Source organism: Streptomyces sp. NPDC014623, assembly GCF_043088245.1.
GTDB lineage: Bacteria > Actinomycetota > Actinomycetes > Streptomycetales > Streptomycetaceae > Streptomyces.
Map to the genome: position 1 here is coordinate 223,243 of NZ_JBIBZU010000006.1, position 56,645 is coordinate 279,887.

49 protein-coding genes, 1 tRNA gene, 2 pseudogenes and 1 riboswitch (2 of these 53 only partly in view) are annotated in these 56,645 nt (G+C 70.9%); of the genes and pseudogenes, 33 read left to right on the forward strand and 19 right to left on the reverse strand.

Translation table 11 applies throughout. The features are described 5' to 3' along the window. On the forward strand, positions 1-466 hold the 3' portion of the coding sequence (locus tag ACF1FZ_RS13175) for a cellulose-binding protein (protein ID WP_391773457.1). The gene continues 431 nt to the left of window position 1, outside the view; the window shows 466 of its 897 coding nt (coding positions 432-897); the start codon falls outside the window, past its left edge; its stop codon occupies positions 464-466. Between the two features lie 46 nt (positions 467-512). Here the strand turns inward: ACF1FZ_RS13175 and ACF1FZ_RS13180 are convergent, their stop codons facing one another. Genes ACF1FZ_RS13180 through ACF1FZ_RS13190 form a run of 3 tightly spaced genes read right to left on the reverse strand, consistent with a single transcriptional unit; the run spans position 513 to position 2,943 of the window. Beyond that, positions 513-860, reverse strand: coding sequence for an STAS domain-containing protein (locus tag ACF1FZ_RS13180; RefSeq protein ID WP_391773458.1), 348 nt, complete (start codon positions 858-860; stop codon positions 513-515). Next, entirely contained in the window at positions 857-2,140 is a 1,284-nt protein-coding gene (locus ACF1FZ_RS13185) for a PP2C family protein-serine/threonine phosphatase (protein ID WP_391773459.1), read from the reverse strand. Before ACF1FZ_RS13185 ends, ACF1FZ_RS13180 begins: the two co-directional genes overlap by 4 nt. Beyond that, positions 2,140-2,943, reverse strand: coding sequence for an alpha/beta fold hydrolase (locus ACF1FZ_RS13190; protein WP_391773460.1), 804 nt, complete (start codon positions 2,941-2,943; stop codon positions 2,140-2,142). Before ACF1FZ_RS13190 ends, ACF1FZ_RS13185 begins: the two co-directional genes overlap by 1 nt. A gap of 692 nt (positions 2,944-3,635) precedes the next feature. On the opposite strand from ACF1FZ_RS13190, the gene ACF1FZ_RS13195 reads away from it, so the two are divergent. Together ACF1FZ_RS13195 and ACF1FZ_RS13200 are read left to right on the forward strand one after the other, a co-directional pair. Continuing rightward, the gene (locus ACF1FZ_RS13195; RefSeq protein ID WP_391773461.1) at positions 3,636-4,424 is read left to right on the forward strand and encodes an ABC transporter ATP-binding protein; all 789 of its coding nucleotides are present in this window, start codon (positions 3,636-3,638) and stop codon (positions 4,422-4,424) included. Continuing rightward, complete coding sequence (locus ACF1FZ_RS13200) at positions 4,421-7,003, forward strand: ABC transporter permease (RefSeq protein ID WP_391773462.1); 2,583 nt, start codon at positions 4,421-4,423, stop codon at positions 7,001-7,003. The genes ACF1FZ_RS13195 and ACF1FZ_RS13200 overlap by 4 nt, the downstream gene beginning before the upstream one ends. A gap of 83 nt (positions 7,004-7,086) precedes the next feature. Here ACF1FZ_RS13200 and ACF1FZ_RS13205 read toward each other — a convergent pair whose 3' ends face one another. Both ACF1FZ_RS13205 and ACF1FZ_RS13210 read right to left on the reverse strand, forming a co-directional pair. Continuing rightward, a complete protein-coding gene (locus tag ACF1FZ_RS13205) occupies positions 7,087-7,461 on the reverse strand; it encodes a type II toxin-antitoxin system VapC family toxin (RefSeq protein WP_391773463.1) in 375 nt (124 codons plus the stop codon). Then, positions 7,458-7,703, reverse strand: coding sequence for a type II toxin-antitoxin system Phd/YefM family antitoxin (locus ACF1FZ_RS13210; RefSeq protein WP_033305134.1), 246 nt, complete (start codon positions 7,701-7,703; stop codon positions 7,458-7,460). Before ACF1FZ_RS13210 ends, ACF1FZ_RS13205 begins: the two co-directional genes overlap by 4 nt. A 183-nt stretch (positions 7,704-7,886) precedes the next feature. Between ACF1FZ_RS13210 and mfd the strand changes: the two genes are divergently transcribed. After that, positions 7,887-11,417 (forward strand): transcription-repair coupling factor, encoded by a 3,531-nt coding sequence (gene mfd / locus ACF1FZ_RS13215; protein ID WP_391773464.1) that lies wholly within the window; start codon positions 7,887-7,889, stop codon positions 11,415-11,417. A 21-nt stretch (positions 11,418-11,438) separates the two neighbouring features. On the opposite strand, the gene ACF1FZ_RS13220 is transcribed toward mfd, so the two are convergent. Continuing rightward, on the reverse strand, positions 11,439-12,023 hold the full coding sequence (locus ACF1FZ_RS13220; RefSeq protein WP_391773465.1) for a TetR/AcrR family transcriptional regulator: 585 nt from the start codon (positions 12,021-12,023) through the stop codon (positions 11,439-11,441). A 109-nt stretch (positions 12,024-12,132) separates the two neighbouring features. On the opposite strand from ACF1FZ_RS13220, the gene ACF1FZ_RS13225 reads away from it, so the two are divergent. The 15 genes and pseudogenes from ACF1FZ_RS13225 (at position 12,133) to ACF1FZ_RS13295 (ending at position 27,320) form a co-directional block, all read left to right on the forward strand. Beyond that, positions 12,133-12,999 (forward strand): hypothetical protein, encoded by an 867-nt coding sequence (locus tag ACF1FZ_RS13225; protein WP_391773466.1) that lies wholly within the window; start codon positions 12,133-12,135, stop codon positions 12,997-12,999. 28 nt (positions 13,000-13,027) lie between these two features. Further along, complete coding sequence (locus ACF1FZ_RS13230) at positions 13,028-13,753, forward strand: HNH endonuclease family protein (RefSeq protein ID WP_391773467.1); 726 nt, start codon at positions 13,028-13,030, stop codon at positions 13,751-13,753. A gap of 34 nt (positions 13,754-13,787) precedes the next feature. Then, on the forward strand, positions 13,788-14,111 hold the full coding sequence (locus ACF1FZ_RS13235; RefSeq protein ID WP_391773468.1) for a hypothetical protein: 324 nt from the start codon (positions 13,788-13,790) through the stop codon (positions 14,109-14,111). Between the two features lie 56 nt (positions 14,112-14,167). Further along, a pseudogene (locus tag ACF1FZ_RS13240) lies at positions 14,168-14,740 on the forward strand (serine/threonine protein kinase); the annotation flags it as partial. Between the two features lie 177 nt (positions 14,741-14,917). After that, positions 14,918-15,574 (forward strand): SurA N-terminal domain-containing protein, encoded by a 657-nt coding sequence (locus ACF1FZ_RS13245; RefSeq protein WP_391773469.1) that lies wholly within the window; start codon positions 14,918-14,920, stop codon positions 15,572-15,574. A 30-nt stretch (positions 15,575-15,604) separates the two neighbouring features. Further along, on the forward strand, positions 15,605-16,591 hold the full coding sequence (locus ACF1FZ_RS13250) for a nucleoside triphosphate pyrophosphohydrolase (protein WP_391773470.1): 987 nt from the start codon (positions 15,605-15,607) through the stop codon (positions 16,589-16,591). After that, complete coding sequence (locus ACF1FZ_RS13255; RefSeq protein ID WP_391773471.1) at positions 16,588-17,883, forward strand: cytochrome P450; 1,296 nt, start codon at positions 16,588-16,590, stop codon at positions 17,881-17,883. Before ACF1FZ_RS13250 ends, ACF1FZ_RS13255 begins: the two co-directional genes overlap by 4 nt. Positions 17,884-17,988: 105 nt before the next feature. Continuing rightward, positions 17,989-18,969, forward strand: a complete 981-nt coding sequence (locus tag ACF1FZ_RS13260) for a transglycosylase family protein (RefSeq protein WP_391773472.1) — start codon at positions 17,989-17,991, stop codon at positions 18,967-18,969. Between the two features lie 290 nt (positions 18,970-19,259). Further along, a riboswitch (cyclic di-AMP (ydaO/yuaA leader) is annotated at positions 19,260-19,430 on the forward strand. Then, positions 19,431-20,123 carry a transglycosylase family protein gene (locus ACF1FZ_RS13265; protein WP_391773473.1) on the forward strand — a complete coding sequence of 231 codons (693 nt, stop codon included), beginning with the start codon at positions 19,431-19,433 and terminating at the stop codon, positions 20,121-20,123. It begins immediately after the preceding riboswitch. 318 nt (positions 20,124-20,441) lie between these two features. Continuing rightward, complete coding sequence (gene eno / locus ACF1FZ_RS13270) at positions 20,442-21,728, forward strand: phosphopyruvate hydratase (protein WP_391773474.1); 1,287 nt, start codon at positions 20,442-20,444, stop codon at positions 21,726-21,728. Positions 21,729-21,822: 94 nt separating this feature from the next. After that, on the forward strand, positions 21,823-22,293 hold the full coding sequence (locus ACF1FZ_RS13275) for a septum formation initiator family protein (RefSeq protein ID WP_391773475.1): 471 nt from the start codon (positions 21,823-21,825) through the stop codon (positions 22,291-22,293). Positions 22,294-22,389: 96 nt separating this feature from the next. Beyond that, positions 22,390-22,932 (forward strand): DUF501 domain-containing protein, encoded by a 543-nt coding sequence (locus ACF1FZ_RS13280; RefSeq protein ID WP_391773549.1) that lies wholly within the window; start codon positions 22,390-22,392, stop codon positions 22,930-22,932. 34 nt (positions 22,933-22,966) lie between these two features. Next, positions 22,967-23,908 (forward strand): exopolyphosphatase, encoded by a 942-nt coding sequence (locus tag ACF1FZ_RS13285; protein ID WP_391773476.1) that lies wholly within the window; start codon positions 22,967-22,969, stop codon positions 23,906-23,908. Between the two features lie 448 nt (positions 23,909-24,356). Further along, complete coding sequence (locus tag ACF1FZ_RS13290) at positions 24,357-25,760, forward strand: NAD(P)/FAD-dependent oxidoreductase (RefSeq protein ID WP_391773477.1); 1,404 nt, start codon at positions 24,357-24,359, stop codon at positions 25,758-25,760. Positions 25,761-26,015: 255 nt separating this feature from the next. Then, complete coding sequence (locus tag ACF1FZ_RS13295; protein WP_391773478.1) at positions 26,016-27,320, forward strand: class I SAM-dependent methyltransferase; 1,305 nt, start codon at positions 26,016-26,018, stop codon at positions 27,318-27,320. Between the two features lie 59 nt (positions 27,321-27,379). Here ACF1FZ_RS13295 and ACF1FZ_RS13300 read toward each other — a convergent pair whose 3' ends face one another. The 3 genes from ACF1FZ_RS13300 to ACF1FZ_RS13310 all read right to left on the reverse strand — a co-directional run bounded on the left by ACF1FZ_RS13300 (position 27,380) and on the right by ACF1FZ_RS13310 (position 31,921). Continuing rightward, positions 27,380-29,908: an ABC transporter permease gene (locus tag ACF1FZ_RS13300; protein ID WP_391773479.1), complete on the reverse strand. Its 2,529-nt coding sequence runs from the start codon at positions 29,906-29,908 to the stop codon at positions 27,380-27,382. Positions 29,909-29,965: 57 nt separating this feature from the next. After that, positions 29,966-30,778 carry an ABC transporter ATP-binding protein gene (locus ACF1FZ_RS13305; protein WP_391773480.1) on the reverse strand — a complete coding sequence of 271 codons (813 nt, stop codon included), beginning with the start codon at positions 30,776-30,778 and terminating at the stop codon, positions 29,966-29,968. A 123-nt stretch (positions 30,779-30,901) separates the two neighbouring features. Continuing rightward, positions 30,902-31,921: a LacI family DNA-binding transcriptional regulator gene (locus ACF1FZ_RS13310; protein ID WP_391773481.1), complete on the reverse strand. Its 1,020-nt coding sequence runs from the start codon at positions 31,919-31,921 to the stop codon at positions 30,902-30,904. Positions 31,922-32,146: 225 nt separating this feature from the next. Between ACF1FZ_RS13310 and ACF1FZ_RS13315 the strand changes: the two genes are divergently transcribed. From ACF1FZ_RS13315 to ACF1FZ_RS13355, 9 genes are all read left to right on the forward strand, one after another. Further along, complete coding sequence (locus ACF1FZ_RS13315; protein ID WP_391773482.1) at positions 32,147-33,880, forward strand: ABC transporter substrate-binding protein; 1,734 nt, start codon at positions 32,147-32,149, stop codon at positions 33,878-33,880. 32 nt (positions 33,881-33,912) lie between these two features. After that, entirely contained in the window at positions 33,913-34,965 is a 1,053-nt protein-coding gene (locus ACF1FZ_RS13320) for an ABC transporter permease (RefSeq protein WP_391773483.1), read from the forward strand. Next, positions 34,962-35,861: an ABC transporter permease gene (locus ACF1FZ_RS13325; protein WP_391773484.1), complete on the forward strand. Its 900-nt coding sequence runs from the start codon at positions 34,962-34,964 to the stop codon at positions 35,859-35,861. Before ACF1FZ_RS13320 ends, ACF1FZ_RS13325 begins: the two co-directional genes overlap by 4 nt. A gap of 4 nt (positions 35,862-35,865) precedes the next feature. Beyond that, positions 35,866-36,810 (forward strand): ABC transporter ATP-binding protein, encoded by a 945-nt coding sequence (locus tag ACF1FZ_RS13330; RefSeq protein ID WP_391773485.1) that lies wholly within the window; start codon positions 35,866-35,868, stop codon positions 36,808-36,810. Continuing rightward, the gene (locus ACF1FZ_RS13335; protein WP_391773486.1) at positions 36,792-37,703 is read left to right on the forward strand and encodes an ATP-binding cassette domain-containing protein; all 912 of its coding nucleotides are present in this window, start codon (positions 36,792-36,794) and stop codon (positions 37,701-37,703) included. The genes ACF1FZ_RS13330 and ACF1FZ_RS13335 overlap by 19 nt, the downstream gene beginning before the upstream one ends. Next, positions 37,700-40,108 carry a glycoside hydrolase family 2 protein gene (locus tag ACF1FZ_RS13340; protein WP_391773487.1) on the forward strand — a complete coding sequence of 803 codons (2,409 nt, stop codon included), beginning with the start codon at positions 37,700-37,702 and terminating at the stop codon, positions 40,106-40,108. Before ACF1FZ_RS13335 ends, ACF1FZ_RS13340 begins: the two co-directional genes overlap by 4 nt. 249 nt (positions 40,109-40,357) lie before the next feature. Next, positions 40,358-40,444: transfer RNA gene (locus ACF1FZ_RS13345), tRNA-Leu, on the forward strand. A gap of 396 nt (positions 40,445-40,840) precedes the next feature. After that, entirely contained in the window at positions 40,841-41,728 is an 888-nt protein-coding gene (locus tag ACF1FZ_RS13350; protein ID WP_391773488.1) for a Bax inhibitor-1/YccA family protein, read from the forward strand. Positions 41,729-41,888: 160 nt separating this feature from the next. Beyond that, complete coding sequence (locus tag ACF1FZ_RS13355) at positions 41,889-42,218, forward strand: hypothetical protein (RefSeq protein ID WP_391773489.1); 330 nt, start codon at positions 41,889-41,891, stop codon at positions 42,216-42,218. Here the strand turns inward: ACF1FZ_RS13355 and ACF1FZ_RS13360 are convergent. The 3 genes from ACF1FZ_RS13360 to ACF1FZ_RS13370 all read right to left on the reverse strand — a co-directional run bounded on the left by ACF1FZ_RS13360 (position 42,215) and on the right by ACF1FZ_RS13370 (position 45,834). Next, on the reverse strand, positions 42,215-43,069 hold the full coding sequence (locus ACF1FZ_RS13360; RefSeq protein WP_391773490.1) for a hypothetical protein: 855 nt from the start codon (positions 43,067-43,069) through the stop codon (positions 42,215-42,217). The two genes, ACF1FZ_RS13355 and ACF1FZ_RS13360, sit on opposite strands and share 4 nt — an antisense overlap. Positions 43,070-43,408: 339 nt before the next feature. Further along, positions 43,409-44,629, reverse strand: a complete 1,221-nt coding sequence (locus ACF1FZ_RS13365; protein ID WP_391773491.1) for an acetyl-CoA C-acetyltransferase — start codon at positions 44,627-44,629, stop codon at positions 43,409-43,411. A 155-nt stretch (positions 44,630-44,784) separates the two neighbouring features. Continuing rightward, positions 44,785-45,834: an SGNH/GDSL hydrolase family protein gene (locus ACF1FZ_RS13370; protein WP_391773550.1), complete on the reverse strand. Its 1,050-nt coding sequence runs from the start codon at positions 45,832-45,834 to the stop codon at positions 44,785-44,787. 155 nt (positions 45,835-45,989) lie between these two features. Between ACF1FZ_RS13370 and ACF1FZ_RS13375 the strand changes: the two genes are divergently transcribed. Then, positions 45,990-47,393 carry a cystathionine beta-synthase gene (locus ACF1FZ_RS13375; protein ID WP_391773492.1) on the forward strand — a complete coding sequence of 468 codons (1,404 nt, stop codon included), beginning with the start codon at positions 45,990-45,992 and terminating at the stop codon, positions 47,391-47,393. A gap of 364 nt (positions 47,394-47,757) precedes the next feature. On the opposite strand, the gene ACF1FZ_RS13380 is transcribed toward ACF1FZ_RS13375, so the two are convergent. Further along, positions 47,758-48,177: a hypothetical protein gene (locus ACF1FZ_RS13380; protein WP_391773493.1), complete on the reverse strand. Its 420-nt coding sequence runs from the start codon at positions 48,175-48,177 to the stop codon at positions 47,758-47,760. Between the two features lie 128 nt (positions 48,178-48,305). On the opposite strand from ACF1FZ_RS13380, the gene ACF1FZ_RS13385 reads away from it, so the two are divergent. Continuing rightward, complete coding sequence (locus ACF1FZ_RS13385; RefSeq protein ID WP_391773494.1) at positions 48,306-49,112, forward strand: maleylpyruvate isomerase family mycothiol-dependent enzyme; 807 nt, start codon at positions 48,306-48,308, stop codon at positions 49,110-49,112. A 36-nt stretch (positions 49,113-49,148) separates the two neighbouring features. On the opposite strand, the gene ACF1FZ_RS13390 is transcribed toward ACF1FZ_RS13385, so the two are convergent. Beyond that, positions 49,149-49,730 carry a thioredoxin domain-containing protein gene (locus tag ACF1FZ_RS13390; protein WP_391773495.1) on the reverse strand — a complete coding sequence of 194 codons (582 nt, stop codon included), beginning with the start codon at positions 49,728-49,730 and terminating at the stop codon, positions 49,149-49,151. 173 nt (positions 49,731-49,903) lie between these two features. On the opposite strand from ACF1FZ_RS13390, the gene ACF1FZ_RS13395 reads away from it, so the two are divergent. Then, positions 49,904-50,752 carry a MurR/RpiR family transcriptional regulator gene (locus tag ACF1FZ_RS13395; RefSeq protein WP_391773496.1) on the forward strand — a complete coding sequence of 283 codons (849 nt, stop codon included), beginning with the start codon at positions 49,904-49,906 and terminating at the stop codon, positions 50,750-50,752. A 123-nt stretch (positions 50,753-50,875) separates the two neighbouring features. Continuing rightward, entirely contained in the window at positions 50,876-51,445 is a 570-nt protein-coding gene (locus ACF1FZ_RS13400) for a hypothetical protein (protein WP_391773551.1), read from the forward strand. Positions 51,446-51,455: 10 nt separating this feature from the next. Here ACF1FZ_RS13400 and ACF1FZ_RS13405 read toward each other — a convergent pair whose 3' ends face one another. From ACF1FZ_RS13405 to ACF1FZ_RS13425, 5 genes and pseudogenes are all read right to left on the reverse strand, one after another. Beyond that, positions 51,456-51,830, reverse strand: a complete 375-nt coding sequence (locus tag ACF1FZ_RS13405) for a hypothetical protein (protein WP_391773497.1) — start codon at positions 51,828-51,830, stop codon at positions 51,456-51,458. A 97-nt stretch (positions 51,831-51,927) separates the two neighbouring features. After that, positions 51,928-52,395 carry a roadblock/LC7 domain-containing protein gene (locus ACF1FZ_RS13410; RefSeq protein ID WP_391773498.1) on the reverse strand — a complete coding sequence of 156 codons (468 nt, stop codon included), beginning with the start codon at positions 52,393-52,395 and terminating at the stop codon, positions 51,928-51,930. Between the two features lie 38 nt (positions 52,396-52,433). Next, entirely contained in the window at positions 52,434-53,228 is a 795-nt protein-coding gene (locus ACF1FZ_RS13415; RefSeq protein ID WP_391773499.1) for a winged helix-turn-helix domain-containing protein, read from the reverse strand. Continuing rightward, entirely contained in the window at positions 53,225-53,629 is a 405-nt protein-coding gene (locus ACF1FZ_RS13420; RefSeq protein WP_250290803.1) for a hypothetical protein, read from the reverse strand. The genes ACF1FZ_RS13415 and ACF1FZ_RS13420 overlap by 4 nt, the downstream gene beginning before the upstream one ends. Positions 53,630-53,832: 203 nt before the next feature. Then, positions 53,833-55,182: pseudogene (locus ACF1FZ_RS13425) on the reverse strand (APC family permease). A gap of 127 nt (positions 55,183-55,309) precedes the next feature. Here ACF1FZ_RS13425 and hutU point away from each other — a divergent pair. Continuing rightward, on the forward strand, positions 55,310-56,645 hold the 5' portion of the coding sequence (hutU, locus tag ACF1FZ_RS13430; protein ID WP_391773500.1) for a urocanate hydratase. 329 nt of this gene lie beyond the right edge of the window; the window shows 1,336 of its 1,665 coding nt (coding positions 1-1,336); its start codon is at positions 55,310-55,312; its stop codon lies beyond the right edge, outside the window.

The window sequence follows — 56,645 nt, forward strand, 5'->3', positions numbered from 1 at the left end:
CGGGGCGCTGGTGGAGGAGGCGCGTCAGGAGGCTGCCGAGGTGCGTGGGGCGGCCGAGGCGGAGATGGAAGGGACGCGTCGGCGTACGGCGGGTGTGCTGGCGCATCAGGAGCAGGAGCATGCCGAGCGGGGCAAGGCGGCCGAGGCGGAGATCGCCGCGGCGGAGGCGGCGGCGGCGGAGCGTGAGGCCGGGCTGGCCGCTCGTGGGGAGGCGTTGCTCGCGCGGGCGCGGCGGGAGCTCGCCGAGGCGGAGGAGGCGGCCCGGCACGGCCAGGAGGACGCGGAGGCGCGTGCGGCGGAGCTGCTGACGGGGGCCAGGATGGCGGAGGAGCGTGTGGCGCGGGAGACGGAGCGGGTCCTGCGGGAGCACGAGGAGGGCCGCGAGGAGGTGCAGGCGCACATGGCGCACGTACGTAATTCGCTGGCGGCTCTGACGGGGCGTGCGGCTGCGGGTGTGGGGGAGTAGCGCCGGGCCCGGTGTCCGGCGGGGTGCCCGGGTCCGGGGCGTACGGTCAGCCGCCGGCAGCCCGGTCGCGTGTGTCCAGGCCCGGCTCGTGCGGGAAGACCTGGTCGAGCCCGGTGACGCGAAGGACACGGAGGACGGCGGCGGGTACGGCGACGAGGACTATGCCGGCCTGGGCGGCGGTCGCGTGGTTGCGGGCGACGATGAAGGTGGTGATGCCGCTGGAGTCGCAGAAGTCGAGGCGCCCGAGGTCGAGCACGAGCCGCTGGCCGGGCGTGAGGGTGAGGTCTGTCACCACCTGGCGGAGCTCGTCGGCGGTGTTGTAGTCGAGATCTCCCGCGACCGTGAGCACCGGGCCTGCCTGGGTGTTCCGGACGGTTGTCCTCAGTGGGCTCATGTCAGGGTGTCGCTCGCTGTGTCGGGCCGGCCGGCGGGTACGCCGATGGCCAGCAGGGCGGTGTCGTCGTCCAGACCGTCGCCGAAGCCGTTGAGCAGGCCGGTGAGGGCTGTGACGACCTGCTGTGGGCCGGAGTGGGGGAGGCCGGCCGCGAAGTCGCGCAGGGCCTCGTCCCCGAACAGTTCGCGTTTCTCGCCGATCCGGGCCTCGGTGAGACCGTCCGTGTAGAGCAGAAGGGTCTCTCCCGCCGCGAGCGTGGTCCTGGCAGGGGTGAAGCGGGCGGTGGGCAGGATGCCGACGAGGAGTCCTCCGGGGGTGGGGAGGTAGTCGGCCCGGCCGTCCTGGCGCAGGACGAGCGCCGGGGGGTGGCCGCCGGAGGCGAGTTCGACCGTGACGGTGTCGCCGTGGGGTTCGAGGATGCCGAAGATGGCGGTGCAGTAGCGCGGGTCGCCTGAGGCGTACCGCTCGTGGAGGACGGTGTTGAGAGTGGTCAGCGCAGCCACGGGGTCGGGGTCGTGGAGGGCGGCGGCCCTCAGGGTGTAACGGGTCAGGGAGGTCACGGCGGCGGCTTGGGGGCCCTTCCCGCAGACGTCGCCGAGGAAGAAGGCCCAGCGTTCACCGTCCAGGGGGAAGAGGTCGTAGAAGTCTCCGCCGAGACGGTCCGGTGAGGCGGTGTGGTAGTGGGAGGCGGCTTCCATGCCCGGCACCGGGGGGAGGGCCGCGGGGAGCAGGCTCTGCTGCAGCACCGCGAGCGCTTCCTGCAGCCGTTCGCGGTCCTCCTCCGCCTGCCTGCGGGCCTCTTCGGCCGCCTTGCGCTCGCGGAGCAGTTCCTTTTCGTAGGAACGCCGGTCACTGGCGTCGAACACCGTCGTACGGATCAGCATGGGCCGGCCGTCGCTGTCGGTCTTCGTGAGGGAGCTGACGAGCACGGGGAGCCGGCCGCCCTCGGCCTTCTTGATGTCGAGGGCGATGCCGTTGATGCTTCCCTGCATGCTCAGGAGGGGTGCGAAGTGGGTGTCGTGGTAGATCTTGCCGCCGACGGTCAGCAGGTCGGTGAAGCGCATGCGGCCCACGACCTCTTCGCGGTCCCGGCCGAGCCAGGTCAGCAGCGTGGTGTTGATCTTCGCGATGGTTCCGTCCATGAGGGTGGACAGATAGCCGCAGGGAGCGGAGTCGTAGAGCTCCTCGGCGCTGTCCTCCAGGAGGGCCGAGAACGCCGCGTCGGTGGAGGCGGTGTCCTCGCCCTCCGGCCGGTCGGAGCTCTGGCCGGTGCGGCACATCACTGCTGGGTTCCCACGAAGTCGGCGATGGCGGCCACCGTCGCTTCGGGGGCACTCAGCTGAGGACAGTGGCCGGTCGCGTCCAGGGTGACCAGGCGGCTGCCCGGGATGACGCTGTGGACGTACGCGCCCACCTCCCGGGGGGCGATGACGTCCTGCGTGCACTCCAGGACCAGGGTGGGGACGTTCACCTTCTTCAGGTCGTCGCGGCTGTCGGTGAGGAAGGTGGTCCGGGCGAAGACCCGGGCGATGGCGGGGTCGGTGGCGCAGAAGCTGTTGGTCAGTTCCTCGCCGAGTTCGGGGCGTTCGGGGTTGCCCATGATGACCGGCGCCATGGCCGCCGACCAGCCGAGGTAGTTGGACTCCAGGGATTCCAGGAGTTCGTCGATGTCCTCGGCGCTGAATCCGCCCCGGTAACCGGGCGAGTCGACGTAGCACGGGGAGGGGCCGATCATGATCAGTGAGGTGATCCGGTCCGGGGCCGCGGCCGCCGCGAGTACGCCGACCATGGCGCTGACCGAGTGCCCGACGAACCGGACCTCGCGCAGGTCGAGGGCTTCGCAGATCTCCACCACGTCCTGGGCGTAGCCGTCCAGGGCGCCGTAGCGCGTCTCGCTCCATGCCGTGAGGTCCGAGCGGCCCGATCCCACGTAGTCGAACTGCACCACGCGGAAGTTCTCGGCCAGCGCGGGTGCCACCAGTCGCCACATGTTCTGGTCACAGCCGAACCCGTGCGCCAGGAGGAGGACCGGTGCGTCCTCGGGGCCCGCCACCGTGATGTTGTTCCTGCTGACTATGTCCATACAGGCATCCTCGCACTTCCGGGGCGGAACCGAGTCGGTCCCTCCCGGCACCGCCGGTCACGGCGGTGGGGCTGTCCGCCGGGAGGTCCGCCGCCCGGCAGCCCCTCCGGCTCTCCCGGCCCGGCCCGTCACGGCCAGGTGTTCCCGGCCGCCCGGTGGCCGAGCGCGGTGAGGGCCGGGGGTGGTGCGGCAGGCGGGGGCGGTGTGCGGCCGCAGCGGTGACCGTGTGCGGGCGCCGGGCCCGGTGCGGCGTCGGCCGCGGCCCGGGACCGCCGGCGCACCGCACGCCGCCTGCGGGCTGTCCGTGCCGCCGATGCCGTCCATGGCGCCCACGGAGGCCCTCCCCATGCGTCTGTTTCCGGAGGGCACTGTTCCACCGGTGGGAACCCCCGTACGGGAGCCGCAGGCCGGAAGGTGAGCACCCTCCTCAGGTCCCGTCCCGGGGGCCCGGCCCCCTAGGGGGAGCTCCGTAGTCGCGCCCAGGGGTCGTTCCTCCCACCGGAGGACGAGACGTGGGGGCCGTCTTCTTTAACGTGTTCTTACCTCGCCGATGCGGCCGGCCCCAGGGGCCGGGGTGGGGGAAACCCCCTCGAAAGACTGCGCCGGGCACCAGCGCGCCGGAACCCTCTTCCACCCGAGACTCGGAACGTACACAGAGACGTCCGCGCATCGGCCGACATAGGAGAAAAAACGTGACAACGGCTGTGACCATTCCCAGGCACGGGGACACTGGAGGGCGTACGGCCGTCGCTGCGCGAGCGCGGCAGGTCGTCAAGGCGTACGGGGCGGGCGAGACCCGCGTCGTGGCGCTCGACCACGTCGACGTGGACATCGTCCGTGGGCAGTTCACGGCGATCATGGGCCCGTCCGGGTCCGGCAAGTCGACGCTGATGCACTGCCTGGCGGGTCTGGACACGGTGACCTCGGGGCAGATCCACCTCGCCGACACCGAGATCACGGGCCTCAAGGACAAGAAGCTGACACGGCTGCGCCGGGACCGGATCGGTTTCATCTTCCAGGCGTTCAACCTGCTGCCGACGCTCAACGCGATCGAGAACATCACGCTGCCGATGGACATCGCGGGCCGTAAGCCCGATGCCGGCTGGCTGCAGCAGGTCGTGGAGACCGTCGGCCTCTCCGACCGGCTCAAGCACCGGCCCACACAGCTCTCCGGCGGTCAGCAGCAGCGCGTCGCGGTGGCCCGGGCGCTCGCGGCCCGGCCCGAGATCATCTTCGGGGACGAGCCCACCGGGAACCTGGACTCCCGGGCCGGCGCCGAAGTGCTGTCCTTCCTCCGCAGGTCGGTGGACGAGCTCGGCCAGACCATCGTCATGGTCACCCACGACCCGGTGGCCGCCTCCTACGCGGACCGGGTCCTCTACCTGGCGGACGGCTCCCTCGTCGACGAGATGCTGAACCCGACCGCCGAGCAGGTGCTCGACCGGATGAAGGACTTCGACGCGCGCGGGCGGACGTCATGACCGTGTGGAAGACCTCGATGCGCAACTTCCTCGCGCACAAGGGGCGGATGGCGCTCTCCGCCGTCGCCGTCCTGCTGTCGGTGGCGTTCGTGTGCGGCACGCTCGTCTTCACCGACACGATGAACACCACCTTCGACAAGCTCTTCGCCGCTTCGTCGGCCGATGTGACCGTGAGCCCGAAGGCCGCCGGGAACGCCGACGACGTCCCGGAGAACGGCAAGCCGGCATCGCTGCCCGCCTCCGCCCTCGCCCAGGTCGGGAAGGCCGACGGAGTGAAGGGCGCCGAAGGCGGCGTCATGAGCATGTCCGTCACGGTCGTCGACAGCCGCAACGAGAACATGGGCTCCGAGACCGGCGCCCCGACGATGGCGGGCAACTGGACGCGCAACGACCTGCGCTCCATGGAGATCGCCTCCGGGCACGCTCCGCGCGGCCCGACCGAGGTCATGGTCGACGCGGACACCGCGGAGAAACACCACCTGAAGATCGGTGACGAGCTGCGCACCATCACGGTCACCGGCGACGTCGAGGCGAGGATCAGCGGCATCGCCGCCTTCACCGTCACCAATCCGGGCGCGGCCGTCGTCTTCCTCGACACGGCCACCGCACAGCAGAAGCTGCTGGGAGCGACCGGCGTCTTCACCCACATCTCGGTCACGGCCGAATCCGGTGTCAGTGACACCCAGTTGAAGAAGAACGTCGCAGCGGCCCTGGGCGACGGCGCCGCGTACAAGCTGCAGACCCAGGACGAGGCCGTGGCCGCCAACAAGGACTCCATGGGCTCCTTCCTGGACGTCATGAAGTACGCGATGCTCGGCTTCGCCGGGATCGCCTTCCTCGTCGGCATCTTCCTGATCGTCAACACCTTCTCGATGCTGGTCGCCCAGCGGACCCGTGAGATCGGCCTGATGCGGGCCATCGGCTCCAGCCGCAAGCAGGTCAACCGGTCCGTGCTCGTCGAGGCGGTGCTCCTGGGCATCGTCGGCTCGGTCCTGGGCGTCGTGGCCGGTATCGGGCTCGCCGTCGGGCTGATGAAGCTGATGGGCGCCGTCGGGATGGAGCTGTCCACCGAGGACCTCACCATCGCCTGGACGACACCGGTGACCGGGCTGGCGCTCGGCATCGTCGTCACCGTCCTCGCCGCGTACATCCCGGCCCGCCGGGCCGGCAAGGTCTCCCCGATGGCCGCGCTGAGGGACGCCGGCACCCCGGCGGACGCCAGGTCCGGGTGGGTCCGGGCCGGACTCGGGCTGGTCCTCACCGGCGTCGGCGCCGGCTGCCTGTGGGCGACGACCAGGGTGGACGAGGCGGGCGAGGGCTCGCTCTACCTCGGCCTGGGCGTGGTCCTCACCCTCCTCGGCTTCATCGTGATCGGCCCGCTGCTCGCCGGAGCGGTCGTACGGGTGCTCGGCGTCCTCGTCCTGCGGCTGTTCGGCCCGGTCGGGCGGCTGGCGGAGCGCAACGCCCTGCGCAACCCCCGGCGTACGGGAGCGACCGGCGCGGCACTGATGATCGGCCTGGCCCTGGTGGCGTGCCTCTCGGTCGTCGGCTCGTCCATGGTCGCCTCGGTCACCGACGAGCTCGACAAGTCGGTGGGCACGGACTTCATCGTCCAGTCGAACACCGGTCAGCTGATCGTGCCGCAGGCCGCCGACGCCATCGAGAAGGTGCCCGGGATCGAGCACGTCACGCACTACAAGATGCTCGCCGCGAAGCTCACCAACCCCGACGGTTCGACGGCGGAGGAGCACGTCACCGCCGCCGACCCGACGTATCCGCAGGACCTGCGGCGCGAGACGACCGCCGGTGACCTGTCGAAGGCGTACGGCGCGGACTCCATGTCCGTCGGGTCGGACTACGCCGCGCTGCACGGGATCGAGGTCGGCGACGAGCTGACCGTCGCCTTCGAGGCCGGTGAGACCGCCAGGCTGGAGGTCGCCGCGATCACCTCGGACGACACGAACGTCGACCAGGGCGCGATGTACACCAACGTCACCACGGCAGAGCGTTATGTGGCCGACGACAGGATGCCCAAGGACATGATCATGTTCGCGGCGGCGGAGGAGGGCAGGGAGAAGGAGGCGTACGCCGCCCTCAAGAGTTCGCTCGCCGCGTACCCCCAGTACAAGGTGCAGAACCAGGCAGACTTCAAGCAGGACCTGAAGGACCAGGTCGGCCAGCTGCTGAACATCGTGTACGGCCTGCTCGCCCTGGCGATCGTCGTCGCGGTGCTCGGTGTGGTGAACACCCTGGCCCTGTCGGTGGTCGAGCGGACCCGTGAGATCGGCCTGATGCGGGCGATCGGCCTCTCCCGCCGCCAGCTGCGGCGCATGATCCGGCTGGAGTCCGTGGTCATCGCCCTGTTCGGCGCGCTGCTCGGACTCGGCCTGGGCATGGGCTGGGGCACCTCGGCCCAGAAGCTGCTGGCCCTGGAAGGCCTCGGGGTCCTGGAGATCCCGTGGCCGACGATCCTCACCGTGTTCGTCGCCTCGGCCTTCGTCGGACTGTTCGCCGCGCTGGTCCCGGCCTTCCGGGCCGGCCGGATGAACGTCCTGAACGCGATTGCCACGGACGGGTGACGGAGCCCGCCGTAGGATGACTGATCCGGCCCCGGGGCGTTCCTCCAAACGCCCCGGGGCCGGTTCGTGTCCCGCCGCCTCCGTCAGGCGTGCATGACCGGCACGTCGTACTGGGGGATCCACTTGTCGCGGGTGACGATCGTCAGCCCCTCCGTCTGGGCCTGGGCGACGAGGACGCGGTCGAAGGGGTCGCGGTGGAGCGGGGGGAGACGGCCGGCGCGTACGCCGTGCTCGGCGGTGATCGGCAACGGCCTGAACTGCATGTCTCTGGCGCGCTCGGCGAGGTCCGAGGTGCCTTCCAGTTTTCCGAGGCTCTGCTTGATCGCGATCTCCCACGGGGTGGCAGCGCTGACACGGACCTCGGACTCGGTGCGCAGAAGCTCCCTCACCTCCTCGGGAAGCTCCGGCGAGGCGTTGAGCCACCACAGGACGACGTGTGTGTCGAGAAGAAGCCTCATCCACGCATCCCGAACGCTTCGGCGATGTCGTCGGGTAGCTCGTCGAAGTCCTCAGGGATATGAATCTGTCCCCGAAGTGCGCCGTAGTCGGTCCGGTTGACCTTGGACCGAAGCGGCACGACCTTCGCGATCGGCTCCCCCGCCCGGCTGATGACGACCTCCTCGCCGGTCTCGACCTGCTGCAGTATGCGCGAGAAGTGGGTCTTGGCCTCGTGCACGTTGTACTGCCGGGCTGCTTCCATGACTGCCTCACAGGGGCACAAGTGGACTAAATGCTGGACTAAGGCTAGCCCCGCTGCCGCCGTCCGGACAACGGCGTTCCCTCGCGCGAGTGACACACCGGCGTCGTACGCTGGAGCCCCCGGCCCGTGCCACGTGTCGGGCCCTTCGCGTTGCTCACTCGCCACACCGGACGGAATCCCTTCATGAGCCTGCACGGTCTGCTGGACGTCGTCGTCACCGACCCGGCGCTCTCCGAAGCGGTGAAGGCCGCCGCCGACGGCCACCGGGCCCATGTCGACCTGGTCGGTCCGCCCGCCGCACGCCCCTTCGCCGTGGCCGCGCTGGCCCGCGAGGCCGGGCGTACGGTGCTCGCCGTCACCGCGACCGGCCGCGAGGCCGAGGATCTGGCGGCCGCGCTGCGGACCCTCCTGCCTCCCGACACGGTCGCGGAGTTCCCCTCCTGGGAGACCCTGCCCCACGAGCGCCTCTCGCCCCGTTCGGACACCGTGGGCCGCCGCCTCGCCGTGCTCCGCCGCCTCGTGCACCCCCGGCAGGACGACCCGGAGACCGGGCCGGTCAGCGTGGTCGTAGCGCCGGTCCGCTCCGTGCTCCAGCCGCAGGTCAAGGGGCTCGGAGACCTGGAGCCCGTCGCGCTGGGCAGCGGGCAGACCGCCGACCTCGGCGAGGTCGTGGACGCACTCGCGGCAGCGGCGTACGCCCGTGTCGAACTGGTCGAGAAGCGAGGGGAATTCGCCGTACGCGGCGGCATCCTGGACGTCTTCCCGCCGACCGAGGAGCACCCCCTGAGGGTGGAGTTCTGGGGCGACGACGTCGAGGAGATCCGCTACTTCAAGATCGCCGACCAGCGGTCCCTGGAGGTCGCCGAACACGGGCTGTGGGCCCCGCCCTGCCGTGAGCTGCTGCTCACCGAGGACGTACGCGCCCGGGCGGCGGCCCTCGCCGAGGAGCACCCGGAACTCGGCGAGCTGCTGGGGAAGATCGCCGAAGGGATCGCCGTCGAGGGCATGGAGTCCCTCGCCCCGGTGCTCGTCGACGAGATGGAGCTGCTGCTCGACGTCCTGCCGAAGGGCTCGATGGCGCTGGTCTGCGACCCGGAGCGGGTGCGGACCAGGGCGGCGGACCTCGTGGCCACCAGCCAGGAGTTCCTCCAGGCGTCCTGGGCGGCCACGGCCGGCGGCGGTGAGGCCCCGATCGATGTCGGCGCGGCCTCCCTGTGGGGCATCGCCGATGTCCGGGACCGGGCCCGTGAGCTGGGCATGATGTGGTGGTCCACCTCCCCGTTCGCCGCCGACGAGGAGCCGGAGGGCGACACCCTGAAGCTCGGTATGCACGCCCCCGAGGCGTACCGCGGCGACACCGCCCGTGCGCTCGCCGACACCAAGGGGTGGCTCGCCGACGGCTGGCGCACGGTGTACGTCACCGAGGGGCAGGGACCCGCCTCCCGTACGGTCGAGGTGCTCGGCGGCGAGGGCATCGCGGCCCGTCTCGACCAGGACCTGGCGGAGCTCACGCCGTCGCTCGTCCACGTCTCGTGCGGAGCCATCGACCACGGTTTCGTCGACCCGGCGCTGAAACTGGCCGTGCTGACCGAGACGGACCTGACCGGGCAGCGCACCGCCAGCAAGGACCTGGGCCGGATGCCGGCCCGGCGCCGCAAGTCCGTCGACCCGCTGACGCTGCAGGCGGGTGACTTCATCGTCCACGAGCAGCACGGTGTCGGCCGCTACATCGAGATGGTCCAGCGCACCGTGCAGGGCGCGACCCGTGAGTATCTCCTCGTCGAGTACGCCCCCGCCAAGCGCGGCCAGCCCGGGGACCGCCTCTACATCCCCACCGACCAGCTGGAGCAGGTCACCAAGTACGTCGGCGGCGAGGCGCCGACCCTGCACCGGCTCGGCGGCGCCGACTGGACGAAGACGAAGCAGCGGGCCAAGAAGGCGGTCAAGGAGATCGCCGCCGACCTGATCAAGCTGTACTCGGCGCGGATGGCCGCCCCCGGTCACGCCTTCGCCCCGGACACCCCGTGGCAGCGCGAGCTGGAGGACGCCTTCCCGTACGCGGAGACGCCCGACCAGCTGTCCACGATCGCCGAGGTCAAGGAGGACATGGAGAAGTCCGTCCCGATGGACCGGCTGATCTGCGGCGACGTCGGGTACGGCAAGACGGAGATCGCGGTGCGCGCGGCCTTCAAGGCGGTCCAGGACGGCAAGCAGGTCGCCGTCCTCGTCCCCACGACCCTCCTCGTCCAGCAGCACTTCGGCACCTTCACCGAGCGGTACGCCCAGTTCCCGGTCAACGTGCGGGCGCTGAGCCGCTTCCAGTCGGACACCGAGTCGAAGGCGACGCTGGAGGGGCTGAAGGACGGGTCCGTGGACCTGGTCATCGGCACGCACCGGCTGTTCTCGTCGGAGACGAAGTTCAAGGACCTGGGCCTGGTCATCGTGGACGAGGAGCAGCGCTTCGGTGTCGAGCACAAGGAGCAGCTGAAGAAGCTCCGCGCCAACGTGGACGTGCTCACGATGTCGGCGACGCCCATCCCCCGTACGCTCGAGATGGCCGTCACGGGTATCCGTGAGATGTCGACGATCACGACGCCCCCCGAGGAGCGGCACCCGGTCCTGACCTTCGTCGGTCCGTACGAGGAGAAGCAGATCGGCGCGGCCGTGCGTCGTGAGCTCCTGCGTGAGGGCCAGGTGTTCTACATCCACAACCGGGTCGAGTCCATCGACCGGGCCGCGGCGCGGCTGCGGGAGATCGTGCCCGAGGCGCGGATCGCCACGGCGCACGGGCAGATGGGGGAGAGCCAGCTGGAGCAGGTCGTCGTCGACTTCTGGGAGAAGCGGTTCGACGTCCTGGTCTCGACGACGATCGTCGAGTCCGGCATCGACATCTCCAACGCCAACACGCTGATCGTGGAGCGCGGCGACAACTTCGGTCTCTCCCAGCTGCACCAGCTGCGCGGCCGTGTCGGCCGCGGCCGGGACCGGGGCTACTCCTACTTCCTGTATCCGCCGGAGAAGCCGCTGACCGAGACCGCGCACGAGCGTCTGGCGACCATCGCCCAGCACACCGAGATGGGGGCGGGCATGTACGTGGCGATGAAGGACCTGGAGATCCGCGGCGCCGGAAATCTGCTCGGGGGTGAGCAGTCCGGCCACATCGCGGGTGTCGGCTTCGACCTGTACATCCGGATGGTCGGTGAGGCCGTGGCGGACTACCGGGCGGCCGTGGACGGCGGGGTCGAGGAGGAGCCGCCGCTGGAGGTCAAGATCGAGCTTCCGGTCGACGCGCACGTCCCGCACGACTACGCCCCGGGTGAGCGGCTGCGCCTGCAGGCGTACCGCTCGATCGCCTCCGCCAATTCGGAGGAGGACATCAGGGCGGTGCGTGAGGAGCTCACCGACCGCTACGGCAAGCTGCCGGAGCCGGTGGAGAACCTGCTGCTGGTGGCGGGGCTGCGGATGCTGGCCCGGGCCTGCGGGGTGGGCGAGATCGTCCTGCAGGGCCCGAACATCCGCTTCGCGCCGGTGGAGCTGCGGGAGTCGCAGGAGCTGCGGTTGAAGCGGCTGCACCCGAAGACGGTCATCAAGCCGGGGGCCCGCCAGATCCTGGTGCCGCGGCCGACGGCGGGCCGGATCGGCGGGAAGCCGGTGATGGGCCGCGAACTCCTTTCGTGGACCGGGGAGTTCCTCACGACGATCCTGGGGTCGTAGGGCGAGGGGCCTCGCCGGGCGTCAGCCGCCCGGACGGCTGCCGGGCCTGAAGAGCATCCCGGCCGCCGTCCGGAACGCCTCCTCCGGGGCGCGGCCTTCGAGGGCGTCGGAGAGGTTGCCGCTGAGCAGGAGAGTCGCGAAGCCGTGGGCCAGGGACCAGGCGGCGACGCCGGCGAGGCGGGCGTCCTCGCCCCGGGGCGTGCCGGGCAGGGCGCTGACGCCTGTGCGCAGTGCCTCGGTGGCGCGCGCCTTCGCGGCGAGCAGGGCGGGGTCGTCGGCGCGGTGCAGTTCCGGGCGGAACATCACCTGGAAGTGCGCGGGGTGCGCGGCGGCGAACCGCACGTAGGCCACGCCCCGTTCCTGGAGGTCGGGGGCGCCGGTCAGGGCGTCGGAGAAGAGCGCGTAGCCCTCGGCCGCGACGGCGGTGAGCAGACCGGTGCGGTCCTTGAAGTGGTGGGCCGGCGCGGCGTGCGAGACGCCGGCCCGGCGGGCCAGGTCACGCAGGGAGAGTGCGTCGGGGCCGTCGGCCGCGATGACGTCGAGCGCGGCCGCGAGGACCGCCCTCCGCAGGTCGCCGTGGTGGTAGGTGCGCTCGCTGCTGCTCATGGGGTCCCACGGTACCCGAGATCTAGTCATTGACAAGTTCAAGGGGCGGGCGCATGCTGGATCCGGAATCTAGTCGATGACAAGTTTCAGGTGACGGGAGATCCGGGTCATGGCCGACGAACTGGGACGCGTACGTCAGATGTGGCACCTGCTGGAGCCGCTGCACGCCGTCTTCCACTACGCCCCGCAGGTGACCGGGGAGGCCGCCGCTCTCGGGTACGCCACGGACGAGCGCTGGCCCGGTTACTTCGCGTGGCGCGGGGCGCCTCTGGGGGCGGTGGACGCGGACCGGGTGACGGCCGTGTTCCACAGCTTCAGCCCGGCCATGGTCGCCCGGTACGTCCCCGCGGCCTGGGACGTGGCGGAGCCGCGGGAGGTGCTCGCGGCGCGCACGAGGGCCGTCGACCGGGCGTACCGGGCGCTGTTCGGTGCCCGGGTGGAAGGGGCGGAGTTCGCCGAGGCCGCCGCCCTGGCACGCCGGGCTGCCGAGGCGGCGGACGTCACGGGCCGGCCGCTCGCCGGGGCCAACGCGGCCCTGCCCTGGCCCGAGGCGCCGCATCTGGTGCTGTGGCAGGCCGCCACGGTGCTGCGGGAGCACCGGGGGGACGGGCACGTCGCGGCGCTGGCCGCGGCGGGGCTGGACCCGGTGGAGTCACTGGTGTCCTTCGCGGCGGTCGGTGCGGCCCCGCCCGAGGTGTTCGCGAGCCGGGGCTGGAGCGCGGCCGAGTGGGAAGGGGGCCGGGCCCGGCTGGCCGGCCGGGGGTTGGTGAGGGCGGACGGGGCCGCCACCGAGGCCGGGCGGGCGCTGCGGGCGCAGGTGGAGCGGCGGACGGACGAAGCCGCGTCGGGCCCCTGGGCGGCGCTCGGGGCGGAACGGCGGGAGCGTCTGGTGGAGTTGCTGGGCCCGCTGTGGGTGGAGGCGATCGGCTCCGGGCTCCTGCCTTCCGAGACGACGCTGGGCATCGGGAAGGTCTGAACGGCGTGCGGCGCCTACGCTGACCGCTGTGACGCCTCTTCCTGCCGTACGCCGCCCGCACCGTTATCGCCTGGCCCCGTTGCTGACGCTGGCCCTGACCGGATCGCTCGCCCTGACCGGCTGCGACGCCCTGAGTGATCCGCCCGGCCCCCCGGCCGCCGGCGGTACGGCGCTCCGGGCCGCCGAGGAGCTCACGGTGAAGGGCCGTGCGCCGAGGACGGGGTACGACCGGGACGCGTTCGGGTCCGCCTGGGCGGACACCGACCGCAACGGGTGCGGCACCCGGGACGACGTACTGGCGGATCAGCTGACCGGTGTCGCGCGGGACGCGGACGGCTGCAAGGTGCTCAGCGGGGTCCTCGACCCCGATCCGTACACCGGCACCCGCATCACGTTCGTGCGGGGCCGCAGCAAGGTGGACATAGACCACCTCGTCGCCCTGTCCGACGCGTGGCAGAAGGGCGCCCAGCAGTGGAGCGCCGGCAAGCGGCGGGCCTTCGCCAACGACGAGCTCAATCTGGTGGCCGCCGATTCGTCCGCCAACCGCCGCAAGGGGGACGGGGACACCGCGACCTGGCTTCCGCCCAACAAGGCGTACCGCTGCACGTACGTGGCGGGCCAGGTGGCGGTGAAGGCCAAGTACGGGCTGTGGGTGACGGCGGCCGAGAAGGCCGCCATGACCGAGGTGCTGTCCGGCTGCCCGGACCGGAAGCTGCCCGTCGGCGGCAGCCCGACCGAAGCGCCCGCGCGCTGACGGGATCCGTACCGCCGACGTGAATACTGGGCGCATGTGGAAGTGGCGGCTGACGGCCGCGGGGATGAACGTGCTGCTCGGGGTGCCGGGCGTCGTACCTGTCTGGCTGATCTGGTACTACCTGTCGAACGGACCGCTCGCGGACGCCGGCTGGACCTCCCGTGAACCGACCGAGAACGACGGCATGCAGCTGTGGCTGGTCATCGTCGTGTTCGTGGTGGCGGTGTTCGGCGTCATCTGGTGGCTCGCCAACGACTGGGCGCGGCGCAGGACCGCGCTGGCGCCGCATGTGTACTGGACGGCCGGTGCGCTGCTCACCCTCGTGCCGACGGGGGTGCTCGTCGCCGGCTCTGTGTGAACCGGGACCGGGCGGCGCCTGCCGTGACCGCATGGACCTGAAGATCACTACGCTCGCCGAGCGACCGGCCCGACGTGGCGCGGGCCGTCGACGAGGTGAAGAGGCTGCTCGGCGAGGGCCGCATCACCCAGGCCGTCGACATCCTCGGGGGGATCCTGCCGGCCGCCGCCGCGGAGCGCGGCGAACACTCGCCGGTCGTACGGATCCTGCGCAAGCAGTACGCGGCGACGCCGATGGACGACGGCCAGTACCGCCGCGCCCTCCCGGAACTCCGCCGCCTCGCCGACGACCGTGCGGCGGAGGCGGGCCCCGCGGACCCGCAGACCCTGCAGTTCCGTCACGACGCCGCCCAGTGCCTGGAACAGCTCGGCGAGGCTGCCGCCGCCCTCGTCGAGTACCGCGCCGTCCTTCCCCTCTACGAGAACGGTTACGCGGCCTCCTCCGGCCCCGGCCGTGCCTTCGGCATCCGCCACCGGATCGGCCACCTCCTGCTCGGCATGGGCGACCACACGGCGGGCCGCGCACAGTTGCAGGGCCTCCTGTACGACACGGAACGCGCCTACGGCCCCCACCACCCGCTCCCCACGGAACTCCGCCGGCAACTGACCCACCACCAGGAAGTACGCGGTTCGGTGGAGGACGGGCGACGGCCGAGAGGCGAGCCGCAGGAGATTCCTCCCCGCCCCCCGCACCGACCGGTCCGGAAATCGTTGGTCGAAGCAGTGGCCCGAATCACGTCCACTGCCTAACATCGATCACCGCAAGGCTTTGTGCACTGATGCACAAACTCTCCCCGGGAGGCTCCTTTGCACCGCCGACGTCGCACCGCGCTCGCCCTTTCCGCCGCCACGCTCGTCGCGGCACCGCTCCTGACCGCCTGTGGCGGCGAGGCCCACCCGGGTGCCGCGGCCGTGGTGGGCGGGGACCGGATCGACGTGGCCACGGTCCAGGCGCAGGCAGCCGATGTGCGCAGCGCCCAGCAGGACTCGGAACGGTCCCAGGAACTGGTGACGAAGTCGGGCCAGCTGACCCGGGTCAAACTGTCCGGTCTCATCTTCGGCCGGGTCCTGGACCGTGCCGCGAAGGACGCGGGGGTGAGCGTCAGCCGTAAGGAGATCCAGCAGATCCGCAGTGACGCCGCCGCGCAGTCCGGCGGTGACGAGGGAGTGCGGACGCTGATGCTGGAACAGCGCTGGGTGGCGCCCGGCCAGATCGAGGAGAGCCTGCGCCAGGAGGTCCAGCTCCAGAAGCTGGCCCGGGCGCTGAAGGCCGACCTGCAGAGCCCCGCCGGGGTGCAGGCCGTCGGGCAGGCCCTCACCGAGGCGTCGAAGGCGCTGCGCATCGACGTCAACCCGCGCTACGGAAGCTGGGACGACCGGAAGGTCCAGCTCAGCACCTACAAGGCGTCGTGGATCAAGCAGGTCACCCCCGTGCAGGGGCAGGAGCCCGGGGCCGGCGCCTGACCTCGTCCGCCCGGGGGTAGGTTCGGGGGCGTGAACGCTGAAGCTCCCGGCCGTATCGTCCTGCTCACCGCCAGCCACCGGGTCGCCCCAGGCCTGCTGTCCTGGCCCGCCTGGCAGACGCTGCACGCCGCCGACCGGGTGCTGTGCGCCGGGCGGGACCATCCGCAGCTGCCGTATCTGAGGGAGGCGGGCGTCGCCGTCGAGCACACCGCGCCCTCGGCCGAGGAGCTCGTGGACGACTGCGCGGGCGGCAGGACCGTGGTGGTGCTGGTGGGCGGCGAGGGCGATCAGCGGCTCACCGACGGCCTGGCCCGGCTCGGTGGTTCGGGCCGGGTGCAGATGCCGGATCTGGAGCTGCTGCCCGGTTCGTACGATCTGCCCGGCGCGCGGCTCCTGGATCTGGTCCAGGTCATGGACCGGATCCGGCTCGAATGCCCGTGGACCTCGCAGAAGACGCACCAGGGCCTCGCGAAGTACGCCATCGAGGAGGCCTACGAACTGGTCGAGGCCATCGAGGACGGCGACCGTGAGGAACTGCGGGAGGAACTCGGCGACGTACTGCTCCAGGTCGTCTTCCACGCGCGCATCGCGCAGGAGGACCAGGAGGAGCCGTTCGGTATCGACGACGTCGCGGCCACGATCGTGGAAAAGCTGATCCACCGGCACCCGCACGTGTTCGGCGACGAGACCGCCGAGACCCCGGAGGACGTCCACGCGCACTGGCTGCGGACGAAGGCGATCGAGAAGCAGCGCGCATCGGTCACCGACGGGGTGCCGCTCGGTCAGCCCGGCCTGGCGCTGGCGGCCAAGCTCGGCAGCAGGGTCCGTACCGCGGGCCTCGACGTCGCACTCCCCGAGGGCGACGGGGTCGGCTACCGGCTGCTCGCCCTCGCCGTACGGGCCGAGGAGGACGGCACCGACCCGGAGGCCGCCCTGCGGGCCGCCGCCCGCGCCTACCGGGACGCGATCCGGGCCGCGGAGGGGCCCGGTGCCGCTCCGGATAGCGTCGAGGAGTGAACGACAGCCCCGAGACGGCCTCCGCGCCCGACGCAGCACCAGAACTCTTCACCTGGGAGTTCGCCACCGACCCGTACCCCGCCTACGCCTGGCTCCGCGAGCACAGCCCCGTGCACCGCACGGCGCTGCCCAGCGGTGTCGAGGCCTGGCTGGTGACCCGGTACGCCGATGCCAGGCAGGCCCTCGCCGACACCCGGCTCTCCAAGAACCCGGCCCACCACGCGGGGCCCGCGAACGCCAAGGGCAAGACCGGCATCCCCGGGGAGCGCAAGGCGGAGTTGATGATGCACCTGCTGAACATCGACCCACCGGACCACACCCGGCTGCGCCGGCTCGTGTCCAAGGCGTTCACGCCGCGCAGGGTCGCGGAGTTCGCACCGCGCGTGCAGGAGCTGACGGACCGCCTCATCGACACCTTCGTCGAGGAGGGGAAGGCGGACCTCATCCACGACTTCGCCTTCCCCCTTCCCATCTACGCGATCTGTGACCTGCTCGGTGTGCCGCGCGAGGACCAGGACGACTTCCGTGACTGGGCGGGCATGATGATCCGGCACGGTGGGGGGCCGCGCGGCGGGGTGGCCAGATCGGTCAAGAAGATGCGTGGCTATCTCGCCGAGCTCATCCACCGGAAGAGGGAGAGTCCCGGTGACGACCTGATCTCCGGGCTGATCCGGGCGAGCGACCACGGCGAACACCTCAGCGAGAACGAGGCTGCGGCCATGGCCTTCATCCTCCTGTTCGCCGGTTTCGAGACGACCGTGAACCTCATCGGCAACGGCACCTACGCCCTGCTGCGCAATCCCTCCCAGCGTGAACGTCTGGAGCGCTCGCTGGCGGCGGGGGAGACGGAACTGCTCGCCACGGGCATCGAGGAACTGCTGCGCTACGACGGACCGGTGGAGCTCGCCACATGGCGCTACGCCACCGAGCCCGTGACGCTGGGAGGTCAGGAGATCGCGGCGGGGGACCCCGTTCTCGTGGTGCTGGCCGCCGCCGACCGGGACCCGGAGCGGTTCCAGGACGCGGACACCCTGGATCTCGCGCGGAGTGACAATCAGCACCTGGGATACGGGCACGGCATCCACTACTGCCTGGGGGCGCCGCTGGCCCGGCTGGAGGGGCAGGTGGCACTGGCGACGCTGCTGAGGCGCCTCCCCGACCTGCGGCTCGCTGCGGAACCCGCCGATTTGCGATGGCGTGGCGGGCTCATCATGCGTGGACTGCGCACGCTTCCCGTGGACTTCGCTCCCGGGCATCCGGCCGGAAAGAATGACAGCCTGTCAACTCCGTGACTTTCACGTGATCTCCGCTGCATCGACTTGTGACACACGTTCGAGTAGGGCTAGGTTCACCGTTCGACTCACCCGTCACAAGTCAGTCACACGGAAGGCAAACCCATGGGCTCCGCGACCGGCAGACACCGTCGCCCTCGTCAGGCACCCGCCATCGTCGTCGCCGCAGGCGTCACGGGATCGGCCATCGCCATCCCGCTGCTCGGTGCGGGGGGTGCGCAAGCCGCGGAGGCGTCGACCTGGGACCGGGTCGCCGAATGCGAGAGCGGCGGCATGTGGAGCGCCGACCTCGGCAACGGCTACTACGGCGGCCTGCAGTTCTCGCAGGACGACTGGGCGGCCTACGGCGGCACGGCGTACGCCGCCCGCGCCGACCTCGCGAGCCGTTCGCAGCAGATAGCGGTCGCGGAGAAGGTGCTGGACGCCGAGGGCCCGCAGGCCTGGGCCAGTTGCGCCGTGATCTCCGGGCTTGCCCCGGACGGGACGCTGCCGGGCGTCGACCCGGGCGGGGAGCCGTCCGCCGAGCCCTCGGAGGCCGCGACCCCGTCCGGGACCCCCTCGGCCGAAGCCCCGGAGCCGGCGGACGGCCTCGAGGCCCCGGCCGGTTCCGGCGCGAAGGACGACGCGCGCGGGAACGTGTCCGACGGCACCACGGAGAAGGGTGACGAGACAGGCGCTTCGCCGTCCGCCACTCCGTCCCCCGGAACCTCCGGAACCCCCGAGACGTCCGGTGCGTCCGGTGCGGAGAAGGGGGACGGGGCGAAGGGCGGAAAGCACCGCGGCACGCCGGCCCCCGAGGCGAGCGCCGGACCGGAACTGGAGGACGGACGTGAATCCGGCCGTCACGCCTCGCGCGGTGACTCCGGGGCGCGTCAGGGTGCGGAGGAGGCGTACACCGTCCGCGAGGGTGACAGTCTCTGGGCGATCGCCGACGCGCAGGAGCTCCCCGGCGGCTGGACCGCGCTCTACGAGACCAACAAGGACGAGCTGGGCTCCGACCCGGACCTGATCCTTCCCGGCCAGAACCTGGAGCTCGGCATCGGTGCGGTCGTGCAGGACACCCTGGCGGAGACCACCGCCAACTGATCGAAAGCGGGAAAACGCCCCGAAAGCACGGGTAGTTCAGAGGCCTATGTCCACTTATGCGTAAGTGAGACATGGGTCTCTTTGCTTCAGTCGGCGCATCCCGCGTGCCCGGTCCGTCCATATCTGCTCCGACCTGCGAGAACGACCCGGCGCGCTTGATCGTTACGCGCTGATTGGCCGTTATGTCCGCCTTTGAATGTAGGGGTTGGGTGTGATTACGGTCGGAGCCGCTCGCACCGCGGGCACCTTCGACCGTCACGCCGAATCCTGCCGTCGGCCGAAGGGAACCGACGCGTAAAGCGCCGTAGGCAGGAGCGGGGGACCCAGGTAAGTGCCGGACCCGGCCGTCGGAAGACGGGCGAAGGTACGGCTTGGGGTGAAGTCTTCCGTGCATGCGGGAGGCCGGGCAGCTCACAGTCCGAACCCGACAGCTCACCTCGTAGGCGTCGGTGAGGAGAACCATGCTGCTTTCCAGCAAGGGCAAGCACCGCCGCCCGTCCAAGGCCGTCCGTATCGCGACCCTGGCCGGTGTCACCGGTGCTGCCGTCGCCGTGCCGCTCATGGGTGCGACCGGCGCCTCCGCCGCCTCCGTGGACACCTGGGACGCCGTCGCCCAGTGCGAGTCCGGCGGCAACTGGTCCATCAACACCGGCAACGGTTACTACGGCGGTCTGCAGTTCTCGCAGTCCAGCTGGGCGGCGGCCGGCGGCACGCAGTACGCCGCCCGCGCCGACCTGGCCAGCAAGGGTCAGCAGATAGCCGCCGCGGAGAAGCTCCTCGACCTGCAGGGCCCGGGTGCCTGGGCCTGTGCGGGCGCCGGCGGCCTGACGGACGACGGTGTGGACCCGGGTGTCGACACCGGCTCGGAGAAGAACGGCGACACGGCCCCGCAGGCCGCGCCGGAGCGCAAGGCCGAGCAGCCCACCACGCGCAGCGAGAAGCGCACGGCTCCCGAGGAGACCGTCACCACCCCGACCGGCGGCAAGGTCGAGAAGGGCGACGGCGAGTACGAGGTGAAGGCCGGCGACACCCTCAGCAAGATCGCTGACGCGAAGAAGGTCAAGGGCGGCTGGGAGAAGCTGTTCGAGCTGAACGACGACATCGTCGACCGGGCCGACCTGATCTTCCCGGGTCAGCAGCTCCACCTGAAGTAGCCGGAGACGGACCGGGGCCCTCCTCCGCCCCGGAGGCCCGGCCCGGCGCGCCGGCCCCCCGCGCGCCGGGCCGTGGCGTGTCCGGTACTCCCCGGCGGAGTGCCGGACGCGGGCTCGCCGGGGAGGGCGAGCGTTCGGTTCTTGTAGTTACTTGCCAGTAGAATTCTGGAGCTTTGCCCGTAATGCAGGTTCTTGGGTGCTTTTTCGTCCCAGGGGGCGGGCGGACGGCCGACGGAGCGGGCCGAGCCGGTTAGGCTCGTGGCGCAAGGCCACAGTGACCCTGCACAACCAGTGTCAGATCCCAGAAGGAGATGCCTCGTGCCGTCCATCGACGTCGTCGTAGCCAGGGAAATCCTCGACTCCCGGGGTAACCCCACGGTCGAGGTCGAGGTTGGCCTCGACGACGGCAGCACGGGACGTGCTGCCGTTCCGTCCGGCGCCTCCACCGGTGCGTTCGAGGCCATCGAGCTTCGCGACGGTGACCCCAACCGCTACCACGGCAAGGGCGTCGAGAAGGCCGTTCTCGCCGTGATCGAGCAGATCGGCCCGGAGCTCGTCGGCTACGACGCCACCGAGCAGCGCCTCATCGACCAGGCGATGTTCGACCTGGACGCGACCGAGAACAAGGGCTCCCTCGGCGCCAACGCCATCCTCGGCGTCTCGCTGGCCGTGGCGCACGCGGCGTCCGAGGCCTCCGACCTCCCCCTGTTCCGCTACCTCGGCGGCCCGAACGCGCACCTGCTGCCCGTTCCGATGATGAACATCCTGAACGGCGGCTCGCACGCCGACTCCAACGTGGACATCCAGGAGTTCATGATCGCGCCGATCGGCGCCGAGTCCTTCTCCGAGGCCCTTCGCTGGGGCGCGGAGATCTACCACACCCTGAAGAAGGTCCTGAAGACCAAGGGCCTGTCCACCGGTCTCGGTGACGAGGGCGGCTTCGCCCCCAACCTCGAGTCCAACCGCGCCGCCCTCGACCTCATCATCGAGGCCGTCAAGGAGGCCGGTTACGTCCCGGGCCGCGACATCGCGCTCGCCCTCGACGTCGCCGCGTCCGAGTTCTACAAGGACGGCGTCTACGAGTTCGAGGGCAAGTCCCGCTCGGCAGCCGAGATGACCGAGTACTACGAGGAGCTCGTCTCCGCGTACCCGCTGGTCTCCATCGAGGACCCGCTGTACGAGGACGACTGGGCGGGCTGGAAGGTCATCACCGACAAGCTCGGCTCCAGGGTGCAGATCGTCGGTGACGACCTGTTCGTCACCAACCCCGAGCGCCTCGCCCGCGGCATCGAGGAGGGCTCGGCCAACGCCCTGCTCGTCAAGGTCAACCAGATCGGTTCGCTGACCGAGACCCTGGACGCCGTCGAGCTGGCCCAGCGCAACGGCTTCAAGTGCATGATGTCCCACCGTTCCGGTGAGACCGAGGACGTCACGATCGCCGACCTCGCCGTCGCCGTGAACTGCGGTCAGATCAAGACCGGCGCCCCGGCCCGCTCGGACCGCGTCGCCAAGTACAACCAGCTGCTGCGCATCGAGGAGATCCTCGACGACGCAGCGGTCTACGCCGGACGTTCGGCGTTCCCGCGGTTCCGCTTCGAGGGCTGACAGCCCGGGTCCGGAGCACCAGCCTCCGTCCGTCCCCGCATCCGGTCCCGTACCGTGTGCGGGGACGGACGTGCGTAACGGGGAGGCGTGAGACATGGCCGGGAAGAACCGCGACCGGTTCTCCACCGCGACCAGGCTGCGACTGCTGGGGGAGCAGACGGCGGCCCGCGTCTACCGGTCCCAGAACCGGCGCCAGGCCCGCCGTTCCCGGCTCACCGGCCGGGCCGCGTTCCTCGCGCTGATCGTCTGCTCCCTGGTCGTGGCCCTCGCGTATCCCATGCGGCAGTACATCTCCCAGCGCGACCAGATCGCCGAGCAGGAGAGGCTCTCGCAGAAGGCGCGCGCACGGACCGAGGAGCTGCGCGACGAGAAGGCGCGGCTCGAGGACGACGCGTACATCCGTCGCCTCGCACGCCAGCACCTCCACTACGTGCTGCCGGGCGAGACCGCCTATACGGTGATCGACCCGGAGGCGGCCGAGGTGCGCCGGGGCGAGCCGGGGGCGACGGAGCGGCCCTGGTACTCGAACCTCTGGGACGGGGTCGACAGCGCGGACCGCGAATGACCCCGGCCGTGCACCGGGATCCGTGGCGCTCCGGACCTCTCCGGTACTCTCCCCGCACCGATTCACCCAGTCCGACCGATGACATTCAAGGCAGGCATGGACACGCCCCCTCCGCAGACCGAATCCACCACACCCACCGATGCGGACATCGCCGCGTTCGAGCTGCAGCTCGGCCGGCCGCCGCGCGGTCTGCGTGCCATCGCGCACCGCTGCCCGTGCGGCAACCCGGACGTGGTCGAGACACAGCCCCGTCTGGAGGACGGCACGCCGTTCCCGACGACGTATTACCTGACCTGCCCGCGCGCCGCGTCCGCGATCGGCACGCTGGAGGCCAACGGGGTCATGAAGGAGATGACCGAACGGCTCACGACGGACCCGGAGCTGGCGGCCGCCTACCGGGCCGCGCACGAGGACTACCTCGCGCGGCGTGACGCCATCGAGGTCCTGGAGGGCTTCCCGAGCGCGGGCGGCATGCCCGACCGGGTGAAGTGCCTGCACGTCCTGGTCGGTCACTCGCTGGCGGCCGGCCCCGGAGTGAACCCGCTGGGTGACGAGGCGATCGCGATGCTGCCGCAGTGGTGGGCGAAGGGCCCGTGCGTCACGCCGTGCGGCTCCGACGCCGGCCCCGACGCGTCCTGACCCCGCGCGGTACCCGTACAACCACAGGAGCCCCATGACCCGCGTTGCCGCCATCGACTGCGGTACCAACTCGATCCGTCTGCTCGTCGCGGACGTGGACCCCGCCACCGGGGAATTCGAGGAGATCGACCGCCGGATGCGGATCGTCCGGCTCGGCCAGGGGGTCGACCGGACCGGCCGGCTGGCCCCCGAGGCGCTCGAGCGCACCTTCGAGGCCTGCCGGGAGTACGCGGGCGCGGTCAAGGAACTCGGCGCCGAACGGCTCCGGTTCGTCGCCACGTCGGCCTCCCGCGACGCGGAGAACAGCGGCACGTTCGTCCGGGGCGTCCTGGACATCCTGGGCGTCGAGCCCGAGGTCGTCACCGGTGACCAGGAGGCACAGCTCTCCTTCGACGGGGCCACCAGGGAACTGGCGGGCGGCGACCACCTGGAGAAGCCGTATCTCGTCGTGGACATCGGCGGGGGCTCCACCGAGTTCGTCGTCGGCGACGACCACGTCCGCGCCGCCCGGTCCGTGGACATCGGCTGCGTACGCATGACCGAGCGTCATCTGGTCCTGGACGGGGCCGTCGTGGATCCGGTCACGCCCGAACGGGCCGCCGCGATCCGGTCGGACGTCGAGGCCGCCCTGGACCTGGCCGAGGAGACCGTGCCGATCTCTTCGGCGGCGACGCTCGTCGGCCTGGCCGGGACGGTCACCACCGTCGCCGCGATGGCGTTGGGGCTTGAGGAGTACGACTCCGAGGCGATCCACCACTCCCGGGTCTCCGTGGAGCAGGTCCGGGAGATCACCGCCCGGCTGCTCGCGTCGACGCACGAGGAGCGCGCGGCGATCCCCGTGATACACCCGGGCCGGGTCGACGTGATCACTTCGGGGGCGCTCGTCCTGCTCGCCGTGATGGAGCGGACCGGGGCCCGTGAGGTCGTGGTCAGCGAACACGACATCCTCGACGGGATCGCCTGGTCGGCCGCCTGATCACAGCGTCGGCGCGGACGCGGTGAGATGCCGCTCAGACGCTTTCCCGCCTGCACTTCTGAGCCCGCGAAGGCCTCTCCGGACCCGTCCGGGGAGGCCTTTCGCGCAGCGCCGCCGGAAAGTTCGTGAACTTCTTCACAAGGAATTCGGCCCCGCCGGGCGAAGTTCTTCCCCGGGGGAGCCGCGCGGGCCGCCCGCAGGCCCGCGCGATGGTGCCGCAGGGGTGTTGCGGGAGCGTGGCGGGGATGTGTACCGGGCGGGTGGTTCCTCCCGGCCGACGGCACAAGGGCCAGCTCACAAGTGGTGAACAACGTTCGCCGGGGCGTCGTGGTTCCCCGTTCCCACCATGACCTGGGTCACGTGGGCGGCGAAGTGTAGCAGAGGGTGGCGCATACCTTGTGAAGGGGCTCACGAGCATGGCCCCCGAGGGGGGTGGATACTCGATGGCATGAGCACCACGGAGCGTCCCAGGATCCTCGTTGTAGGCGGTGGGTACGTAGGCCTGTACGCAGCTCGTCGCATTCTGAAGAAGATGCGGTATGGAGAGGCGACCGTCACGGTCGTCGACCCGCGCTCGTACATGACGTACCAGCCCTTCCTCCCCGAAGCTGCTGCCGGCAGCATCTCGCCTCGGCATGTCGTCGTCCCGCTGCGACGCGTACTGCCCAAGGCGGAGGTTCTCACCGGCCGTGTCACGACCATCGATCAGGACCGCAAGGTCGCCACGGTCGCGCCACTCGTCGGCGAGGCCTACGAGCTGCCCTTCGACTACCTGGTCATCGCGATGGGCGCGGTCTCCCGCACCTTCCCGATTCCCGGCCTCGCCGAGCAGGGCATCGGTATGAAGGGCATCGAGGAGTCCATCGGTCTGCGCAACCACGTCCTCGAGCAGCTGGACAAGGCCGACTCGACGACCGATGAGGACGTCCGCCGCAAGGCGCTGACGTTCGTCTTCGTGGGCGGCGGCTTCGCCGGTGCGGAGACCATCGGCGAGGTCGAGGACATGGCCCGCGACGCGGCGAAGTACTACACGAGCGTGAAGCGCGAGGACATGCGCTTCATCCTGGTCGACGCCGCCGACAAGATCCTTCCCGAGGTCGGCCCGAAGCTGGGTGCGTACGGCAAGGAGCACCTGGAGAGCCGCGGTGTCGAGGTCTACCTCTCGACCTCCATGGATTCCTGCGTCGACGGCCACGTGGTGCTGAAGAACGGCCTGGAGGTCGACTCCAGCACGATCGTGTGGACGGCCGGCGTGAAGCCGAACCCGGCGCTGGCCCGCTTCGGCCTGCCGCTCGGCCCGCGTGGCCACGTGGACACCTCCGAGAAGCTCCAGGTGCAGGGCACCGACTACGTCTGGGCCGCGGGCGACAACGCCCAGGTGCCGGACATGGTCGGCCGTCGCGCGGGCAACCCGAACGCCTGGTGCCCGCCGAACGCCCAGCACGCGCTGCGTCAGGCCAAGGTCCTCGGTGACAACGTCATCTCCGGTATGCGGGGCTTCCCGCAGAAGGAGTACAGCCACGCCAACAAGGGTGCGGTCGCCGGGCTCGGCCTGCACAAGGGCGTCGCGATGATCGTCATGGGCAAGGTGAAGATCAAGCTCAAGGGACGTCTCGCCTGGTACATGCACCGTGGCTACCACGGCATGGCCATGCCGACCTGGAACCGCAAGATCCGGATCTTCGCGGACTGGACGCTGGCGATGTTCCTGAAGCGCGAGGTCGTCTCGCTCGGCGCCATGGAGACTCCGCGTGAGGAGTTCTACGAGGCGGCCAAGCCGAGCCCCGCGCCGGTCGTGGCCAAGGCCGACGGCGACAAGAGCAAGACCGGCGAGAAGGCCAAGGCCTCCTAGCGCGGGTACGTCATCGAAGGGGCCGTCCGCCATCCGTGGTGCGGGCGGCCCCTTCGGCGTCCCCGGGGCCGGGCTCCCAACTAGATGGTAAGCGCAGGTATTTTGCCGTTCCGTTGCCCCGGAGCGGGATGGTGCGGCCGCTGCGCGGCGTTGACGGCGGTGTACCTCGCCGTGGCCCCGAGGTGTCGCGGTCCGGTTCAGGTGCGTATATGCGAATTTAGGCACGTCGGAAACACCACCACGGAGGTGTGCACCATGGCCGATGCCGCATCGCGGCTGACCGCTCTTGCCGAAGAGCTGCTGGGAGAACCCCTGCCGGTCCGTATCCGGGCCTGGGACGGCAGCGAGTCCGGGACGCCGGGCGCCCCCACCCTCGTCCTGCGCCACCGCCGTGCCCTGCGCCGGCTGCTCTGGAAGCCGGGTGAACTGGGCCTGGCCCGGGCCTGGGTGGCCGGGGAGATCGATGTCGACGGCGACCTGTACGCCGCCCTGGACGCCGTGGCGGCGCTGCTCTGGGAGCGTGGTGCCGACGCGAAGGACCGTGTCCGTCCCGTCCGCGACCCGAAGGTGCGGGCGTTCGCCGCCGGCCTCGTACGGCTGGCCGGGCCCTGGCCGCCGCCTCCCCCGCCCGCCGAGGAGGTCCGCCGCCGCACCGGGCCGTTGCACACCAGGCGACGTGACAAGGAAGCCATCAGCCACCACTACGACGTGGGCAACGACTTCTACGCGATGGTTCTCGGTCCGTCCATGGTCTACTCCTGCGCCTACTGGCAGGACGGCGGCACCCTCGAGGAGGCCCAGCGCGACAAGCTCGACCTCGTCTGCCGCAAGCTCGCGCTCGAGGAGGGTGACCGCCTCCTCGACGTCGGCTGCGGCTGGGGCTCCATGGCCATCCACGCGGCCCGTGAGTACGGCGCCCGGGTCACGGGAGTGACCCTCTCCACCGAGCAGGCCGCTTTCGCCCGCAAGCGCATCGCCGAGGAGGGACTCACCGACCGGATCGAGATCCGTGTGCAGGACTACCGGGACGTCAGGGACGGACCGTACGACGCCATCTCCTCGATCGGCATGGCCGAGCACGTGGGGACGGCCCGTTTCCGTGAGTACGCCGACGACCTCCACGCACTCCTCAGGCCCGGCGGCCGGCTGCTCAACCACCAGATCGCCCGCCGCCCCGAGAAGGACGAGACGGCCTACCGCGTCGACGACTTCATCGACGCCTACGTCTTCCCCGACGGGGAGCTCGCCCCGGTGGGCCGCACCGTCGCCACCCTGGAGGAGGCGGGCTTCGAAGCCAGGGACGTCGAGGTGATCCGCGAGCACTACGCACTGACCCTGCGCCAGTGGGTGGCCAACCTGGAGAAGAACTGGAAGGAGGCCGTACGGGCCACCTCGCCCGGCCGGGCGAGGGTGTGGCGGCTCTACATGGCTGCCTCCGCGCTCTCCTTCGAGCACAACAAGATCGGCGTCAACCAGATCCTCGCGGTGCGTCCGCGGGAAGGCGGCGCGGCGGGCATGCCGTTGCGGGCCCGCGTCTGGACGGCGTCGGCGGACGCCTGATCAGGGAACGCGGAGGGGGCGGCACCCGCGTCGCGGGTGCCGCCCCCTCCGTCGTGGGGCTATTCCGTCTTGATCGCGGTGAGCATGTTCAGCTTCGCGCCGCTACGGGCCGGCCACAGGGAGGCCAGCACACCCACGAGGCCCGCGAGGACCAGGAAGAGGGCGAGCCGGTCCCACGGGACGACCAGGGCGTAGCCGGGGATGGAGGCGGACAGGCTCTTCCCGACGGCCCAGCCGAGGAACGTGCCGAGGCCCACGCCGACCACCGCTCCGAAGAGCGAGATGACCACGGCCTCCAGCCGGATCATGCGCTTGACCCTGCGCCGGTCCAGGCCGATCGCCCGCAGCATGCCGATCTCCTGCTGACGTTCGAAGACGGACATGGCCAGCGTGTTGACGACTCCGAGGACCGCGATGACCAGGGCCATCGCCAGCAGCGCGTACATGATGTTCAGCGCCGTGTTGATGAACCCGCCGAACATGTCCCGGATGCCCTGGCGGTCCACGACGCTCATCGCCGGGTTGTCGCCGAGCGCGTCGATCACGGCCTTCTCGTTGGCGGCGCTCTCGCCGCCGTCCATGGTCAGCCAGATCTCGCGGATGTCGGCGAAGCTCTCGTGCGGGGCGACGACGTCCTCGGGGATCAGGACCGGGGACAGGAACTCGTTGCCCTCGTAGAGCGCGCCGACCTTCAGGGTCTCCTTCTTCTCGTCCTGGTACGTCACGGGCACGCTGTCGCCGGTCTTCCAGCCATGCGACTCCGCGGTCTCACGGGCGACCGCGATCTCGCCGTCCTTCAGGGAGGAGAGGGATCCGGAGACGGTCTTCAGGGCGAAGACCTCCTCGACGTCGCCCGGGGTGACTCCGGAGGCCGAGACGCCTCCCTTGTCGACGGTGAGCCAGACGGACCGCTGCGGGGTGGCGGCGGTGACACCGTCAGCCTTGCGCAGGGCGGTGAGGGCCGACGCGTCGAGAGAGTCCCCGCTGGCCATCGAGACCATGTAGTCGGCCCGGATGTTGTCCGTCGTCATCTTGTCGATGGCCTGGCCGAGCGTGACACCGAGCACGGAGATACCGGTGACCAGGGTGAGCCCGATCGCCAGGGCGGACGCGGTGGCTCCGGTACGGCGCGGATTGCGGACCGCGTTCTGCGCGGCGAGCTTGCCGGACACCCCGAAGAGCTTCCCCAGCACCGGACGTGCCACGGCGATCACCGGCCGGGAGAGCAGCGGGATGAGCACGATGACGCCGATGAGGGCGAGGAAGGCCCCGGCGCCGATGAGCCACCGGCCGTTCTCGTCGCCCCGGGCGGCACCGCCGATGATCGCGGCGGAACCGAGGAGGGCGAACACCCCGCCGATCGAGTTCCGCACGACCAGCGACTTGGTGGTGGCCACCGCGTGCACGCTGCTCATCGCCGCGACCGGCGGGATCTTGGCGGCGCGACGGGCGGGCAGCCAGGCGGCGAACACGGTGATCAGCACGCCGACGGCGAACGCGGAGACGACCGCGGTGGGGGAGACGACCAGCGGTCCGGCAGGGATCTTCCCGCCGAACATGCCCATCGCGGAGCGCAGCCCCGTGGCGAGGCCGACGCCGAGGAGGAAACCGATGACCGAGGCGATCAGGCCGACCACGCCGGCTTCGAGCAGGATGGCCCGCTTGATCTGCCGGCGGGAAGCTCCGACGGCGCGCATCAGGGCGAGTTCCTTGGTGCGCTGGGCGATGAGCATGGTGAACGTGTTGGCGATCAGGAACACACCGACGAAGAGCGCGATGGCCGCGAAGGCCAGCAGCATCGAGTTGAGGCTCTTGAGGCCCGACTCGGTCATCTCGGCCTCCTCTTCGGCGAGGTCCGCACCCGTCCTGGCCTCGGCGTCCTCCGGGAGGAGGGGCTTCACGGCCTCCAGCAACCGCTGGTCGGACGTGCCGGCCGCGGCGGTCACGGTGATGTCCTTGAACTCGCCGGGTCGCAGGTAGAGCTGCTGGGCGACCTCGGTGTCGAAGAGGACCAGGCTGCCGCCCGCGTTCACGGCGCCGTCCTCGGTGGTGAAGACACCGGAGAGGGTGTACTCCTTCACCGGCCCGTTGGTGGCGACCCGGACCTTCTCGCCGACGCGGTACTCGCCCTTGTCCGCGCTGGTCCTGTCGAGGGCGATCTGTCCGGCCTCGACCGGGCCCGTGCCGTCGGTGAACGTGTACTGCGCGTCCTTGCCGTTCGCTCCCGGGGCGAAGTTGGAGCCGGTGTTGCTCCAGCCGTTGCCGATGAGCTTGCCCTCGGTGTCGGCGACGCCGGCGAATCCGGAGACCCGGCCGGTGGCCTCGGCCACTCCGTCGAGGCCCCTGATCTTCTCGAGGGTGGCCGCGTCGACGGCGGGTGTCTCCTTGTCGCCGCGCTCGGCCCAGGTCGTGACGGCGACGGCGATGTCGTCGTAGTTCTTGGCGGACTGGTTGCGGAAGGCGTTGCCGAGGGTGTCGGTGAAGACCAGGGTGCCGGAGACGAAGGCGACGCCGAGCATCACGGCGAGCACGGTCATCAGCAGCCTGGCCTTGTGCGCAAGGACATTGCGCACGGCGGTACGGAACATGTCGTCAATTCCTGGGGGAGTTCGGGAAGCGGAGGGGAGGAGCGGACAGCCGTCGTGTCAGCTGGTGCGGCCCTTCGCGTCGAACGCCTTCATCCGGTCGAGGACCCCGTCGGCGGTGGGGCTGAACATCTGGTCGACGACCGCCCCGTCCGCGAGGAAGACCACCCGGTCCGCGTAGGAGGCGGCCACCGGGTCGTGGGTCACCATCACCACGGTCTGGCCGAGCTCGCGCACCGAGTTGCGCAGGAAGCCGAGGACCTCGGCGCCGGAGCGGGAGTCGAGGTTCCCGGTCGGCTCGTCACCGAAGATGATCTCCGGCTGCGAGGCCAGGGCGCGGGCCACCGCGACGCGCTGCTGCTGGCCGCCGGAGAGCTCCGTGGGGCGGTGCTTCAGCCGCTCGGAGAGGCCCACCATGTCGATGACCCTCTGGAGCCAGGCGGCATCGGGCTTACGGCCGGCGATGTCCATCGGCAGGGTGATGTTCTCCAGGGCGGTCAGGGTGGGCAGCAGGTTGAAGGCCTGGAAGATGAAGCCGATCTTGTCCCGGCGCAGCTGGGTGAGCTGCTTGTCCTTCAGCGTGCCCAGCTCGGTCTCCCCGATGCGCACGGAGCCGCTGCTGAAGCTGTCCAGGCCGGCCACGCAGTGCATCAGCGTGGACTTCCCGGAGCCCGAGGGGCCCATGATCGCGGTGAACTCCCCCTGCGGGAAGTCCACGGTCACCCGGTCCAGGGCGACCACCTGGGTCTCGCCCTGGCCGTAGACCTTCGACAGCTCCGTGGCGCGGGCGGCGACCGCGGTGGTGCGGTGAACGGTGGTGGTGGTCACAGGGGTACTCCAGGTTCTGCGGCAGGTTCGCGGGGACCCCACCATCGTCCCCGCCGTACCGTGCCGGGTCGTCAGCCCTCGTGCCCGTTCCCGGGGCCCTCTTGAGTCGCACCCGTCAGGCGGTCGCGTAGTCCTGAGGTAGGAGACCGACCCGGAGTTCCGCCGTCCTCAACGAGGAGGGGCGGTGGAACCGCGGGGCACCAGACGGGCCGCCGCGTCCTCGAACCCGGGGGCCGAGCCGTCGGCCACCATCGCCAGCAGGGTGCGGGCCGCGTGGGCGCCGTACGCGGAGATGTCCCTGTTCAGTGCGGTCAGCGGGGGACGTACGACGCGGGAGAGCTGGGAGTCGTCCCAGGCGACGAGGGAGAGGTCGGCGGGCACGTCCAGCCCCATCTCCTGGGCGACCGAGAGCCCGGCCACGGCCATGATGTCGTTGTCGTAGATGACGGCGCTCGGCCGCGCGGCCGAGCTGATCAGCCGCCTGGTGGCGTGCGCACCCTCCTCGCCGGAGTAGTCGGTGTGCACCACCACAGGCTCCTCCAGGCCGAGTTCGGCACTGATCTCGCGCTGGGCGCGGTCGCGCAGCTGGGTGTGGATCAGCTCGGGCAGCCCGGCGACCCGGGCGACGGAGCGGTGGCCGAGCGCGGCCAGGTACGTCAGGGTGTCCCGCAGCGCCGCCGAGTCGTCCGACCAGACCGGGGTGAGGGACCCGGCCGCCGAGGGATGGCCGATCACGACGGCCGGCATGCCCAGCTCGGTGATGCCCCCGATGCGCGGATCGGGGGAGCGCACATCGGCGACGAACACCCCGTCGACCCGGCCTTCGCCCCACCAGCGGCGGTACACCTCCAACTCCTGTGCCGGGTCGGTGACGACCTGGAGGAGCAGGGCGCAGCCCCGGGAGGACAGTTCGGTCTCGATGCCGCTGATCAGCTCCATGAAGAACGGCTCGACCCCGAGCATCCTGGCGGGCCGGGACAGCGCGAGCCCCACCGTGCCGGCCCGGGCGTGGGTGAGGGCGCGGGCCGCGCTGTTGGGACGCCAGCCGATCTCCTGTGCGATGGCCTTGATGGAGGCGCGGGTCGCGGGGGAGACGCCGGGGCGGTCGTTCAGGGCGTACGACACCGCGACCTTCGACACCCCGGCGCGGCGCGCGATGTCGGCGATCGTGGGGCGGTGCTTGGACATGCGACCTCGCTTAACCGGTTCGTTTTTCAGGGGCCATCTTAGCCGCAGGTCCCTGACCTCCGTCTTCCCCGGTGCGGTCCAGACCTCTTCGACAAACCCTGGAAAAACACGTATGGGAGCGCTCCCTTTCCCTTGACACCGCTCCGGCACCCCCATACCTTCACGGCACTTACCCGGTTCAGTAACTCCGCTCGGCAGGAACGGCGCGGGGGAAAAGGAGGGGTTATGGGTACGCGTGCCCGGCTGCGGGTCACCACCGCACTCGCCGTGTTCACACTCGCCGCGAGCGCATGCACGGGAGGCGGCTCCGGGGCGGGGAGCACCGGCGGACCGGTCGGCAAGGGCGGTTCGCTACCGCGCAACGAGACGCTCTACACGACCGGCACCCAGTGGGGGCCCCCGGCCAACTACAACCCGCTGCGCAACTGGGACCACGCGACCGGCACCAAGGGACTCGTCTACGAGACGCTGTTCCACTTCGACCCGAACGAGGGGAAGCTGACACCCTGGCTCGCGGAGTCGGGCTCCTGGACCGGCGACAGGACGTACGAGGTGAAGCTGCGTCAGGGCATCACCTGGGCCGACGGCAAGCCGCTGACCGCCCAGGACGTGGCGTACTCCTACGGTCTCGGCAAGATCGAGGCCTCGGCCTTCCACTCGCTGTGGAGCTGGCTGTCCGACGCGAAGGCGGTGGATGCCACCACGGTCCGCTTCACCTTCGAGGAGGCCCGCTACCAGGAGTGGGACCACACCCTCTACGGCCAGCCGGTCGTTCCCGAGCACGTCTGGAGCTCGCGCACCGACGAGGACATCCTCAACGGCGTCAACGACAAGCCGGTCGGCACCGGCGCCTACCGGCTGAAGAGCAAGAGCCAGGACCGGGTCGTGTGGGAGCGGCGCGACGACTGGTGGGGCACGAAGGCCCTCGGCATGACGCCGGCCCCGCGCTACATCGTGGACGTCTCCAACCCGAGCAACGAGGTGGTCATCGGCCAGCTGGGCCAGGGCCGGCTGGACCTCAGCAACAACTTCCTGCCCGGTGCCTCCTCGCTGATCAAGAGCAAGAAGGTCGTGTCGTACTACGACGAGGCCCCGTACATGCTCTCGGCCAACACCGCCTGGCTGGTGCCCAACACCACCAGGAAGCCGATGGACGACGCCGCCTTCCGCAGGGCGCTCGCAGCGTCCGTCGACACCGGGAAGATCGTCAAGGGTGTGTACGGCGACCTGGTCAAGCCGGCCTCCCCGACCGGGCTGCTGCCGCAGTGGGAGCAGTTCGAGGACAAGGCCCTCATCGCGGAGAAGGGCTTCGGGCACGACGTCGCCGCGGCGAAGAAGGAGCTCGCGGACGCCGGCTACAAGGACACGAACGGCGACGGCTTCGTCGAGAACAAGGACGGCTCCGCCCTCGGCCTGAAGCTGGCCGTGCCCTCCGGCTGGACCGACTGGATGGAGGCGGCCAAGGTCATCGCCGCCGGGGCCGAGGACGCGGGCATCAGGATCAGCACCGAGTTCCCGGACCAGAACGCCCTCGGTGAGCAGCGCGGCAAGGGTGAGTTCGACCTCGTCATCAACAACGAGCGCCAGCTGTCCAGCACCCCGTGGACGTACTACGAGTACATGTTCCAGCTGCCCGTCCGGAAGCAGCAGAACACGGTCAACTTCGGCCGTTACGAGAACGAAGAGGCCTGGAAGCTGGTGCAGGATCTCAGCGCGGTCAGGACCGACGACACGGCGGGCATGAAGGCCGCCGTCTCGAAGATCCAGGACATCCAGCTGACCGAGATGCCCATCATCCCGCTCTGGTACAACGGCCTCTGGTCGCAGGCCACCACCGGAACCTGGAAGAACTGGCCGTCGGACGCCGCCGGAGCCCCCAGGACGGCACCGGCCCTGTGGCGCAACTGGCTGGAGATGGGCGGCTTCGAGACGCTTACGCAGCTGAAGCCCGCCAGGTGACGCGCCCGTTCTGATTCCATGACCGCCCCGTCGTGCGCGCGCCACCTGACCGTGCGCGCACGACGGGGCTCTCCACCAGGGGAGCCTCCTTGCGCCGTTACTTCGCCCGCAAACTTCTCGTCTACGCACTGACCTTCGTGGCCGCCGTCACCGTCAACTGGATGATCCCGCGCTTCATGCCCGGGGACCCGGTCGCGGCGATGGTGGCCAGGGCCCGGGTCTCGCAGCCCGAGGCCGCCGAGGCCATGCGCTCCTACTACAACGACCTGTTCGGTTTCGACGAGCCCCTGTGGCAGCAGTACCTCCACTTCTGGGGCGCGCTCCTCCAGGGCGACTTCGGGATCTCCATCCTCGTCTTCCCCACACCCGTCGGTGACGTCCTGCTCGACGCGCTCCCGTACACCCTCGGCCTGATGATCCCGTCCGTCCTGCTCAGCTGGTTCGCCGGCAACTGGATCGGCGCCCTGTCCGCCCGCCGCAAGGTGCTGGACAACACCGTGCTGCCGGTCGGCTACCTGCTGACCGCGATGCCGTACATGTGGATCGCCGTCATCCTCGCCTGGGCGTTCGGCGCCAACGCCGGCTGGTTCCCCGTATCGGGCGGTTACAGCCTGGACATCACACCCGGCTGGAGCGCCGCCTTCGCGCTGGACGCGCTGCACCACTGGGTGCTGCCGTTCCTCTCGCTCTTCCTGGTGGCCCTGGGCGGCTGGGCCATCGGCATGCGCAACATGATCATTTATGAGCTGGAGTCCGACTACTCCTCCTACCTGTCGGCTCTCGGCGCGCCCCAGCGCCTGATCCGCCGCTACGCGTTCCGTAACGCCGTCCTGCCCCAGGTCACCGGCCTGGCGCTGCAACTGGGTGTGCTGGTCGCCGGGGCACTCGTCACCGAGATCGTCTTCGCCTATCCGGGACTCGGCTCCCTGATCCTGGCCTCGATCCAGAACCAGGACTTCTTCCTGCTCCAGGGGGCGTTCCTGTTCATCGTCATCGGCGTACTGACCGCCAACTTCCTCATCGACGCCGTCTACGTCGTCGTCGACCCCCGCACCCGCACGGGCATGGCAGGAGGCACGTCATGAGCACACTGCCCGACCCGGCACCCGGGACCACCGCCGCACCGGCGGCGAAGCCCGGCAGCGAGTGGCTGCACTACGCGGTGCGCAACCCCAAGCTGATCATCGGCGCCGCCCTCGTCGCCCTCCTGCTCGCGGTCGGCACCGTCGGCCCGGTGCTGCTCGGCAACGACAACCCGAACGAGTACACCGGTCCCCAGGCCTCCGCGCCCGACGGCACGTACTGGATGGGCACCACGACCTTCGGCCAGGACGTGTTCGCGCAGTTCGTGCACGGGCTGCGCTCCACCTTCCTGGTGGGCGTCGTCGGCGGGGCGATCGCCGCCGTCATCGCCATGGTCGTCGGGTTCCTCGCCGGCTACCGGGGCGGACTCGTCGACGAGATCCTCAACATGCTCACCAACATCGTCCTGGTGCTCCCCGCCCTCGCGGTCCTGCTGATCATCAACGCCTACATGGGCGTGCGCGGCGTCGCCGTGCAGGGCCTGTTCATCGGGCTCACCTCGTGGCCCTGGGCGGCGCGCGCCATCCGGGCGCAGACGTTCTCGCTGCGCACCCGGGAGTTCGTGGACCTGGCCCGGCTCAGCGGGAGCGGCACCTGGCGGATCGTCTTCCGTGAGATCGCGCCCAACATGAGCTCGTACCTCTTCATGATGTTCATCCTGCTCTTCGGCGGGTCCGTCCTCATCGCCTCCTCGCTCGACTTCATCGGGCTCGGCCCGACCGAGGGCGTCTCGCTCGGCCTGATGCTGCAGAGCGCCCAGCAGTGGAGCGCGCTGCAACTCGGCATGTGGTGGTGGTTCCTTCCCCCGGGCGCCGGGATCACCGCGATCGTCGGCGCGCTCTACGTCGCCAACGTCGGTCTCGACGAGGTCTTCAACCCGAAGCTGAGGGAGTCCTGAGCAGATGACCCTGACCGTCAACGACCTGCGGGTCCACTACCGCACGCTGCGTGGTGAGGTCCGGGCCCTGGACGGCGTCGGCTTCGGCCTGGCGGACGGCGAGATCCTGGGCCTGGCGGGCGAGTCCGGCTGTGGCAAGACCACACTCGGCAAGTCCCTGATCCGGCTCGACGGCCGGATGCGCCACGCGGGCGGGACCGTCACCCTGGACGGCGACGAACTGCCGCTGTCCGACGACCGCGCGATGAACGCCTACCGCTTCCACAGGATCTCGCTCGTCCCGCAGTACTCGATGAGCGCCCTCAACCCGACCCGCCGCATCGGCCGCATGATCCGCGAGCTCCTCGCCTCGCGCGGCGTGAGCGTGGACACCGGCGAACTCCACCGCCGGCTCGCACTGGTCGGGCTGGCCCCGGATGTCCTGGAGCGCTACCCGATCGAGCTGTCCGGAGGCATGAAGCAGCGCACCGTCATGGTGATCTCCACGCTGCTCGATCCGTCCGTCCTCATCGCCGACGAGGTCACCTCGGCCCTGGACGTCTCCAACCAGCAGGCCGTCGTCGGCGCCCTCAGGGGCCTCCGCGACAAGGGTCTGGTCACCAGCATGATCTTCGTGACCCATGACCTCGGACTGACCTCGCACATCGCCGACTCGATCATGGTGATGTACGCGGGCAAACTCACCGAGAAGGCCCCCACGAAGGTGCTGACGACCGAGCCCCGCCACCCGTACACCAAGATGCTGATCGGCTCGCTGCCCCAGGTGGGCGCCCGTTACAAGGACAAGCCGCTCAAGGGCATCGAGGGCTCTCCGCCCTCCCTGCTGAACCCGCCGGCCGGCTGCCGCTTCCGCGACCGCTGCCCGCTCGCCGACAGCCGGTGCGCCGAGGAGCCGCCGGTCGTCGAGGTGGCCCCCCGTCACTCCGTCGCATGCTGGAAGGCGGCCTGATGCTGAGCCTCGACCGTGTCACCAAGACCTTCAGGGCCGGCGCCTTCGGCGGCGGCTCCGTCACCGCTGTGGACCGGGTGTCCTTCGAGGCGGCGCCCGGCGAACTGGTCTCGCTCATCGGCGAGAGCGGCAGCGGGAAGTCCACCATCGGCCGCATGGTCCTGGGGCTCACCGGGGTCAGTGCGGGCAGCCTCACGCTGGACGGCGAGCAGGTCCGGCCGGGCAAGGACTTCTACCGCCGGGTCCAGGGCGTCTTCCAGGACCCCTTCAGCTGCTACAACCCCGTCTTCAAGGCCGACCGGGTCTTCGCACTCGTCCGCCGCGCCTATCACCCGGGCGTCTCCGGCAAGGAGTGGGCCGAGCGGGTGGAGAAGGCGGTACGGGACGTGCGCCTGGACCCCGGGCAGGTGCTCGGCCGCTACCCGCACCAGCTGAGCGGAGGCCAGCTGCAGCGCCTGCTGATCGCCCGTGCCCTCCTGCTCGACCTGCGTTTCCTGGTCGCCGACGAGATCACCAGCATGCTCGACGCCTCCACCCGCGTCGACGTGCTCAACCTCCTCGCCGGCCTCAAGGAACGCGGCCTCGGCGTCCTCTACATCACCCACGACCTCTCGCTCGGCACCTACCTGGCCGAGAGGACGGTGGTGCTGCGGAACGGCCGCGTCGTCGAACGCGGCGACACGCAGAAGGTCTTCGGCAACCCCCTCCACCCCTACACCCGCACCCTCCTGGCCGCGGTGCCCCGGCTCAACCAGCCCTGGACGTCCGCCGGACCCGTGGAGGCCTGCGCTTACCACGAGGGGGGCGCGCGGGACACCGACCTGTACGAGACCGAGCCGGACCACTTCGTCGCCTGCGCCGGTCTCCCCGACTGCGGAAGGACCTCCGCGTGACTCCCCGCCACCTGCCCCTGCACGACGGCTGGACGCTCGTCGCCGACGGCCCCGTGCCGGCGGACCTGCCCGCCGGCGGCGTTCCGGCGACCGTCCCGGGCTGCGTCCACACCGACCTGCTGGCCGCCGGGCTGATCGACGACCCCTACCTGGACGACAACGAGAAGCGTCTCGGCTGGATCGGCCGCACCGACTGGACGTACCGCACCACGTTCGAATGGTCCACCGACGGCCACGAGTCCACCGACCTGTGCTTCGACGGCCTCGACACCGTCGCCACCGTCCTGCTCAACGGCACCGAGCTCGGCTCCACCGCCGATCAGCACCGCAGCTACCGCTTCCCCGTCCGGCCGCTGCTGCGCGAGGGCCGCAACACCCTCGTCGTGCGCTTCACCGCCCCGTACACCTACGCCGAGGCGCTGCGGGACAAGCTGGGCGACCTGCCGGGCGCGTACACCGAGCCGTACCCCTTCATCCGCAAGATGGCCTGCAACTTCGGCTGGGACTGGGGGCCGACGCTGGTCACCTCCGGCATCTGGCGGCCGGTCGCGCTGGAGTCCTGGACCGGTCCGCGCATCGCCGGGGTGAAGGTCCTCGCCGACCTCGACGGGGACGGGGCGCCGCGCCTGGCGGTCACCCTCGACGTGGACCGGGCGGGTGACGAGGAACTGACGGCGTCGGTCGCGGTGGCGGGCGTGGCAGCCGTGTTCACCGTCCCTGCGGGCGAGCACCGGGCCACTCACGCCCTTTCCGTCCCGGACGCCGAGGTCTGGTGGCCGCACAGCCACGGCGGGCAGCCGCTGTACGACGTCACCGTCGAGCTCGGCGAGGACGAGGTCCGGACCTTCAGGACCGGCTTCCGGGGCGTCGCCCTGGAGCGTGACGCGTTCCGGATCTCCGTCAACGGCGAACCCGTCTTCGTGCGCGGCGTGAACTGGATCCCCGACGACTGCTTCCCCGCACGGATCACCCGGCGGAGGATCTCCGACCGCCTCGACCAGGCGGTCGCCATGGGGGTCAACCTCATCCGTGTCTGGGGCGGCGGTCTCTACGAGAGCGACGACTTCTACGAGCTGTGCGACGAGAAGGGGCTGCTGGTCTGGCAGGACTTCCCGTTCGCCTGCTCGGCCTACCCGGAGGAGCAGCCGCTGTACGACGAGGTGGCCGCGGAGGCCCGCGAGAACCTCGTCCGGCTCGCCCCGCACCCCTCGCTGGTGCTGTGGTGCGGCAACAACGAGAACCTGGAGGGCCACGCCGACTGGGGCTGGCAGGAGGCGCTGGGGGGCCGGACCTGGGGCCACGCCTACTACCACGAGTTGCTGCCCGCCCTGTGCGCCGAGATCGACCCCTCCCGCCCGTACTGGCCGGGCTCGCCCTACTCCGGTTCCCCGGAGCTCCCCCCGAACGACCCCGCCCTCGGCACGGTCCATCTGTGGGAGGTGTGGAACCGGGTCGACTACCGCCACTACGCCGACACCGCCCACCGCTTCGTGGCGGAGTTCGGCTTCCAGGGCCCGCCCGCGTACGCCACCCTGCGCCGCGCCGTCAGCGGCCCGCTGGGTCCTGGCGCGCCCCTGGTCGCCCACCACCAGAAGGCGGAGGACGGCGACGCGAAGCTGCTGCGCGGCCTGGGCGACCACCTTCCGCAGCCGGCGTCCTTCGACGACTGGCACTGGCTCACCCAGCTGAACCAGGCCCGCGCGGTCGCCTTCGGCATCCGCCACTTCCGCTCGCACACCCCGTACTGCATGGGTGCGATCGTGTGGCAGCTCAACGACTGCTGGCCGGTCGTGTCCTGGGCGGCCGTGGACGGCGACGGCCGCCGCAAGCCGCTCTGGTACGCGCTGCGGAAGGTCTACGCGGACCGGCTGATGGCCGTACGCGACGGCGTCCTGCACCTGGTCAACGACTCGGCCCGTCCGTGGGAGGGCACGCTGCGGCTGACCCGGCGTTCCCTGGACGGTGCCGTCCTGGCCGAGGAGACGGCCGTGGTGGACACGGCGGCCCGCGGGGTCACCCGGGTGCCGCTGCCGCCGTCGGTCGCCGAGCCGGATGACAGCACCCGCGAGGTGCTGGTGGCGGAGCTGGGCGAGCTGCGGGCGGTCGAGTTCTACGAGGAGGACACCCGGCTCGTGCTGCCGCCGGCGCGTTACCACGCAACCGTCACCCAGGGTGACGAATCGGGCATCGGTTACCGGGTCACGGTGACGGCGCGGACGCTGTTGCGCGATCTCGCCCTGTTCCCCGACCGGCTGGATCCGGCGGCCGAGGTGGACGACATGCTCGTCACGCTCCTGCCCGGCGAGAGCACCGTGTTCCACGTCACGGGGGCGGTGCTGGAGGAGCCGGAGGCCCTGGGGTCACGGCCGGTCCTCCGGTGCGTCAACGACACCGTCGACGGGTGAGACGGCGGGACCCTGGCGAACGGTGGCGCGCCCATGGCGTATGGGCCGTACGGGTGCGGCGAGTTTCCGTCATTCCCGTTTGCCGGGGTTCGTCCACCTCGACCGGGTGGGGCGTGTGCTGATGCGGTGCAAGGTGTCTGACGACCCCTCACACAGTCAATAAAATAAGACAACATCGAGCGCCTGTTCCGCTGTTCGAGGGACGCCCCCGGATAGGGTCATGTGCCAGACGCGGAGCCGCGCGTCCACGCCCGGGTGGTGGAATGCAGACACGGCGAGCTTAAACCTCGCTGCCTCCTCGGGGGCGTGCCGGTTCGAGTCCGGCTCCGGGCACCACCCGTTCCGCCGGTGGGCCGGGTGGACCACACGGTGCTTCAGCCGTCAACTTCTCGCGTCGCTGTTTCGCCCGGGCGCGGCGCCTTCCCCGCTGTCACCGTGCGTAGGTGAACGTCCGCGCGTGCGACGCACACGGCCCGGAGTGCACGAGACCGCCATCCGTGGCGGCGGGGAGGGCACACGCGTGTGCGTGGGTGCGGGGTGCCTCCGTCCTCGTCGAGCCCGGCCTCCGCGCGCGGTCGCAGCAGCGTGGCGCCGCCTGTCCGGGCCCGCGAGGAATTCCCCGGTGGGGCGGCGAGAGTTCTCTCAAAGATCCTCCTCTGGCACTAGGGTCATTGTTTTGCCTACCCATTACTCTTGATGCAAGGCCACGCACGGTGGCCATGAAGGAGTGAAATGAGGAGCAGCAACCCGGTCTTCTCGCGACGGGGGTTCAGCCGCGACAACGGCTACGCGGGCTTCAACGCGGCGCCGCAGGCCGGGGCCCCCGCAGCGGGTGCCAACCCGTACGCGCAGGGCACCGCCGCCAACCCGTACGCCACGAACCCCTACGCCCAGCAGGACACCCAGTACGGCGCCCCGCAGGCGCCCGCGCGCTCCGGCGCGATGACGATCGACGACGTCGTCACGCGTACGGCGATGACGCTGGGCACCGTGGTGCTCACCGCCGCGCTCTCCTGGGCCCTGCTGCCGGTCGACGAGGCCAATCTCGGCAAGTCCTACGGAATCGCGATCGGCGCCGCCCTGGTGGCGTTCGTCTTCGCGATCATCCAGTCCTTCAAGCGCAAGCCGGCGCCCGCGCTGATCCTTGCCTACGCGGCCTTCGAGGGTGTCTTCCTCGGGGTGATCTCCAGCACGGTCAGCACCTACATCAGCCCCGGCACGGTGATGCAGGCGGTGATGGGCACCATGTGTGTCTTCGCCGGCGTCCTCATCGCCTACAAGATGCGCTGGATCCGCGTCACCCGCCGCTTCTACGGCTTCGTGATGGCCGCAGCGGTGGGCTTCGTGCTCCTGATGATGGTCAACCTGCTGTTCAGCGTGTTCGGCGGCGGTGACGGCCTCGGCTTCCGCAGCGGCGGCCTCGGTATCCTCTTCGGAGTCATCGGCATCATCCTCGGTGCGTGCTTCCTGGCCCTGGACTTCAAGCAGGTCGAGGACGGCATCAACTACGGCGCACCGCGCGAGGAGTCCTGGCTGGCCGCCTTCGGCCTCACCCTGACCCTGGTGTGGATCTACCTGGAGATGCTGCGTCTGCTCTCCATCATCAACGGGAACGACTGAACCCCGCAGGCATGACGACGGAACGGCCCGCAGGCAGCGCCTGCGGGCCGTTCCGTCGTCATGGGCGACGCGCACAGGACGCCTCGCCGGTCCTCCGCGGCCCCGCGCCCGGGCGACGCCGGGCTGGCGACCGCCCGGCAGGGGCGCGTAGGGTCACGGCGTGCCCGATACGACGCCCCTGATCACCGCCGTGGACCGATTCGCCGACCGCCTGCGGAGCAGCCCGCAGAGCCGGCTGCAGCGTGGCGTGGCCGCAGAGGCCCTGGAGGCGGCACGAGAACTGTCCGCCCGGGCCCAGCGCGCCGAAGCGCCGGACCAGGAGCCGAGGATCATGCCGGACGCCGGGATATTCGTGGTCGGTGACCAGCTCGCCGTCGCGGGGCGGGACCTGGCCGTGGCACTGGAAACGGCCTCGTCCCAGGAGCTGGACGAGGCCGTACGTCGTGTCGACGAGGCGGCGGCGAGGGCTTTCGCACCCGGGCCGCGCTAGAAGGAGGCGATGACGCGGTCGGCGAGGATGTAGACGTTCTCCTTGCCGCACGAGAAGGTCAGCGCGTAGGCGCCCGAGATCCCGGAACCGCCCAGCAGCACCGGCTGCTCACCGGAGCGCAGCGAGGCGGCGAGCCGCTCGGCGGTCTCCCGGTGGCCCGGGGTCATGCAGAGCGTGGTGCCGTCGGCGAAGACGTAGACGTCGAGCGTCCCGAGGGGGCCGGGGCGCACGTCGGTGAGTTCCGTAGCCGTATCGGCGAGCCGCTCCAGGCGGTTCACGGTACGCTCATGGTCGGTGACCACCGGTGCCTGCACGGGGACGAAGTCCGGGTGCGAGGGGTGGCGGCGACGGGCCGCGGCCAGCTCGGGGGAGTCCTCGGCGTACTCCGGGTGGCCGGTGACCTCGGGCATGTCCGTGAGCTCGGCCAGCTCCGCCAGTTCGTCCAGGGCTTCGCCCGCTTCGAGGTCCATCGCGTCCAGGCCCGCGAAGTCGCTCTGCCGGGGCATGAAGAACGGGGGGTCCTCGCCGAGCCCGCCCAGCAGGGGCGGGGCGTCGGCGGCGTCCCGTGCCTCCTGGGACGCCCAGAAGGCACGGGCTTCGGCGAGCTCGCGCTCCCGCTCCTCGGCGAGTGCGTCGACGACGGCCGCGCGTATCTCCTCGACGGGCGTAGCGGTACTGCGGTTCTGCTGTTCGGGCACGGATGCGTGGAGACGCCTTCCCTCCGCGAGCTCCGTGCGCAGGGCTGTGACCTGCTTGCGCAGCCCGTGAGCAGCGTGCAGAGCGGCGGCGCCGACGGCCGTGGCAGCGGCGGTGGTCAGCAACAGGGCAAACGGCATGGCGCTCACTGACATACTCCCGGTTTCAATCGACACCCCCGACTTCCTACATCAGCTTGTCTTGTACCGGCGCCCGCTGTCAGTGCATTACGTCACGAATTGGACAGGTCTTTGTGCCCGGTGCTTCACCCGGCGATCGGTGTGACCTGCGGGAACGACTCTCCCCCGGGACACAGATCACATCCCGGGGAAGATTCGGTCACGATCAAGGCTCGGACGGTTCAGGACGCGCCTCGCGCGGGAGGGCCGGGAGGCCCGGTCCGGCGGGACCGAGGTGTGGGCAGATGCCGCCCTCGTCCCCCGGGCGATCCTCCCCGGCCTTCGGCGAGGGCGCCCCTGCCCTCCGCTGTCGTCTCAGCTCAGCCGCTCGATGACCATGGCCATGCCCTGGCCGCCGCCCACGCACATCGTCTCCAGGCCGAACTGCTTGTCGTGGAACTGCAGGCTGTTGATCAGCGTGCCGGTGATGCGGGCGCCGGTCATGCCGAAGGGGTGGCCGACGGCGATCGCGCCACCGTTGACGTTGACCTTGTCCAGCGGCAGGCCGAGGTCCCGGTAGGACGGGATGACCTGGGCGGCGAACGCCTCGTTGATCTCGGCCAGGTCGATGTCGCCGATGGTCAGCCCGGCGCGCTCGAGCGCCTGCTTGCTGGCCTCGACCGGTCCGTAACCCATGATCTCGGGGGACAGGCCGGAGACGCCCGTGGAGACGATGCGGGCCAGCGGGGTCAGGCCCAGCTCACGCGCCTTCGTGTCGGACATGATCACGAGTGCGGCGGCACCGTCGTTGAGCGGGCAGCAGTTGGCCGCGGTGACGAGGCCGTCGGGGCGGAACACCGGCTTCAGGCCCTGCACACCCTCCAGGGTGACGCCCGCGCGGGGGCCGTCGTCCTTCGAGACGACCGTGCCGTCCGGCGTGGTCACGGGCGTGATCTCGCGCTCCCAGAAGCCGTTCTTGATGGCTTCCTCGGCGAGGTTCTGCGACCGCACGCCGAACTCGTCCATGTCCTGGCGGGTGATGCCCTTGAGCCGGGCCAGGTTCTCGGCGGTCTGCCCCATCGCGATGTACGCGTCGGGGACGAGGCCCTCCTCGCGCGGGTCGGTCCAGCTCGTGCCCTCCTGCTCGGCCCGGGCGGCGGTGCGGGCCTCGGCGTCGGCGAAGAGCGGGTTGTGGGTGTCCGGCAGGCTGTCGGAGTTGCCCTTCGCGAAGCGGGACACCATCTCGACGCCGGCGGAGACGAAGACGTCGCCCTCGCCGGCCTTGATGGCGTGCAGCGCCATCCGGCTGGTCTGGAGCGAGGACGAGCAGTAACGGGTGACCGTGCAGCCGGGGAGGTGGTCCATCCCCATCTGCACGGCGATGATGCGGCCCAGGTTGTTGCCCTGCTCGCCGCCGGGAAGGCCGCAGCCGAGCATCAGGTCGTCGATGTCCCTCGGATCCAGCTCGGGGACCTTGTCCAGCGCCGTCCGGATGATGGTCGCGGTCAGGTCGTCCGCGCGCAGGTCCTTGAGGGACCCCTTGAAGGCCCGGCCGATGGGCGAACGGGCAGCAGAGACGATCACGGCTTCGGGCATCACGCGGCTCCATGAGGGCTGGAAGGCAGGAAGGCTGGGCTGCCTTGGAAGTTACCCGGACGTACAGCTGAGGTCACCCGACAGGCGATGTGATGCGGACCTCTTTTCTAAGCAACCGCTCAGTCGCCCGCATTGCTCCCCCGGCGGGGACACGCTCAGGCCCGCCGCCACGTCGCCCCCGGCCCTCCGTCGTGCCCGGGCACCGGCCCGCCGCCCGTGTCCGGACCCGCCTCCTCGTGCGGCACCGGTTCCGTGTGGGCGGGCAGGCGCCGGCGCCTGCGGTGCTTGAGCAGGGCCCACGGTGCCCGCGCCGCCGCCACCTCGGTGCCCGCCTCCCGCGCGGCGCGGGAAGCCGCCTTGGCCACCGGCAGCATGCCCTCGCGGCGCGAGCCGTCCAGACGGTCGGATTCCGGCCACAGGCCCAGGGCCGCGCACAGGGTCGGCAGCATCGCCATCGAAGCGGTCGCGTAGCCCTCGGCGGAGGGGTGGTAGCTGTCGGGGCCGAAGAGCTCCCGTGGATTCGCCTCGAACTCCGGACCGAGCAGATCGCCCAGTGAGACCGTCCGTCCGCCCTGTTCCACCACGCCGATCGTCTGGGCGGCCGCGAGCTGCCGGCTCACCCGCCGGGCCAGCCACCGCAGCGGCTGGTAGACCGGCTCGATCGTGCCCAGGTCCGGACAGGTGCCCACGACCACTTCCGTGCCGGCCGTGCGCAGTCTCCGTACGGCCGTGGTGAGGCAGCGCACCGACTGGGTCGCCGGCATCCGGTGGGTCACGTCGTTCGCGCCGATCATGATCACGCAGACGTCCGGCACCCCTGACGGATCCGCCAGCACCAGGGAGACCTGGCGCTCCAGATCGTCCGACCGGGCCCCCGGCAAAGCCACGTTCCGAAGATCCACCGGCCGTTCGGCGACCGCCGCCAGCCCGGACGCCAGCAGCGCCCCCGGGGTCTGTCCGGCCCGGCGCACGCCCTGGCCTGCCGCCGTCGAGTCGCCGAGCATGACGAAACGCAAAGGATCGGCGGGACCGGTGAAGGCCGCCCCGTACCGCCCGTCCGCGCTCGGCGGGACCGGGGCGTCACTCCCGCCCACCCGACGTTTCGCCAGCTGCACCTCGGCCATTACCAGGCCGACCGTCGCCGCACCGATCAGCCCGACGCTGCCGCCCCCGTAGGCCGCACCCGCTGCGATCCTCCGCGCCACCCTCGCTCTCGACACAGTCCGGTCCACCTCCTCCGTGCCGCACAGCCGTACACAGCACTACCTGCCCCGTGGAGGGCGTAACTCAATCGCTTCGTCCAATCTCCTCCCCGTACGCATACTCTTGCCTGACCATCACGGAGATCCCGGAGTAGACGGTGCAATTCCACGATTCGATGATCAGTCTTGTCGGCAACACCCCGCTGGTCAGGCTGCGCAATGTGACGGCAGGCATTCAGGCGACGGTGCTGGCCAAGGTCGAGTACTTCAACCCCGGCGGGTCGGTGAAGGACCGCATCGCGCTGCGCATGATCGAGGCGGCCGAGCAGAGCGGCGAGCTGAAGCCCGGCGGCACGATCGTCGAGCCCACCAGTGGCAACACCGGTGTGGGTCTCGCGATCGTCGCCCAGCAGAAGGGCTACAAGTGCATCTTCGTCTGCCCGGACAAGGTGTCCACGGACAAGATCAACGTTCTGCGCGCGTACGGTGCGGAGGTCGTCGTCTGCCCGACGGCCGTCGACCCCGAGCACCCGGACTCGTACTACAACGTCTCCGACCGGCTGGTCCGTGAGACACCGGGGGCCTGGAAGCCCGACCAGTACTCCAACCCCAACAACCCGCGCTCGCACTACGAGACCACGGGCCCCGAGCTCTGGGACCAGACGGCGGGACGGATCACCCACTTCGTCACGGGCGTCGGCACCGGCGGCACGATCACCGGTACGGGCCGCTATCTCAAGGAGATCAGCGAGAACCGCGTGCGGGTCATCGGCGCGGACCCGGAGGGGTCCGTCTACTCCGGCGGCTCCGGGCGCCCTTACCTCGTCGAGGGGGTCGGCGAGGACTTCTGGCCGAGCGCCTACGACCGTACGGTCACGGACGAGATCGTCGCGGTCTCGGACAAGGACTCCTTCCGGATGACCCGCCGCCTCGCCAAGGAGGAGGGTCTGCTGGTCGGTGGTTCCTGCGGCATGGCGGTCGTAGCAGCCCTGGAGGTGGCCGAGCGCCTCGGCCCCGAGGACGTGGTGGTCGTGCTGCTGCCGGACAGCGGCCGCGGCTACATGAGCAAGATCTTCAACGACGAGTGGATGGCGGACTACGGCTTCCTCGAGGATTCCGGCCCCTCCGCCCGGGTCGGCGCGGTGCTCGACTTCAAGGAGGGGCCGCTCCCCTCACTCGTCCACATGCACCCCGAGGAGACGGTCGGCGAGGCCATCGACGTGCTGCGGGAGTACGGCGTCTCGCAGATGCCGATCGTGAAGCCGGGCGCGGGGCACCCGGATGTGATGGCCGCCGAGGTCATCGGCTCCGTCGTGGAGCGTCAGCTGCTGGACGCGCTGTTCACCCAGCGGGCCACGCTCTCCGATCCGCTGGAGAAGCACATGTCGCCCCCGCTGCCGCAGGTCGGCTCGGGGGAGCCGGTCGAGGACCTGATGGCCGTGCTCAGCGGCACGGACGGTGCCGACGCGGCGATCGTCCTCGTCGAAGGCAAGCCGACGGGCGTCGTGAGCAGGCAGGACCTGCTGGCCTTCCTGGCGAAGGGTGCGACCCCCAAGCAGTAGTGCCGGTTCCCGGGCTTCGCACGAACGGTACGAGCGCGACACGTCGGCGCAGCATCGGCTTAACACGCATCCGGCACAGTTTGGGGCGTCGGCAGGGAAACCTGCCGGCGCCCCAAACGGCGACACGGACTACGGAGCGGCTCCCGGACCTCCACCGTCGCCAGGACGCGGCACCCGGCCCTGACCCGGGACCGCGTCCCTCGCGGGGACCGCCGTCGTCCCGCCCCCCGGGCGACCGGGGGTGCGGCGGTCCCCGCGGCCACCCACGCGCGTAGGCGTGGAAGCAGGGCGTTCCCCGGCCCTCCCGCCGTTCCGGCCGCCCCGGCCCTCCCGCCGTCCCGGCTCTTCCGCCGCCCCGGCCGCCTCAGCCCTCCCAGCCGGACGGGGACCGCTGTTTCCTCCGGGTCTGCGGCCACGCGCGGGCGGCATGGACGGCGTTCACGCCGACGATGCCCAGCCAGGCCACGACGAGCCCTTCGATCCCGGCGTTCACGACACCGATCGCGGACAGGGGGACGGCCAGGACCAGTGAGACGACGCCGAAGCCGAACCGCTCCCCGAACGTCCCGGCCGGTCCGGCGGACTGCGCCGGGCCCCGGGCGGCGGCCGTCTGCTGCTCGGCGAGGTGCCGCCGCACGCGCTGGTCGTGTGTGCCGGCGAACCGCTGCTCGACCTTCTCCAGGAAGGAGTCGATGAGCGCGGACTCGTACTCGGGCCCGAGCTCGCTGCGGGCCTTCAGGGTGGCATCGAGCTCTCGCCTGAGCTCAGGGTCACGGGCTTCCATGCGCTTCACGGTACGGATCCCGAGTGCCCCGGTCAGTGGGGACAACCCCCCTGTTTCGCAGGTCGTCGCACAGCGCGGTCCCCGGCACGCCGGCGTAGCGTTGTTGCCGGAAGATGGGAGGCGCGCTCATGGCCACCACGACGGCATCGTCCGCCCGTGCCATCCCCCGTACGTCCGGCGTGAGGGCACGCCTGGTCAACGAGGCCGAGCTGCGGGCGACGCTCTCCACCTTCCGCGAAGTCTCCGACGAGGACTGGCGGCGCCCGACCGCCTGCACGGGCTGGACGGTCCGCGACATGCTGGCCCACACCGTCGGCCAGTACGAGGAACTGCCCCGCCCCTGGATCGCCGTGCGCCGGATCCGGCGGGCGGCGCGGACCCATCCGGACCTCGGCCCACTGGACGGGCACAACGAGGCCCAGGTCGAGGACAGGAAGGCCGTCCCGGGACGCGAACTGATCGGCGCCCTCGCCCACTTCGCCCCCCAGGGCCTGATCGCCCTGCGCCGCGTGCCGGCCCCGGTCCGCCGCAGGATCCGGCCGAGCTGGCTCTATCCGGAGGCGAAGGCCCTGGCCGAGGACTCGATGGACTACCTCGGAAACGTCGTCGTCGCCCGGGACACCTGGATGCACCGGGTGGACCTCAGCGACGCCACCGGGGCGGAACTGGTCCTGGACGGGCACGACCGGGAGATCGTGGACCAGGTGGTGCTGGATCTGGCCCTCTCCTGGACGGGCCCCGCCGTGGAGGTCGACCTCCACGGCCCCTCCGGGGGGCGCCGTCTGCTGGGCATCGGCGCCCCGGCGGCGATCCTCCACGCGGACGCGGTCGACTTCGCCCGGCACCTGTCGGGGCGGCCGGTGCGCGGCAGCCTGGAACTGGAGGGCGAGTCCGGGCCGAGGGCCGCGCTGATGGCGGCACGCGTCGTGTTCTGAGCCCTGCGGGCACGCGCATTCCTGCCGGCCGGGTGCTCACGGAGGAGTCACCTCGGCGAGGAAGGCCTCGGGGGTGACCGGGTACCCCAGGGAGTTGATGACGGGAACCGGCGTGCGGTCGATCAGGACCGTCGGGGTGGACCGGACACCGCTCGTGCCGAAGGCCGTCGACACCTGCACCGCCCAGGGCAGGTAGGTGTGCTCCATGACCTTCTGCCGGAAGGCCCCGGTGTGCAGTGCCTCGACCTCGCCCGCCAGCCGCAGCAGCGTGTCCCGGTCGGCGAAGGCGTCCACGTCCTCGCTGGGCTGACCGGCGTACAGCGCCCGCAGGAAATGCATGAACGGTTTCTGCCCCTCGTCCGCGGCGGCTCCCAGCGCGGCCAGTGCCTCCAGAGAGCCGCTGCCGCCCGCGGCGTCGTCGATGAACGTGCCGAAGTGGTGGTCCACCGCGAATCCGCCCTCGTCCGCGGCCCGCTCCATCACGGCTCCGAGGCCGAGTTCCATGCGTTTGCAGTAGGGGCAGCGCAGATCGGCGTAGACACTCAGCACGTGCGCCGCATCGGTGTCGCCGTAGCGGACGATGACGCCGCCCGGCCCTCTCGTATTGGCTGGGATCATGATCCCAGGGTCGGCAGGGGAGGGCGGGCCCGCAAGACGAGCGGTCCGTGGGCCGCACAGGTCGTGTCGGCCGTGTCCGGACCGTGGGCTGTATATGGACATGCAGACCGCTTGCTGGCTGAATGGATTCCTCGGCGCCCGACCGGTGCGGCGGAACCCTGGAGGGAACAGGCATGAGCGGGAGCAGCCCGGCTGCGCGGTTGCAGCGGCTCTTCGAGGGGCAGCGGCTCACGCCCACCCAGCGGCGGATCGCGCACTCCATGGTGCGGCGGGCCGCCGATGCCCCCTTCCTGTCGAGCGTGGAGCTGGCCGAGCTGGCAGGGGTCAGCCAGCCGTCCGTCACCCGCTTCGCCGTGGCGCTGGGGTTCGACGGGTACCCCGCGCTGCGCAGGCACCTCAGGGAGGTCGCACCGGACGGGGCGGCCGGCAGTCCCGGTGCGGAGGAGAGCCTCAACGAGTACCAGCAGGCGGTGCGGGCGGAGATCGAGAATCTGCGGCAGCTGTCCGGACTGCTCGCCGATCCGGCCCCGGTGGAGCGGGCGGGGCGGCTGCTCGCCGCCTCCAGGCCGCTGCTCGTGCTCGGGCTGCGGGCCGCCTCCTCACAGGCCCGGGGCTTCGGGTACTTCGCCGCCAAGGTGCACCCGGACGTACGGGTGCTCGACGAGGGCGGCAGCATGCTGCACGACCGTGTCGACGCCGCCAGGCGGGCGGGCGCGAGCGCGCTGATGTGCTTCGCGCTGCCGCGGCATCCGCGCGAGGCCGTGGACGCGCTGGCGTACGCGCGGGAGCAGGGACTGACCGTCGTGACCGTGGCCGATTCGGCGTTCGCACCGGTGGCGGCCCACAGCGATCTGCTGATCCCGGCCGCCGTGGGGACCGGACTGGCCTTCGACACCGCGTGTGCGCCGATGCTGCTCGGAAGGGCACTGCTGGAGGCCATGTGCGACGGGCTGCCCGAGGCGCAGGCGCGGCTGGAGGAGTTCGACGCGAGGGCCGCCGCGCGGGGGCTCTTCGTCGAGTAGGCGTGGTTCTGGGCGGGCGGCCGGAACGTCGGGCTTCCGCGGATTCTCAGACATCGCTCATCTGTGCCCATTAATCTCCGCGCCCAGAAGGTCCACAGGGAACCGTGGGAGAAGGGCAGGGACATGGGGCGCGGAGCGCAGTCGTTGGCGAGAGTGGCCGTGATCGTGCGGGCCGGGGCGGCGCCGTTGTGGTGGCCGGGGCTGCTGGCGGCGGCCGTCGGGGTGTTCGTCCCCGGCCTCACCGGCCGGCGGGTCGGGCTGCTGGCAGGGGGCGCGCTGTTCCTGGTGACCCTGGCCACCGTGGCGTTCGCACGGACGGGGCGGTACGCGGAACTCGCCAGGGGCGCCACACGGGTCGGCCGTGGTGACTTCCTCCAGACCCGGGACGTCACCGTGCGGAACTGGCGGCGGGGCCGGCGCCGGTGGCTGGCCGGTGCGTTTCTCGTGGCGGTCGCGAGCGCGTACGTGCTGCCGGGGGCCGGGGGGCTCGTGCTGGCCGGGGCCGGGGCCGGGCTCTGGGTCAAGGCGGTGCGGCTCGGACGGCGGGAGCGCCGGGAGGACGTCCTGTACTGGGTGCGCACCGACTGGGTGGAGCACGGCCGGCCCGCGGGCGGGCGGGTGAAGGCCTACCGGACGACCGGACCGCTGGCGGGTGACGCCGCGCCCGGTGGGGCGCGGCGCCACCGCCGGTGAGGACGCCGGGTCAGACCTCCAGTTCCGCCTCGATCTTCCGCAGCTGGTGGCGGGCCATCGCGAGGTTGGCCCGGCCCCCGTCCAGCACGAGGTAGAGGAACAGACCGTTGCCGCCCCGGGTCTTGAGCAACCGGATCAGGTGGTACTGGGTGCCGAGGGTGATCAGGATGTCCTCGATCTCGTCCTTGATGCCCAGGTGCTCCATGGTCCGGAGCTTCGCCCGGACGACGTCCGTGTTCCCGGCCGCCGCGACCTCCAGGTCGAAGTCCTTGCCGCCGCCGAGGGTGCCCAGGGCCATGCCGCTGGTGTAGTCGACGAGTGCGACACCGACGGTCCCCTCGATCGACGCCATCGCATCCTTCAGTGACGCTTCGGTGTTGGCCATAGTGCTCGTTTCCTTTCCCTGGCCGGCCCGGTGGCCGGTCCGTTGCTGACTGGTGCGTTCTTGCCGGTGGCGGGTGCGTTTTCGGCTGGTGCGGGTGTCACGTGGCATCCGGTGTGGTGGTGCGGCGGGGCAGGTCCCGGGGCTGCTGCGGGCGTGAGGGCGGCACGGGACGGTCGGCACGGTCCTGCGCGGCGTCGACCAGCTCGCCGATGCGTGCGCCGGCGCGGCGGCCTTCGAGATGGAGGCGGCCGACGTTGATGCGGTCCTCGGCCAGCACGGTGAGGACGGCGGAGGAGCCCGCCGCGTAGGTGGCGACGTAGCCGCCCGCGCCACGGATCAGGAGTTCGCGGAAGCCGCCGCGCCCGGTGGCGTCGGCCATCCGGATCGAGACGCCGAGCGCGGCGGCGGTCAGTGCGGCGACGCCCTCGGCCTCGACGCCCGGGATGTCGTGGGCGACGACCAGGCCGTCGGTGCTGGCGGCCAGCGCGCCGGTCAGGAGCGGGACCCGGGCGCGTAACCGCTGGAGCTCGTCGAGGACATCCTGCGCTTCGGCCTCGGGCACCATCAGCTGTCTCCTCCCGGCACGCTGTCTCAGCGCGCGTATCACAGGGCCTCCAATGCGTCTCTGAGCCGGCGCAGCAGAGCGACGTCGGGGTCGGTCGTGACCTCGGGCAGCGCGATCCGGTCGCGCCCGGACGCGGCCGTGCCCGGGCGGACCGCTTCGACCAGACCGGCGGCAGCCAGCCGGCGCAGGTCGACCAGGGTGTGGAAGGCCGAGCGGCCCAGCTCCCGGGCGATGTCCGTGGCGGTGCGCTCGCCGTCCACCAGAGCCAGGACGCGGCGCTGGCGTGGGGGCACCGGGGCGTCGACCGGGTGGGGGGTGGGTGAGAGCGGTGCGCTGTCGGTGAGTGCGTCCGGCCAGATCCGGTCCAGGAGCTCCCGGCGCCGGAGCGTCTCGCGCTGCACGGCGTGCACGGACACGGGGCGGACGGGGCCGATCCAGTGGGAGACCCCGTAGCGGAAGCGGGCCGGTGTGTGCGTGGGGGCCAGGGCGAAGAAGGCCGCGTCGTACAACGCCCCCAGGTGGCAGAGCTCCAGCGCGCCGCCGGGCACCCGCCCGCTGTCCACGAGGTAGCGGCCGACCCGCTGCCCGGCTCCCGCCTGGGCGACCGCGTCCCACCAGCCCTCGGAGCGCAGGGCCCCGCCCGTGGTGAGCAGGACGTCGATCCCGGGGGTCGCGGGGCTCTCCGCGTGGACCACCTGGCCGTCGGCGAGGTACAGGGTGCCGCGGTCGCGCATCAGCGCTCCGGTCGCCCGCTCCGCCGCGAGCCGCTGCAGCATCGGGGAGGGGGCGGCCCCTTCGAGTAAGCCGGGCCCTGCCGTGTCGGTGGGTCTCATGCCAGGACCAGCCGCTCCGCTATCTCGCCGAGCCGGATACGTGCCAGGGCGAGGTTGCCTTCCGCGCGGTCCAGCCAGAGGTGGAGGAAGACACTGCTGTCGAAGGCCGTCTCGACGAAGCGGAGGATGTGGTAGCCGGGGGCCGTGGTGACGATGACGTCCTCGACGGCGGGGGCGGGCGGGCCCGGGGAGCCGCCGGGCGCGTCCGCCTGCGCGAAGACCGGTTGCTCGGCGGCCATCCTCGCCACCTCGGCCGTCTCGGCGGCCGTGGCCTCGTGGTCGCCGTTGGGCGACTCACCGATGGTGCCGAGGGCGAGGCCGCTCGTCCAGTCGACCACCGCGGCACCCCGGGCACCGGGCAGCCTCATGACCTCGATCAGGCACTCGTCGATTCCGGGCACCGCGGACTCCCCTCCCGACGTGGCGTACGGATGTAATGGAGAGGCTACGCAACGTGTGTACGCCTGGTGGGGGTTCTGGCATTTTCCACGGGTACATGCGGTCGGCCGTGTGAAGGGCGGCAGGTGGACGCGCGACAGCCGGCCGGAACGTGTCCGGCCGGCTGTGTCCTCCCGTAGCGGATCCGGTCCGCCGGAGCTCGGCGTCAGGCCTTCCCGCGGGCCGGCATGACCGCCTTGTTGACGCCCAGAGGCCGACCCCGATCAGCAGGAGGATCCCGGCCCGGATGTAGACGTCCGCCGCCCGGTCGGCCATCGGGCCGGCCAGGACCAGGGACGTGGCCGCCCCCAGCACGGGCAGTGCCGTCGGCGTGCGGAAGTGCTGGTGGTCCACCCGGTCCTTGCGCAGCACCAGTACGGCGGTGTTGACGACGGCGAAGACGCAGAGGAGGAGGAAGGAGGTGGTGTCGCCGAGGCCCTCGATCTCACCGGTGGAGGCGAGGCCGACGGCGAGTACGGTCACGAAGAGGATGCCGGCCCACGGGGTGCGGCGCTTGGCCAGGACGCGGCCCATGGCGGGGGGCAGGATGCGTTCGCCGGCCATGCCGTAACAGAGGCGCGAGGCCATCATGATGTTGATGAGCGCGGAGTTGGTGACCGCGAACAGGGCGATCAGCGCGAAGAGTTCGGGCGGGAAGTCGAGGCCGCCCGCCTTCACGACCTCCAGCAGCGGACCGCTGGACCCTTCCAGGGTGCGGGAGTCGACCAGCAGGGACGAGACCAGGGCGACCAGGACGTAGATGGTGCCCGTCACCGCGACGCCGATGAAGAGGGCCCGCGGAAACGTCCGGGCCGGGTTCTGGGTCTCCTCGGCCATGTTCACCGAGTCCTCGAAGCCGACGAAAGCGAAGAAGCCGAGCGCCGTCGCGCCCAGGACGCCGGTGAGCAGGGCGTATCCGGTGCCGCCCGTCTCCAGGTCGGTCAGCCGGGAGGGCTCGCCGCCGCCCGTCAGGACGGCGTAGGCCCCGACCGAGAGGATGACCAGGAGGCCGCTGAGCTCGACGAGCGTCAGGACGACGTTGGCCTTCACCGATTCGGCGACACCCCGCAGGTTGATCGCCGCGAGGGCGAGGACGAAGAGGATCGCGACGAGTGTGGGCGGCAGGGCGTCGGTGAACTCTCCGAGGTAGTCCCCACTGAAGGCGCGGGCCGCGGCGCTGGCGGAGGACAGGCCCGAGCACATGACCATGAAGGCGACGATGAAGGTCAGGAACGGGACCTTGAACGCCTTCTGGGTGTAGAGCGCGGCGCCGGCCGCCTTGGGGGTACTTGCCGACGAGTTCGGCGTAGGACGCCGCCGTCAGGACCGCCACCACGAACCCGATCAGGAACGGCAGCCAGAGGGCCCCGCCGACCTTGCCCGCGACCTTGCCGGTGGTGGCGTAGATGCCGGTGCCGAGGATGTCGCCGATGACGAACAGGATGAGCAGCCTGGGGCCGATGGCCCGCTTGAGCGCGGGTTCACCGGGCGTGGTGGCCGGCTGCGGTGCGGTCACGGTGCCTCCCCGGGAGTGTGATGGGAAGAGGCCTGCCCCCGAGTGGCGCGAGCCTCACCTGTTGACTAGGAGTATTCAGATGGACAGGATGTGAATAGGAGAATCACATTCGCGAGGAGGCAGCCCCATGTCAGGACCCCGCCCCGTACGGGCACCGCGCGGTACGGAACTGAGCGCCCTGGGATGGCAGCAGGAAGCCGCCCTCCGCATGCTGCAGAACAACCTCGACCCCGAGGTCGCCGAACACCCCGACGAGCTCGTCGTCTACGGCGGCACGGGCAAGGCGGCGCGTGACTGGCGCTCCTTCGACGCCATGGTCCGTACGCTGCGGACCCTGAAGCAGGACGAGACGATGCTCGTCCAGTCCGGGCGGCCGGTCGGCGTCATGCAGACCCACGAATGGGCGCCGCGCGTCCTGATCGCCAACTCCAACCTGGTCGGCGACTGGGCCAACTGGGAGGAGTTCCGCCGGCTGGAGGCCCTCGGGCTCACCATGTACGGGCAGATGACCGCCGGGTCCTGGATCTACATCGGGACCCAGGGGATCCTCCAGGGCACCTACGAGACCTTCGCCGCCGTCGCCGCGAAGCGGTTCGGCGGGACGCTGGCGGGGACCGTCACGCTGACGGCCGGGCTCGGCGGCATGGGCGGGGCCCAGCCGCTGGCCGTCACCATGAACGACGGCGTCGCCCTCTGCGTCGACTGCGACCCGCGTGCCATCGAGCGCCGGATCGAGCACCGCTTCCTCGACGTCCGGGCCGAGTCGCTCGAACACGCCCTCCAGCTGGCTGTCGAGGCCCGCGACGCGCGGCGCCCGCTCTCCATCGGCCTGCTGGGCAACGCGGCGGAACTGCTGCCCCGGATGCTCGCCGAGGGCGCGCCCGTCGACATCGTCACCGACCAGACCAGCGCGCACGACCCGCTCGCCTACCTGCCCGTCGGCGTCGACTTCGCCGACATGGCCTCCTATGCGGCCGAGAAGCCCGCCGACTTCACCCGGCGCGCCCGTGAGTCGATGGCCGCGCACGTCGAGGCGATGGTCGGCTTCATGGACGCGGGGGCCGAGGTCTTCGACTACGGCAACTCGATCCGGGGTGAGGCCCAACTCGCGGGATACGCACGTGCGTTTGATTTCCCGGGCTTCGTGCCCGCGTACATCCGGCCGCTCTTCTGCGAAGGCAAGGGACCCTTCCGGTGGGCGGCGCTCTCGGGCGAGGCGTCCGACATCCACAAGACCGACAAGGCCCTGCTCGACCTCTTCCCGGAGAACGAGTCGCTGCACCGCTGGATCGGGATGGCGGGGGAGCGGGTCCACTTCCAGGGCCTTCCGGCGCGCATCTGCTGGCTCGGCCAGGGCGAGCGCGACAAGGCGGGCGACATGTTCAACGACATGGTCGGCAACGGCACCCTCGCCGCCCCGCTCGCGATCGGCCGCGACCACCTGGACTGCGGTTCGGTGGCTT

Excerpts from the sequence above, each read along its gene's own strand:
- ACF1FZ_RS13265 (WP_391773473.1), top strand. The coding sequence starts at position 19,431 with ATGCTGCTTTCCAGCAAGGGCAAGCACCGCCGCCCGTCCAAGGCCGTC.
- ACF1FZ_RS13200 (WP_391773462.1), top strand. The coding sequence starts at position 4,421 with ATGACCGTGTGGAAGACCTCGATGCGCAACTTCCTCGCGCACAAGGGG.
- ACF1FZ_RS13400 (WP_391773551.1), top strand. The coding sequence starts at position 50,876 with ATGGGGCGCGGAGCGCAGTCGTTGGCGAGAGTGGCCGTGATCGTGCGG.
- ACF1FZ_RS13405 (WP_391773497.1), bottom strand. The coding sequence starts at position 51,830 with ATGGCCAACACCGAAGCGTCACTGAAGGATGCGATGGCGTCGATCGAG.
- ACF1FZ_RS13315 (WP_391773482.1), top strand. The coding sequence starts at position 32,147 with ATGGGTACGCGTGCCCGGCTGCGGGTCACCACCGCACTCGCCGTGTTC.
- ACF1FZ_RS13185 (WP_391773459.1), bottom strand. The coding sequence starts at position 2,140 with ATGTGCCGCACCGGCCAGAGCTCCGACCGGCCGGAGGGCGAGGACACC.
- ACF1FZ_RS13280 (WP_391773549.1), top strand. The coding sequence starts at position 22,390 with ATGGACACGCCCCCTCCGCAGACCGAATCCACCACACCCACCGATGCG.
- ACF1FZ_RS13385 (WP_391773494.1), top strand. The coding sequence starts at position 48,306 with ATGGCCACCACGACGGCATCGTCCGCCCGTGCCATCCCCCGTACGTCC.
- ACF1FZ_RS13305 (WP_391773480.1), bottom strand. The coding sequence starts at position 30,778 with ATGGTGGGGTCCCCGCGAACCTGCCGCAGAACCTGGAGTACCCCTGTG.
- ACF1FZ_RS13410 (WP_391773498.1), bottom strand. The coding sequence starts at position 52,395 with ATGGTGCCCGAGGCCGAAGCGCAGGATGTCCTCGACGAGCTCCAGCGG.
- ACF1FZ_RS13350 (WP_391773488.1), top strand. The coding sequence starts at position 40,841 with ATGAGGAGCAGCAACCCGGTCTTCTCGCGACGGGGGTTCAGCCGCGAC.
- ACF1FZ_RS13325 (WP_391773484.1), top strand. The coding sequence starts at position 34,962 with ATGAGCACACTGCCCGACCCGGCACCCGGGACCACCGCCGCACCGGCG.
- ACF1FZ_RS13225 (WP_391773466.1), top strand. The coding sequence starts at position 12,133 with ATGGCCGACGAACTGGGACGCGTACGTCAGATGTGGCACCTGCTGGAG.
- ACF1FZ_RS13300 (WP_391773479.1), bottom strand. The coding sequence starts at position 29,908 with ATGTTCCGTACCGCCGTGCGCAATGTCCTTGCGCACAAGGCCAGGCTG.
- ACF1FZ_RS13260 (WP_391773472.1), top strand. The coding sequence starts at position 17,989 with ATGGGCTCCGCGACCGGCAGACACCGTCGCCCTCGTCAGGCACCCGCC.
- ACF1FZ_RS13415 (WP_391773499.1), bottom strand. The coding sequence starts at position 53,228 with ATGAGACCCACCGACACGGCAGGGCCCGGCTTACTCGAAGGGGCCGCC.
- ACF1FZ_RS13285 (WP_391773476.1), top strand. The coding sequence starts at position 22,967 with ATGACCCGCGTTGCCGCCATCGACTGCGGTACCAACTCGATCCGTCTG.
- ACF1FZ_RS13205 (WP_391773463.1), bottom strand. The coding sequence starts at position 7,461 with ATGAGGCTTCTTCTCGACACACACGTCGTCCTGTGGTGGCTCAACGCC.
- ACF1FZ_RS13360 (WP_391773490.1), bottom strand. The coding sequence starts at position 43,069 with ATGTCAGTGAGCGCCATGCCGTTTGCCCTGTTGCTGACCACCGCCGCT.
- ACF1FZ_RS13330 (WP_391773485.1), top strand. The coding sequence starts at position 35,866 with ATGACCCTGACCGTCAACGACCTGCGGGTCCACTACCGCACGCTGCGT.
- ACF1FZ_RS13210 (WP_033305134.1), bottom strand. The coding sequence starts at position 7,703 with ATGGAAGCAGCCCGGCAGTACAACGTGCACGAGGCCAAGACCCACTTC.
- ACF1FZ_RS13290 (WP_391773477.1), top strand. The coding sequence starts at position 24,357 with ATGAGCACCACGGAGCGTCCCAGGATCCTCGTTGTAGGCGGTGGGTAC.
- ACF1FZ_RS13380 (WP_391773493.1), bottom strand. The coding sequence starts at position 48,177 with ATGGAAGCCCGTGACCCTGAGCTCAGGCGAGAGCTCGATGCCACCCTG.
- ACF1FZ_RS13180 (WP_391773458.1), bottom strand. The coding sequence starts at position 860 with ATGAGCCCACTGAGGACAACCGTCCGGAACACCCAGGCAGGCCCGGTG.
- ACF1FZ_RS13310 (WP_391773481.1), bottom strand. The coding sequence starts at position 31,921 with ATGTCCAAGCACCGCCCCACGATCGCCGACATCGCGCGCCGCGCCGGG.
- mfd (WP_391773464.1), top strand. The coding sequence starts at position 7,887 with ATGAGCCTGCACGGTCTGCTGGACGTCGTCGTCACCGACCCGGCGCTC.
- ACF1FZ_RS13295 (WP_391773478.1), top strand. The coding sequence starts at position 26,016 with ATGGCCGATGCCGCATCGCGGCTGACCGCTCTTGCCGAAGAGCTGCTG.
- ACF1FZ_RS13275 (WP_391773475.1), top strand. The coding sequence starts at position 21,823 with ATGGCCGGGAAGAACCGCGACCGGTTCTCCACCGCGACCAGGCTGCGA.
- ACF1FZ_RS13365 (WP_391773491.1), bottom strand. The coding sequence starts at position 44,629 with ATGCCCGAAGCCGTGATCGTCTCTGCTGCCCGTTCGCCCATCGGCCGG.
- ACF1FZ_RS13190 (WP_391773460.1), bottom strand. The coding sequence starts at position 2,943 with ATGGACATAGTCAGCAGGAACAACATCACGGTGGCGGGCCCCGAGGAC.
- ACF1FZ_RS13395 (WP_391773496.1), top strand. The coding sequence starts at position 49,904 with ATGAGCGGGAGCAGCCCGGCTGCGCGGTTGCAGCGGCTCTTCGAGGGG.
- ACF1FZ_RS13235 (WP_391773468.1), top strand. The coding sequence starts at position 13,788 with ATGTGGAAGTGGCGGCTGACGGCCGCGGGGATGAACGTGCTGCTCGGG.
- ACF1FZ_RS13335 (WP_391773486.1), top strand. The coding sequence starts at position 36,792 with ATGCTGGAAGGCGGCCTGATGCTGAGCCTCGACCGTGTCACCAAGACC.
- ACF1FZ_RS13220 (WP_391773465.1), bottom strand. The coding sequence starts at position 12,023 with ATGAGCAGCAGCGAGCGCACCTACCACCACGGCGACCTGCGGAGGGCG.
- ACF1FZ_RS13390 (WP_391773495.1), bottom strand. The coding sequence starts at position 49,730 with ATGATCCCAGCCAATACGAGAGGGCCGGGCGGCGTCATCGTCCGCTAC.